The following is a 57,671-nucleotide window of genomic DNA, read 5'->3' as shown; positions in this document are numbered from 1 at the left end:
CGGGAGCTGCCGGGCCCAAGAGCCGGTTCTGCGCACCTTGCCATGCCGAATAGTCCGGCTTCGACTTCATTTTCATCGATCCGGGGGGTCGGAAATTACGCGCCCAAGCATCTATAGTCTTAGGAAGATAAAAAGGGGGGCTGCGGATCGTGAGGCAGGATCGCGCCGAACTGGTAGCCTGGGTTGCGGGGAATGTCGTTCCGCACGAAAGCGCCGTGCGCGACAAGCTGCGCTCGGTCGGCGTCCCCGAATACGAGATCGACGATATCATGCAGGACGCATATTTGAGAATCTCGCACCTCGATAGCGTGGCGCATATTCGCAATGGGCGTGGCTATCTGTTCACCGTGGCGCGCTCGGCGATGCTGCTGCGCGTGCGGCGCGAGCGGATCGTACGGATCGACAGCCTCTCCGATTATGATGAGCTGACGCTCGCCGACGACGATCCAGGACCCGAGCGCCATGCGGCGGCAAGGATCGATCTCGAGCGGGTCCATCGGATGATCGCGTCCCTTCCCTCGCCCTGCCGGGAAATTTTCGAGATGCGGCGGATCGAAGGCGTGCCGCAGCGAGAGATTGCCGCTCGGATGGGCGTTTCGGAGCATATCGTCGAAAAGCTCTCGGCCCGTGGATTGCGATTGATCTTGAAGGCCATCGCGGGCGGCAATCGTGAAGCCGCCAGCCCGGCAAAACAGCGTATCGAAAGGAAACTGCGTGACGTCGGCTTCGAATGACAGCGAAGCGGCGGATTGGGCCATTCGCCGTGAGAATGGTCCGCTGTCCGAGCCGGAACAACGCGCGTTCGAGACATGGCTCGCAGGCGACGAGCGGCGTGCCGGTGCGTTGCTGCGCGCGGATGCCGCGCTGGCCTTTCTCGATCGCGGCCGTGCGCTCGCCGGGCTAGGCTTCAACGATGCGCCGCATGTATCGGGACATGTGCCGGATTCGGAGCCCGAATTCGGAGATGGTATCGAGCGGGCGCATTGGCTGTCGCGCCGAAAGCTGGTTGGCGGCGGGATGGCTGCGCTGGTCGCGGTCGGGATAGCGGGCTTTCTGGCGCTGCCGCGCACCGAACGGATCGTAACCCAATTGGGCGAGATCAAGCGAACGCCGCTCGCCGATGGATCGGTTGCGACCGTCAACACGGCCAGCCGCATCACCGTCGCGATGTCGAAGAACATGCGCAATGTTTCGCTGGACGATGGCGAGGCCTGGTTTGAGGTTGCGCATGACCGCACGCGGCCGTTCGTGGTCAGGGCCGGCGACGTCAGCATAAGGGCGGTCGGAACGGCCTTCTCGGTGCGCCGAACCGATGGCGGGGTGGACATTCTGGTAACGGAGGGCGTCGTCGAGGCGTGGCGCGATGACCAATCCACGACGCCCTCGCGTATCGCGCAAGGCGAACGCGCCTTTGTCGCGGATGCGAAGGGACGCAACGTCAATATCGCTCAAAACGCCGTAGTAGTGCGAACCGATAGCGAGATCGACCGCACATTGGCATGGCGCAATGGCGACCTGGCCCTCAATGGTGAGACGCTCGATTACGCGGTCGAGGAGCTCAATCGGTACAATCGGCGTAAAATTATCGTCGGTGACAGGGAATTGGGGCGTTCGCCGATCGTCGGGTATTTCAAAGTCAATGAGCCCGATAATTTCGCGCATTCCGTAGCGTCATTGTTCAATGCCCGCGCTCAGTTCAGCCAGGAAGGGATCAGAATAGATACAAATGGGAAATGAATATCTTTGGACGGGAGGGTCGGAAACTCTTCGCCCAAGCATCTCTATATAGAGGGGGCGCAATGTACGCCTCCCGATCTTGGGGGAGGGGTAGCGGGTGAAAGGCATATCGTCGGCACTTTACTGCAGCGCAGCAATTGCCGCCATTGCGGCGAGCAGTCCGGTTGCAGCGCAAACACGATCATTCGATCTTTCGGCGGGGGTAGCCGAGCAAAGCATTCCGGCCTTTGCGAAACAGGCCGGCATCCAGATCATGGCGGATGGCAGGCTCGTGCGCGGCAAGCGCACCAATGCCGTACGCGGAACCAAATCGGTGGAAGAGGGCCTGCGCGAACTGCTCGCGGGGACGAATCTTTTCGCCGAACTGCAACCGGGCCGGGCAGGCTCCTTCATCATCCGGGCGGGAGGCGCGGCATCTGCCGCCCCAAAAGCCCAATTCGTGGCCTCCCCGCCACAGACAGCGCCAGCCGAGGAGCCCGCAAGCGGGCAGCAAGCGCCATTCAGCAATGACATCATCGTGACCGCGCAGAAGCGCCGGGAATCGATGCAGAGCGTGCCGATTGCGATGAGCGCGTTCACCTCGAAGACGCTTGATGAAATGAAGATCGAGGGGGGCTCGGAACTTGTCCGTGCGGTGCCCAACATCTCATTCTCAAAGTCGAATTTCGCGAGCTACAATTTCTCGATCCGCGGCGTCGGCACCAAGGCGCTATCGGTCACCTCCGATCCTGGCGTGGCGGTCAGCTTCAACAATACCCCGCTGATCCGCAATCGTCTGTTCGAACAGGAATATTTCGACGTGCAACGCGTCGAAGTGCTGCGCGGGCCGCAAGGCACCCTCTATGGCCGCAACGCAACTGCGGGCGTGGTCAACATGATCCCGAATTTCGCCAACCCCGACAGGCTTGCCGCCGAGTTCAAGCTCGAGACCGGCAATTACAAGTCGATGCGGGCAACCGGCATGGCCAATCTGCCGATCACCGATACGCTCGCCGTGCGCGCCGCCGGCGCCTGGACCAACCGCGACGGATATGACTACAACACCGTCACCGATCAGCGCGTCAACGGCCGCAACCTCTGGGGCGGCCGCGTCACCGCGACCTGGCAGCCGGGCCGCAGTTTCAGGATCAATGCGGCGTGGGAACATTTCTACGAAGATGACAATCGCTCGCGCACGGGCAAGCAGCTTTGTCATACCGATCCCGGGCCGGCCTCGGTGGATGGCAAGACCCTTACGCCCGTGATCAGGGGCGCCCTGAGCCAGGGTTGCTTGCCGGGCTCGCTCTATGACGACGGCGCCTATGGCGTTCCGAACGGCTTCTCCCTGCCCTATATCAACGCGGCCGCCTCCCTGATCTCATTGGGATACAAGGCCGGAGCCGTGGGCGGAGCCGCTCCGATCATGTTGATCGACGATACGCGAGATCCCTATGCGGGCGTGATGCAATCCCGCAATCTTCGAGAGATCGCGACCGCCATAGATCCCAAGTTTCGTGCGAAGAACGATATTCTTCAGCTCAATATCGAGGCAAGCCTGGGGCAGAATCTGAAATTCTATTCCAGCACCTCATATTCCGAGGATTCATACCATTCCTTTCAGGACTACAATAGATTCAATAGCGGAAGCGTATTCAACGATTCGAGCGTTCTATTTGCTCTTAGGACCAGGCCGTTGGCGACCAAGGGCATCGCCATCGGAGGTATTTTGGACGACCCCCAATTGGGCGCTTCGTCCAGCATCCTCGGCGCGGACATGGTCAATTCCCATAGCAAGCAATGGTATCAGGAATTCCGCCTGCAATCGTCATTCGACGGAAGGCTGGAGTTCAACCTTGGGGTCAACTATCTCAATTTCAAGATAAAAGAGGATTATTACGTATTCAATAACCTGTTCACCGCCATCGCCAGAACAGTTCTGGGAACGGGAAATACCAGCGGCGTCGTCAGGGACTGTGCCGGGTGGACCGGGGGAGCGGATTGCACCTATGTCGATCCAAATCCATTGAGCTCTCTCAACGGAAATGGGCATAATTATTTTCGTAGCCAGAATATCGCCAGAACGGAATCCTATGCGGGGTTCGGTGAAGTCTATTTCAAGGCCGCCGACCGGCTGAAGGTTACGGCAGGGCTTCGCTACACCGACGACAGGAAGACGGCGACGCCCATCCCGACGCAACTGCTCCTCGGCACGGGGATCCTGGGATTTGGCCTGATCAACGAGGGATATCAGGCGTCACCGGATATCGTGCAGAAATGGGGCCGCGTAACCGGAAGGTTCGTCGTGGATTGGAAGCCACGCCTCGCTTTCACGGACGAGACCCTGTTCTACGCATCCTTTGCGCATGGCTACAAAGGGGGCGGCACCAACCCTCCGGGAATTGGGGCCAATCCGGCCTATCTGCAATTCTTTCCTGCGCCTCAGACCTTCAAGCCCGAAAGCGTCAATGCGTTCGAGGTCGGAACGAAAAATGCCCTGGCCGGCGGACGGCTGACGCTGAATGCGACCGCCTTCTATTACAAATACAAGGATTATCAGGTTTCCCAGATCGTCGACCGCATTGCCCTGAATGAAAATTACAATGCCGATATCTGGGGTGCCGAGCTCGAAATGCTGTGGCGGCCGACGCGACGCATCAGCCTGAACGCCAATGTCGGATATCTCGGCACGCGCATCGCGAACGGCATGAAGTCAGTCGACGTCATGAATCGCACGCAGGGAAATCCGGATTGGGTCATTGTCAAACCCTGGATCCAACTGGCTTCCAACTGCATTGCGCCGCGCGCGCTTGTTGAGAAGATCATCAAACGATCCTCGTTCAACAACGCAAGCGGCCCTGGCGATCTGTCGACATTTTGCGGTGGGCAAGTTGGCAAGAATTTCACCGCCGGAAGCTATTTCTCCAATCTTACCGGGATTGTGTACAACCCGGCAACAGATGCGCCAAATAATGGCAGGGGTTTTTACGCTGACCTTGGTGGGAACGAACTACCGAACTCTCCTCACTGGACAGTCAATATTGGCGCGCAATACGTACTCCCGATCAGCGAATTGAATCTCGCGTTCAGGGGTGATTATTATCGCCAAAGCTCGAGCTGGTCACGTGTGTACAACACATCGATCGATCGTTTGCGGTCATGGGACAACGCGAACATCTCCGTGACGCTCGATCGCCCGGAAAGTGGATTCTCGACGCAATTCTATATCAAGAACGTATTCAACAAGACGCCGATTACAGATGCGTTCATCAATAGCGATGACAGCGGTCTGACGGCCAATGTATTTACGCTTGACCCCAGAATAATAGGTTTTAGCATGACGAAGAAATTCTAACGACTCATCAATAATGAGTCGTGAATTCCGCGTAATTTCGCCCAACTTGCCAGAACTTCTGGGATCGCTCCATGAAAGTGAGCGATGATGTTCGCAGGGAGCACTCAAATTCTGCGACCATCTGGGGAGCGACACCTCTCATGTCGCGTACAAGTAGGAGAAGGATTATGTTGAAGGCTTCTATCAGCGCAGTCGCCGCGCTTGTCGGCGTGACCGCAATGCCTGCCTATGCGCAGAGCTTTACCCCGGCGCCGACGACGGTTTCCGGGAGCGGTACGGGGTATGTGAATGGCACCCCCTGCACCGGCGCAACCGTCAACGGGTCGGTGGATTCGTCCGGTACCTATGTGGATGTGACGTTTGACAATTCGGCAACGGCTTGTTCTGCTTACGGGGTCACCGCTCGCGTCTGGGCGAACGGTTCATTGAGCAACGTAGTTGTTACCTATCTTCCCACGTCCACCGTCATTTGCAGCAGCGGGTCCACGATCTATACGAACGTGGTCGAGTATACCAATCTATCGGGCCCCAAGGTGAACGCATTTGTCGACCCTTCGGCACCCGTCACTGTTGGCGCTTGCGCGGTGGCGGCCGACATGACCGTCGGCACCCTGACATACGTGCCGTAAGGCACGATTGTTCAATGCAGTAGGCGGATGCTCCGACCGGCGGATCGCCGATTGAAGCACCCGCCCCCAGACCCGTCCAACAGGCACCGCGTCGTTCCGAGCGGCGCGGTGCCATTTCCATCTGGGATGGCATGGATGGGAATTGCCGCGGTACGGTGCGCCAACGGATTTTGCAATGTGCGCTGGTCCAGACGATCAATTGCTAGCGTCCTCCTCACGCTGAATTTGGCGCCGGCGCCCGCCGATGGCAGGATAGCGGCAGGCGAAGCCGCGACCCAGCGTGCAAGCGATCAGGCGCAGCGCGATGCGCAGGATCGGGAGCCCGGGCAGGATGACATCGTCGTCACCGCGCCCCGGCGCGGCGACGCGCAAGTCGCTGCCGAAACCGAATTCGGCGAGGATCAGATAGCCTCCCAGGGCCTGGACTCGATCGATGACCTGCTGTTGCACCTTCGGCCCTTTCTCGGCCCCGACGGCGAGGAGCCGGTTCTACTGATCAACGGCAGACCGGCTGGCTTTGATCGTTCAATTCTTGGCTATCCGCCCGAGGCACTCACTCGACTGGCCATTCTCAAACCGGAAGCGGCCGCGCGCTATGGCGCCGCTCCCGGACGGCGCGTCGTCAATCTCGTGCTCAAGCAACATTTCGCCAGCCTCGATCTGGATGCCAGCACGTCGGCTCCGCTTCGTGGCGGCCAGATGAGCAATGGTCTTATCGCGGCCCGCACCATCGTCCACGGGGATGCGCGCTGGAATATCCGCGCGAACATCGGGCGTGACAGCGGCATGCGCAAGAATGCCCGGTCCATCCCGCGGGATGCCGGGGTCTATGACCGGTCGGGCGTCATCTCCGCCCCCGATGGAGGTGAGATCGATCCCGCGCTCAGCGCCGCGGCCGGCTCGACGATCACAACCGCCGCTCTTCCGGGCCTCGCGCCTACCATGCCGCCCGCGCTGGCGGATCTTGTCGCTACTGCGGGACAGGGCGACCCGTTCGATCCGAATGCATATATTTCGCTGCGACCCGCGCGAAAATCGGTGAGCCTGACGATCGGCATGGCGCGACCCGTCGGTCCGTTCGGCCTGTCGCTCTCCCTCACGGCCAATAGCCTTGGCAGCGAAGCGCTACGCGGGGTTCCAATGGCATCGGTGGTGTTGCCGGCAAGCAATCCCTGGTCGCCCTTCTCGCGCGCCATCCTGCTGACGCGGCCGCTCGATGGCATCAGCGCGCTGCGCGCCAACAATCTTGCACAATCATTGGGCGGCTCCCTGATGTTGAACGGTTCGGTCGCCGGATGGCAAGCCAATCTGGGCATCAACTACCGCATCAGCCGGAACGACAATCTCCTGGAGACGGGCATCGACACGCGAAGCGTGCAGCGCCTGCTGGATATCGGGGACCCGGCCTTCAACCCCTACGCCCGCTGGCCCCGGCATTTGCTATTGGGGACGAGGACAAGAACCGCGTCCGATGACTGGAGCGTTCGAATCGATCTCCAGAAAGGCGTCGTTCAACTGCCGGCGGGGCCGCTGACGATCAGCCTCTCGGGCAATGCCAGCCGCACCGCCACGCACATGCGCCAACACGATGCCATGGGGAATGCGATATCGACCAATGACAGGTCACGGGACCAGGCAAATGTGCAGGCCGGGCTCGCCGTCCCGATCGCGCGACGCGGCAACGGGCCGCCATTTCCGATCGGAGACCTGTCCGTTGACCTGACGGCGGGATGGCAGTCGATGAGCGAAAGCAAACCGCAATGGCGCCTGAGCAGCGGTGTCACCTGGTCCCCCATCGCAGCGGTCCAGTTCCGAGCGATGCTCGACGATCAGCAGGCCTCGCCTTCGATGGCGGAGTTGGACGGGCCAATCATCACGACCCTCACGCGAATGGTCGATTACGCCAAGCAGGTTGTTGCCGAGCCGATCGTGATCACGGGAGGCAATCCGGCACTCAAAGGGGGCAGCCGCCGCGAAATGAGGGTCTCGGCGATGGTGCGTCCCCTGAAGAGCGGAATGCTGACCTTCAATGTCGGATATCGTCAAACGGTCTCGAAGAACATGCCAAGCCCGCTGCCGGAGCTGACGCCGGCGATCGAAGCGGCATTCAAGGACCGTATTACCCGTGACGTGGACGGCAATCTCGTATCGATCGACGCGCGATCGATCAATATCGCCAAGGATCGTATCGCCGACCTATCGGGTGGCCTGGCGCTGCGCTTTGCCAGCGGCAACGCAACGACGATCCCGGGCGCACGCGCGGATCCGGTCCAATACACGCTGGCATTGAACGAGACATACCATCTGAAAAGCGACATGCTCGTCAAAGCGGGATTGCCCGTCATCGATCGCCTGAGGGGAGGGAGTGGCCTGTCGCGTCACACGGTCAGCCTGCAATTCGATGTCGGAACGCGCGGCCTGGGGGCCTCGCTCGGTGCAAGCTGGAACAGCGCCGCGCGCATCGTCAGTCCCGGATCCAATCCAGACCAGGCGTTTCGGGTCACCCCGCCGCTAACGATCAGCCTTTCCACTTTCCTGAACCCGGACAACATCTTCAGGGGCTGGCGCGACAATCCGTTGACGAAGGGCTGGAAGATATCTGCCACCGTCCAGAACCTGCTCAACAGGTATCGGCGCGTCGCGCTCGTCAAAGGCCAGATCCCCACAGGCTATACCCATGATGAAATCGATCCGTTGGGCCGAACGATCCGACTTCAAATCCGAAAGCGATTCTAGCGGCAACGCGGTGCCGGGCCGGACTGGAAACGAGCGGGCATCGGGCCGGGGGCCGATGCCGTCCCGTTCCGCCGCCCTCATGCGCTGGCGAACAGCTTGGTCCCCACCACGCCGACGATGATCAGGCCGATAAAGCCCATCTGCACCGGGTTGAGCTTCTCGCCGAACAGCAGGATGCCGAAGATCGTGACGCCCACCGCGCCCAGGCCCGTCCACACGGCATAGGCAGTGCCCGCCGGCAGGCCGCGCATCGCGAGCGCGAGCAGGCCCATGTTCACGAAGCTGAGCGTTATCGGCACCGCCGACGCCATCCAGTTGCCCTGCATGGCCGCCCATTTGAGGCTGAGCGCCCAGATGATTTCGGTGATCACGGCAATGCCGAGCACGAGCCACGCCATGGCGCATCTCCAGTTTCACGGGCTCGGAGGGAAGGACGCGACAGCCGGAAACCCGAAAGAGGCGCGCGCCGAGCCGGGCTGATAGGGTGCAGCGCGGCATCTGTCCATGACGCGCACGGCCGCGTTTGCGCGCGGCGCCGGGAGCCCGGGCGCGCCGATGTCATGCGACGTAGCCGGAAATCCCATCCCACAACAGCTTCAGCGCCGTCACCACCAACAGGCCGTAGCAGGCACGATATACCTGGCGCTGATCGAGCGTGCCGTGCAGCCGCCAGCCGGCCCAAACGCCGGTGGGGATCGCGAGCAGGCAGATTCCCATCAATTGCCAGGTCTTGGCGCCGGGCTGCGACAGGAGCAGCCACGGCACCAGCTTGGTCGCATTGCCGACCGTGAAGAACAGGCTGGTGGTGCCGGCATAGAGTGCCTTGCTCAGGCCCAGCGGCAGCAGATACATGGCGAGCGGCGGACCGCCGGAATGGGCGACCATGGTGGTGATTCCAGAGGTGAACCCGGCCGCGATCGCCTTGGGCGTGGAGCGCGGGCGAACGGTCACATCGGCGCCGCGCACGAACCAGAGCCCGACAAAGGCAAGGGTGATCGCCGCCATCAGGATCGCGATGGCGCGATGATCCAGCATCTGGAACACCAGATAGCCAAAGCCGATGCCGATCACGAGGCCCGGCACGAGCAGCTTCAGATCCGGCCGCGACCAGGTCGAGGGCTTCCAGTAGCGCAGCGCGACCAGGTCCATCGCAATGAACAGGGGGGCGAGAAGGCCGCCTGCAGTGACCGGGTCCATCACGAGCGAGAGCAGGGGAATGCCGATAATGGCGAACCCGCCACCGAATGCACCGCGCATGAAGCTGATCAGGAATACGCCGGCAAAGGCGACGAGGATCGTCGCAAGGGTCAGTTCCATGTCGGTCTCCACAGCCCCTGCGTCGCGATTGCCGATGCTTGCGTGTCGCGGTCGCCCGGGTTGATGGGGGGAATGATCCGATATACTATTCGGTGCAATTCAAAGATTGATCTCGGAGCAATATATGTCGACCTCCGAATATGCGAAGCTGGCCGATGCCATCGCCGCCGATATCGTCAACGGCGTGCTCAAGCCGGGCGATCGCCTGCCGCCGCAGCGCGCTTTCGCCTATCAGCACGATATTGCCGTTTCGACCGCGAGCCGCGTCTATGCCGAATTGCTCCGTCGGCGCCTCGTGGTCGGCGAAGTGGGGCGCGGCACCTTTGTCTCGGGGCAATCCGGGCGTGGCGTCGAAGCACCGGGTGAGCCGCGCGGCATCCGGATCGATCTCGAATTCAACTATCCGATCCTGCCCGGTCAGACCGCACTGATCGCGAAGAGCCTGAAGGGTCTCGACGCACCCGCGCCGCTGGAGGCCGCGTTGCGACAGGCGACCAGTGTCGGGACGGAGGCGGCTCGAAATATCGGCGCTGCGTTTCTGGCGCAGGGAAGCTGGTCGCCCGACGCCGATCAACTCGTCTTTGCGGGCAATGGGAGACAGGCCATCGCCGCCGCGCTTGCCGCCCTGGTTCCGACCGGCGGGCGCTGCGGGGTCGAAACCCTGACCTATCCCTTCATCAAGGGAATCGCCTCCCGGCTGGGCATCACCCTGGTTCCGCTGACGATGGACGAAGATGGCGTGCGGCCGGATTCGGTGGAGAAGGCCCACCGCGAAGCGCGGCTCTCGGCCCTCTATGTTCAGCCGGCGGTTCAGAATCCGCTCGGCATCACGATGCCGCTTTCGCGTCGGACCGATCTCTTGCGGGTGGCCGAAGCGCTTGGGATCATGATCATCGAAGACCGGGTATATGGCTTTCTCGATGACGCGCCGCCTCTCGCCGCGCTTGCCCCGAATGCATGCGTTGTCGTCGACAGCCTGTCCAAGAGGGTGGCGCCCGGCCTTTCGCTCGGCTTCATCATCCCGCCGCCGCATCTGCGCGAGGACATGAAGGCGCTGGTCCGCTCGGGCGGCTGGACCGCCTCGGGATTTGCGTTCGCCGCAGCCCAGCGCATGATGGGGGACGGCACGGTTGCCGAGCTGGTCAGGCTGAAACGGCTCGACGCCCGTGCGCGCCAGAAGCGTGCGGCCGAGCATCTCTCCGGGTTCGAGATTCGGGCGAACGAGAATTGCTATCACCTCTGGCTGACGCTCCCGCAGCATTGGCGCTCGCAGAACTTCGTCGTCGCGGCGGCCAGGCGGGACGTTGCGCTAACCCCTTCGACGACCTTTGCGGTCACTCCGGGCCATGCGCCCAATGCCGTCAGGCTCGCATTGGCGACCCCGGCGATGGACCAGCTCGATACGGGGCTGCGCACCCTGGCTGCGATACTGCGCGCGCGTGAAGAGGATATGGAGTCGACCGAATGAGGGCCGGTGCGGCGAGGAGGCAGGCTTCTCGGGAAGAAGAGGGATATTCCCGAGCCCGGCCGGCCGGCTGACCGGTCGAGCTAGTTGCCGGCGCGGCAGTCGATATCGATCTGAAAGCTGAAGCGCGCAAGCGCGTCGCGAACGGCCATGCCGTTCGGGGTGTCGATCGAGATGCGGACGACCGTGCCGCGCCGGGGATCGTCGCGCGCGCATATGTCGGCAAAAGGGATGCCGGCCTGATCGAGCACCTCGCGCGCCGCCGCCGCGACTTCGATCAGCCGCAGGCTCGGCTTGTGGATCTTGCCCACGGCGGTGAGCGGCATCGATGGGAGGATGGCGATGCTCCTGGGGATGGCGGCACGCTCGCCGATCCGCGCCGCGGCATGCGCCAGAAGGGCCGGCGCGTCGGTGGCGGCGTCGCTGCGGAGCTGGACGAACGCCACCGGTACTTCGCCGGCATAGCCATCGGGCCGGCCGATGGCAGCCGCGAGGACGACATCCGGGTGCGAATAGAGCGCTTCCTCTATCGTCGATGGATCGATGTTGTGGCCGCCGCGGATGATCAAGTCCTTGGCGCGACCGGTCAGCCACAGATAGCCATCGGCATCCATGCGCCCAAGGTCGCCGGTGTTGAGCCATTTGCGGCCATCGCCCCGATCGACCCATGCGCCGGCATTGTGCCGATCGTCGAGATAGCCGGAGAACAGGTTGGGGCCGGCAATCGTGACCACGCCGATGTCATCGACCTCGCAATCGCGCAGAAAGGCGCCGGCGGCATCGAGAATGACGATGCGGATATCCTCGGTCGGCAGCGGGAGGCCGACGGATCCGGGCCGATGCTCGCCGTCGATCGGATTGAGCGAGGCGACGCAGGCGCTCTCGGTCAGGCCATATCCTTCGGAGATCGAGACGCGGCAGGTCTTCTCGAAGCGTTGCAGGAGATCGGCCGACAGGGGCGATGCGCCGCATATCGCGAAACGGAAGGACGACAGGTCGAACGCTTCGCTGGGATATTCCAGCAGCGCGGCGAGAAGCGTGGGCACCGCGCTGAAGCCGGTTACGCGATGATGCTCGACGATCTCCCAGAAACGCGGGAGGAGGCCGGGCGCGCGAAACCCCTGCGGCGTGCCGAGAAGAACCGATGCCCCCTTCAGGAACGGGATCAGCCCGGTGACCATCACCGCGTTCACATGGAACAGGGGCAAGCCGCAGAAGAGGAGGGATTCCTCGGTCAATGCGGGGCCGATCATCCGCGCAGCCATCCAGCTGTTGGCGATGACCTGGGCATGGGTGCGTACCGCGATCTTGGGGAGCCCCGTGGTGCCGCCGGTGCAGAAATAGGAGGCGGTATCGCCGGGCGCGATATCGCGCCCGGCGACCAGGTGGTCAGCCGGCATCGCGCGGAGCGCGCGGGCGAAATCGTGGACGGTCACGCCCGCCCGCGAAGGAACCGGCAGGACGGCCGGCGCAGGCGGGCCTTCCCGCTCGTCCATCAGGACCAGGTGCTCGATCGCGGGCGCCCTGGACAGGATCGCCCCCACTTTGTCGAACAGGTCGGAACCGGCGCCGAGCGTGACCAGCACCCTGGCCTTCGCGGCCGCGAGCAGCGACGCGAGCGGCTCCGCTTCGAGCATCGGATTGAGCGGCATCACGATGCCCGCCGCTTCCGCGCCCCATAGGGCGATATGGGTCTCCGGCAGATTCGGGAGCAGCACCGCCACGACGTCCTGCGCGCCCACGCCAAGCATCCCGAACAGATTGGCTGCCCTGGTCACGTCGGCGAAGAGTTCGCCATAGGACATCCGGCGCACCTCCCGATGCGTCGCCACATCGCGGAAGCTGGCCAGCGCGGTCCTTTCCCCGTGGCGCTCGGCGGACCTTCGAAGCAGATCATAGCTGCTGGTCGGCAGGTCGGAAGGCAGGCCCCCGCATCCGGCCTCGATCACGTCGGTCAGGGTAAGGATGGCCGGCGGGGTGCCCGCATCCTCCATGCTTGCGCGACCGGCGGTGCCGCTTCCGACTGTCGACGGCTTTCCCACATTTTCCTCCCGAAGCGACGTGAGCCATCGATCGCGATGAACCCGCCAGGCCCGATTTGCGGATGGGCTACCCTCGACACTCGACTATGTAAAGGCATACAAGGCCCGGATGGGGGCGGCCATGGTTGCGGCTCGACCTTGCCGACCGCGGGGGGGCATGATTGCTTCCGGAGGGCATTTGTTGCGATCAAGGCGCAGGACGCGATCGCGCGCGGCGTGGGAGGCCCGGAGGCCTTGAAGGGGTATCGAAGGACATGACGAAGAGGCGCAGTGACCGCGCGAATTCTCTGGACGTGGCGCGGCTGGCGGGAGTCTCGATCGCTGCGGTGAGTCGCGCGTTTACGCCGGGCAGCAGCATATCGGACGAGCTCGCCGAAAAGGTGCGCAGGGCCGCGCGCCAGCTCAACTACGTGCCCAACAGCCTCGCCAGCAGCCTGATCACGCGGCAGACGAACATCGTCGCGCTGATGCTCCCCAGGATGAGCAATCCGATCTATGCGGCGATGCTTGCCGAGGTCAGCCGGCGGCTCGAGGAATTGAACAAGCAGGTGCTGCTGTTCACGCCGAGCGACGAATCCGACTTCGATCGCTCGTTGGGCCGCATGCTGGAATATCAGGTCGATGCCATCGTCATCGCCGCCGCGACCATTTCCAATCGCATGGCGGCGCTTTGCCTGGATCGCAACGTGCCCGTCGTGATGCTTGGCCGCCACGTTCCGGGGCTTCCCGTCCATAGCGTGCGCCCGAATGCGCGCGATGGCGGGACCCGGGCGGCGGAACTGCTGTTGCGGGGAGGCGGCAGGCGTTTCGGCATCGTCGCCGGCCCATCGAGCCTCACCACGATGGTCGAGCGCCAGCGTGCCGTTGTCGACCGGCTGCAGGCGGCGCCGGACGCCAGCGTCGTGGCGATCGTCGACGGGGGGCTGACCTATGAGGGCGGGTACGAGGCGGCGCTCGCGATCATGGATCGCGCGGACCGTCCGGATTCGGTGGTCTGCATGACCGACATCATGGCCCTGGGCGCGATGGACGCGATCCGGCATCGCCTGTCGCTCAGGATCCCGGACGACGTCGCGATCATCGGCTTCGACGATATCGCCGAGGCCGCCCATGCCAGCTATTCGCTGACGACGGTCAAGACCCCCCTTGTCGAGATGGTCGGCCATATGATCGACCTGATCGCCATGCCGGAAACCGACGCCGCGCCAAGGATTGTCGAGATCGACGCCGAGCTGGTCGTGCGCCGATCGACGCGCGCCGCGCACCCGGCGGCGCAATGACCGGCCGCTCCGCGCTCGCACGCTAGTTCCGCCCGATGATCGCCGTGCCTTGTATGGTGCGGGGCGTGCTGCTATTGATCTTTGTAAGCCTTTACAAAAGAGGCAATGGGGAGAGGCACGGATGGGCAGGTTCACACTTCTGGTCGGTGCGGGCGGGGCGGTCGTCTGCGCAATGGCGGTGCCGGGCGCGGCCGCACAGGATCGCGCGCCGCCGGAGATTTCGGCGGCGAGCGGGCAGGACAGCGAGATCATCGTCACCGCGACGCGCCGCAACGAGCGGCTCCAGGATGTTCCCGGCGCGGTAAGCGCCTTGACGGGCGACACCCTCGAGCGGCTCCGCGCCAAATCGCTCGCGGACTTCGCCGCCTATACGCCAGGCGTCAGTTTCGAGACCACGACGCCGAGCACGAACAAGGTCGTCATCCGCGGCATCACCACCGGCGGCACGCAGCTCAACAGCGCCATCGGCCTGTATCTGGACGATGTGCCGATCGGCTCCAGCACCCCGTTCGGCTTCGGTGTCCAGGCCATCAATCTTGGGATGTTCGACCTTCGGCGGATCGAAGTGCTGAACGGTCCGCAGGGAACGCTGTTCGGCGCCAATGCCCTTGGCGGCACCTTGCGCTACATCACCGAGATCCCGGTGCTGGGCGAAACCAGGGGGCGGATCGAGGGAGAGGCCGGATACACGGCGCATGGCGACGCCAATCTCGCGGGGCGGGCCATGCTCAATCTGCCGTTCGGAGATCGTGTCGCGCTGCGTGCCACCGGCCTTGTGTCGAAGGATGCGGGATATGCCGACGATCCGGCGCATAATCGCCGGAATCTCGGCGACGCGCGCACGTTGCAGGGGCGCGCTTCGCTGCTGTTCCAGGCGACACCCGATCTGAGCATCCGCCTCAACGGCTATGCGCAGCGGATCCGGAGCAACGGCAACGCCGTCGTCTTCCGCGATCCCGTCACGCATCGGCCGACCGGGGGCGTCTATGACCAGTCGTTCGCTCTCGAGCAGCCGTCGGAGGCGACGCTGTACGTCGGCAGCGCCGTGATCGACTGGATGCTCGGCTTCGCCAAGCTGACTTCGATCACCGCCTATCAGAAGACGACGATCAACAGCATCCGCGACTTCACCGTGCCCTACAGCGCCATCCTGCGTGCGGCGATCGGGCCGGCCGGGGCCAATCCCTACGGCGTGCCCGCCGATGTCGGTACGAAGCGCTTCACGCAGGAAGTGCGGCTGGCATCCGGCAACAACAAGTCGTTCGAATGGGTGGTCGGCGGCTTCTATTCCAACGAGGACACTCTCCAGAACATAAGGGCGCTCAATGCCGCCGATCCGCAGGGCAAGCTCCTGGGTTTGACCCTGGCGGAGTTGAAGCTTCCCAGCACGGCGCGCGAATTTGCGCTGTTTGCCAATGGAACCGTCTATTTCACCTCGACCATCGATGCCACGATCGGCGTTCGCCAAAGCTGGAACGATCAGGTCTTCACCACCAATGGCGTCGGCCTGCTGGTCAATTCGCGCGCGCCGACGACGCCGGTCACCAGCACCGGAGAATCGAACGAGAGCGTCCGAACCTATCTGTTCAACCTGCGCTATCGGCCGACCACGCGAACGCTGGTCTATGGACGGATCGCCAGCGGATATCGCCCCGGAGGTCCCAATCTCGTGATCAACGGCGTCGGCACCGGAAGCGATCGCTTCGAGGCCGACACGCTGTGGAACTACGAGCTCGGCCTGAAGCACGGTTTCGGCGGCGGGCGCGGCTTCTTCAATATCAGCGGCTATCATATCGACTGGACGAACATCCAGCAGGTCAGGAACGTGGGCGGCATCAACCAGCTGGTCAACGCCGGCAATGCCCGCATCAACGGCGTCGAATCCTCGCTGTCCTACCGAGTCGTTCCCGGAGTCAGCCTGTTGCTCTCCGGGGCCTATACCGATGCGAAGCTGACGACCGCCGCGCCGGCGCTCGGCGTCAACCATGCCGGTGCGCGCATTCCGCTTTCGCCAAAGGTCTCCATCGCCCTTGTCGGCAATTACGACTTCGATCTCGGCGACCGGTGGAGCGGCACGTTCAATCTCGGAATCCGGCATATCGGCGAGCGCACGGCAGGGTATGCGGGGAGCGCGATCGCGCCGCTCTACAAGCTCGCCGCCTATTCCGTCGTCGATGCGACGCTGTCGCTGCGGACGGCGAGCGGCTGGGAAATCGGGCCCTATGTCAAGAATGTCTTCGACAGGCGCGGCGAGGTTTCGGCGAGCACCGTCTTCAACCAATATGTGCCGGGCACCCCGGTCGCGGTCACGATTTCCCAGCCCCGCACGTTCGGCCTGGTGGTGGGGCGCAATTTCTGATCGTCGGCTTGTCGACAGTTTCGGGTGGAGGAAATGATCGTGACTGAACCCGTCATACGCCCGGATGCGCGGGCCTTTCTGGATTTCTGGAACGCGTCGCTGCTCGCGCGCATGGAGGATTTCCCGGCCGAGCAGGTTCGCGCGATCATGAACCAGGTCAGGGCGACGGCGCCTTCCGTCGTGCACGATCTTGCGGTGTTGCGGGATCTCGAGGCCGGTTTCGACGGACGGTCGCTCCGGATGCGTTTCTATGATCGCCGGGCGGAGCGGGCGCCGGGGCCCCTGGTGATCTATTACCATGGCGGCGGCTTCGTGCTCGGCGATCTCGACACGCATCATGCGCTCTGCATCGCGCTCGCGGAGCAACTGGACCTGCCGCTGGTATCGGTCGAGTATCGCCTCGCTCCGGAGCACCCATGGCCCGCGGCCCCCGATGACGCCGAAGCGGCGGCACGGTGGCTCGCCGAGCATGCGGAAGATGCCCTCGATCGCGGGATTGCATCGCTCGTCCTCGCCGGCGACAGCGCGGGCGCCAATCTCGCGGCGGTTACCGCAAGGGCCCTGCGCGACGCGCCGGCTGCCGTGCCGGTCTCGGCGCAGTTCCTGGCCTATCCGTGCGTCGACAGCGCGGGCGGCACCCGGTCGCGCGCGGAATTCGCGGAGGGGTTTCTGCTGACAAGCGCCAGCATAGACTGGTTCTTCAAGCAATATGCGGCGCCGGCCGGCGATCCGCGCTTCGACCTGCTGCACGCCGATCCGACGGGCATGCCGCCGACCGTGCTGGTGACGGCCGGGCTCGATCCGCTGCGGGACGAAGGCCGGATCTATGCCGGGGCGCTGATCGCGGCCGGCGTACCGGTCACGTATCGGGAAGCGCGCGGCAACATCCATGGCTGTTTCAGCATGGCCGCGGCGATCCCCTCGACAGCGGCGGACATCCGCGAGGCCGTGGCGGCGCTCGGACTTGCGATGGCGGCCGGGAAGGCGCGCGACGAGGGCGGCACCGGGGATTGACCAGGCCCGCGCCCGGTATCGATCCCGTCCGGCTCCGGTTCCTTCGATGGGGCCGATCCGGCATTTGACGACCGGCATTACGGTATTTGCGCGGGCGAACGTCCCTGAGATAGGATTTTCCGATATCGGGGCACCCGAAATGTCGACCACCGGCCAATGAAGGGCAAGAGTCCGATCCGGAATCTGGATGTCGATCGCCATGTGGTCGACGATCTCGCGCGGCGGTATCGATCCACGTTGCTGCGCTATTTCCAGCGCCGGGGCGTGGCGCCGCTCGACGCGGAAGACGCCGTGCAGGAAGTCTTCGTCCGGTTGAGCCAGCGCAAGGCGCTCGCGGACGACGTCCATCAGCCCGAAAGCTATATCTTCGCGACGGCGGCCAATGTGGCGACCGACCTGCATCGCCGTGCCACGGTGCGCGCGAACGATCGGCACGAGTTGTTCGACGACGTGCTCCACGCGCCGCTCGACCTCGATCCGGAAACCATCTGCGCGGGACGCGAGGCGCTGCGCGCCGTCGTGGTGGCGCTGAAGGAACTGCCCGAGCGCACGCGCACCATTTTCATCCTGGCCCGGCTCGAGCAAATGAAACAGGCCGAGATCGCGCGCCGGCTCGGCGTTTCGCTCAACACGGTCGAAAAGCATTTGCACAGGGCGGTCGCGTATCTTGGCGAAAGGGCGGGGCGACGGTCATGACCAATCCCGCTGCCCCTTCCGGAATCCCCGCGATGTCGCCGCACGAAGTGGCGGCCAAATGGTTCCTGCAAGGCGAGGCGGTCGCGCTGGGGCACGCTGACCGCGCGCGCCTGGAGACCTGGCTCGCGGCCGACCCGCGCCACCAGGCCGCCTGGGATGACGTGGCCACGGCCTTGCGGACGGTGGCCGACAATGCCGCCGACAGCGAGTTTCTGGCGATGCGATCCCGGGCCCTGGCGGCCCGGCCGGAGCGCCGCTGGCCGCTATCCCGCATGATGGCGGCGGTGGCCGGATTGCTGGTCGTCGTCCTGACGTCGATACTCGTCTTCCGCGAAGTCTATCCGGGGCCGGTGCATCGCAACGGCATTGCCGCCGCCGGCCCGGCGCGCGCGCTCTATCGAACCACTATCGGCGGCCGCGCCGAAGTGACTCTGCCCGATGGTTCGGTGGCGGTGCTGGATACGGACAGCGCGATGCGCATCGCCTATACCGACAAGGAGCGGGGAATACGGCTGCTGAAGGGCCAGGCCCTGTTCGTCGTCGCCAAGCATCAGCCGGCACCGTTCCAGGTCTATGCCGGCAGCCAGCGGGTGACGGCGGTGGGCACGCGGTTCAACGTTCGGGTGGAAGGCCATGGTCGCTCCCCGAAGACAAGCGTCGCGCTCATCGAAGGCGTGGTGCGCGTCGCGGGGCTCGACTCCGCCGGGTCGGCCATGCCGGATCGCCGGACGGGCGAAATCACCATGCGCGCCGGCGAACTCTTCGATTCCGCCAGGCCCGGTGCGCTGCGGCTATCCGCGTCCGAAGCGGAGGGCGCGGCGAGTTGGGTGTCGGGAACCTTGTCGTTCAACGATATGCCGCTCGGACGGGCGGTTGCCGAAATGAACCGCTATACCGCGCGCCCCATCGGCCTGGGCGGCGGGGACATCGCGAACCTCAGGGTCAGCGGTGTCTTCAAGACCGGCGACTCCCAGCATTTCGCAGAGTCGATGGCGGAAGTCTTTCATTTGCGCGTGGCGCATGATGCGCGCGGCAATCCGCTCCTCCTGCCCGGGCCGGAATGAGCGCCGCGGCCGCACGATCGGCCCTTCGGAATAAAGTTACGACGCGGTTACGGGTTCTCGAATTGCCTGCGTCCCTGAAATTGGCAGCCGATAACGGCGCCCATATAGGGGAGGATATCGATGGCACGTCGCTTCGGGCTGCGCGTGAGAATCGCGGCACTTGCCGGCTGCGCTTCACTATGGATTTCGATGCCGGCGGCGGCGCAGGGCAATCCCAGGACAAGCTTCGACATTCCCGCGCAGGATCTGGGCGCGGCCCTGAACCGGGCGGCGATCCAGAGCCACCGCGAGATCGAATTCAATGCGGACCTCGTCCGGTCGCGCAGGGCGCCTGCGGTGCGGGGAAGCTATTCCATCACCGAGGTGCTCGAGCGGCTGTTGACCGGATCCGGCCTGCGCGCCCGCACGACATCTTCGGGAGCGATCATCATCGAGCCCGTGCAGCAATCCAGCATCGGCATCGGCATCGACGGTAGCGGCGGCGCGCAGGAGCAGCCGGCCGAAGCGGACATCATCGTGACCGCGCAGAAAGTGCGCGAGAAGATGCAGGACGTCCCGATCGCCATTTCGGTCTTCACGGCCAAATCCCTGGACGACCAGAAGATCGAAGGCGGATCGGAGCTGCTGCGCGGAACGCCGAATGTCAGCTTCTCCAAGACCAATTTCGCCAGCTACAACTTCCAGATCCGCGGGATCGGTACGCAGGCGCTGTCGGTGACGACCGATCCGGCGGTCGCAATCAGCTTCAACGCGATGCCGCTCATTCGCAATCGCCTGTTCGAGCAGGAGTATTTCGACGTCGAACGGGTCGAGGTGCTGCGCGGCCCCCAGGGTACGCTATATGGCCGCAACGCCACTGCCGGCGTGGTCAACATGATTCCGATCCTCGCGGATCCCGGCCGGATGGCGGGATCGCTCAAGCTCGAGACGGGCAATTATTCGGCGATGCGGGCAAGCGGAATGCTCAATCTGCCCCTGACCGATGCCTTGGCGGTGCGCGTGGCGGGGGCGTGGACCTCTCGCGATGGCTATGACTACAACATGGTGACGCAGCGCCGCGTCAACGGCCGAGATTTGTGGGGCGCCCGCGGATCGATCCTGTGGAGGCCGTCCCCTCGCTTCACCGCCAGCCTGGTCTGGGAGCATTTCCACGAGGACGATGACCGATCCCGGACCGGGAAACAGCTTTGCCACAGCGATCCCAGCCCCACCAATCTGGACGGGATCTCGATCTATCCGCAGAACCGCGGATATTTCAGCCAGGGTTGCAAGCCAGGCTCGCTCTATGACGACGCCGCGTTCGGGGTGCCCAATGGAGCCAGCCTGCCCAATGTGGCGGCGGCGAGCTCGAGCGTGTCCGGAGCGCTGGGATTTCAGGGCAATACGGGTACCGGGGTCTTCGCCATTCCATTCGCCACCGATCCCTTTGCCGGCGTGGTGCAGTCGCGTGACCTGCGCGTGATCGGCACAACCTATGATCCGGTGTTCCGCGCGAAGAACGACGTCGCGCAATTCAATCTCGAATTCAAGTTGAACGACGGATTGCGGTTCGTGTCACAGGCGGGATGGTCGCGCGACGAATATTATTCGACTCAGGATTACAGCCGGTTTCCCTCGCAGCCGATCTTCACCAATACGGACCCGTCGAACGGCATTACCTATGCCGATACCAACAACGTGCGGGTGCCCGCATATGATCTTCTGCCAGGCGGGGTCTGGTGCGACCCGCAGCTTGGATGCTCGAAAGGGTATCTGGCCGTCGATCTCAATCGATCCAAAAGCAGCCAATGGTCTCAGGAATTTCGCCTGCAATCCTCATTCGACGGCCCGATAAATTTCAACCTTGGAGCCAATTATCTGGATTTCAATATCGATGAAGATTATTATGTATTCAACAATACGTTCTCGCTAGTCGGGACGATATTGTTCAACAAATCCGGCACGGCCGGGTCCAGGCCGGTGGATTCATGTCCGCAGAACGTGACCACGCTTCCATATGTCGGTGCTGGTTACTCGTGCATGTATATCGATCCCAACCCCATCGGAAGCATCGACGGAAATGGGCATAATTATTTCCGAAGCCGCAATGTCGCGCATACGCAGTCCTGGGCCGGGTTCGGAGAACTCTATTGGAAGGCGGCCGATCGCCTGAAGATCACCGCCGGGCTGCGCTATACCCGCGACATCAAGACTACCACGCCCTATGCCACGCAATTGCTGCTGACGCCCGGGCCCCTGGGCGGAGGCTATGTCAACAGCGGCTATCCGGCCTCTCCCGATATCAGGCAGAAATGGGGAGCGGTCACCGGGCGCTTCGTGGTCGATTGGAAGCCGCGTCTATCGTTCACCGACGACACCCTGCTCTATGCTTCCTATGCGAGAGGGTACAAGGCCGGCGGCACCAATTCGCCCGGCATCGGTTCCGATCCCGCCAATATCGGCTTTTTCCAAACCGACCCTCGCTTCCGGCCGGAATATATCAACGCGTTCGAAATCGGCACGAAGAACAACCTTGCCGGCGGCAGGCTGAGCCTCAACGCCACCGCATTCTATTACGACTACAAGGACTATCAGGTCTCCCAGATCATCGATCGCGCGACCAAGAACGAGAATTTCAACGCAACCAGCTACGGCCTCGAACTGGAATCGATCTGGCGGCCCACATCGCGGCTGAGCTTCAACGCCAATCTCGGCCTGCTGAAGACCCGCATCGGCAGCGGCATGCGCTCGATCGACGTCATGAATCGCACGCAGGGGCATGACGACTGGATTCTGGTCAAGCCATGGATCCAGACCGCGTCCAACTGCATCGCGCCCAAGGCGCTCGTCGAGAAATACCTTGCCGTAACGGCCGCCAATCCGCGCCGCTTCGCTTCCATATCCGACACGCGGATCACCGGCTTCTGTCCGTACACCAACAACCTCGCCGCGGGCACCTTCACGCCCGGAAGCGCGGGATCCGTCCTGTACGGAGTCACCTACGACCCGCTTACCTATGCCGATGTCGGCCAGAATCAGGGGCGCGGTTTCTACGCCGATCTTTCGGGCAGGGAATTGCCCAATGCGCCGCACTGGACGTTCAACCTTGGCGGGCAGTACGCGCTTCCGATCGATGCCTGGAAGGCAACGCTTCGCGCCGATTACTATGCGCAGGGGGCAAGCTGGGCGCGGGTCTATAACGCTGTCAACGATCGCCTGCGCGGATGGGACAATGTCAACCTCGCGCTCACCGTCGAGCGCCCGGCTTCCGGCCTCGCATTCCAGTTCTACGTCAAGAACGTCTTCAACAAGACCCCGATCACCGGCGCGTTCATCAATTCCGACGACAGCGGCCTGACCACCAATGTCTTCACGCTCGACCCGCGTATCTTCGGGTTCAGCATGGCCAAGCGGTTCTAGCGCCCGGAATGCCGCCCCGCCGGCCGCCGGCCGGGCGCGAGGACGCGCTTCAACGCTCCCCCGACCTTTCGGAGCAGGGCCTGCACGTCCTTGCCGAAGCGCCCGCGATGCTCAACCCAAGCGCGATCATACATCTCATCGATCATGGCTGCCTCCTGGCCTCGTACGACCGGGAGGGAGATGCGGATCTTCGGCGCCGGCTTCCAACAAAAGGATCGACTTGCCTTATCAAGAGGCTTTATCAAGCGCCATGCGACGGCTACCACCGCTTCCTGCAGTCCGGGCCTTTGAAGCGGTCGCGCGCAACGGCACCTTCACGGCGGCGGCGGCCGAACTGGGGATGACCCAGGCCGCCATCAGCTATCAGATCAGGATACTCGAGGAGCGGGTCGGCGAACCGCTTTTCTTTCGCCGGGGAAGGCGCGCCGAGCTGACCGCCGGCGGTGCTCGCGTCGCAGCGCGGCTGGCGACCGCCTTCGACGAGATCGAGATGGCGTTCGACGAACTGACCGGCGAGAGCGAGACGGTGCTGCGCATTGCCACGACGGCGAGCGTCGCGAACAACTGGCTCGCGCGGAACATCGGCTCCTTCCAAGCTGCGCATCCGGATATCGAGATCGAGCTCGAAGTCGGCAGCGCGGTGATCGACCTCGCGGAAGCCCGCATCGATGTTGCGATACGCACCGGCCGCGGCGACTGGCCGGGCCTGAAGGCCGAGCATCTGGCCATGGTGTCCTTCACGCCGATGTGCAGCCCGGCGCTACTCGAGGGGCGCCCCTTGCCGCTGGACGTCCGCGAGGCGCGGGACATGCGGAGGATCAGCCCGCAGGATCGATGGTGGCCGATATGGTTCCGGAGTGCCGGGGTGGAGGACATGGACGATGCCAGGCGCGGCGGGATTCGCATGGACTCGCAGGCAAGCGAAGGCCAGGCGGCAATGGCGGGGCATGGACTTGCGCTGATGACCCCGATGCTCTGGAGTTCCGAGCTCGCGAGCGGTCGCCTCGTGCGTCCCTTCACCCATGTGGCCGATGAGGGCACTGCCTATTGGCTCGCCTATGCGGAAAACCGCAGGCATGCCCGCAAGGTCGCTCGCTTCCGCGACTGGGTCGTCCCGGCGTTTCGCGCCACGATGGACTCTCTCTAGATCGGCCAGGTCGAATCAGGCGCCGCTTCGTATCCGGTGGCTGCGGCCGGTCTCTCCTCCCGCGCGGGAGCCGCGCGGGTCGATCCAGAATAGTCGATGCGGCAGATCGAGCATGACGCGACGGCCATCAAAGGCCCCGAGGCCGAGGACGACCGGGGCGCGCGCATCCGCCGGGGCCGCGCGCACCACGTCGGAGATCGAAAGGGTCGTCGTACCCACGGCAAGGACAAGGGGGGCGCCGCCGTTCGCCGATGACGGAAGGCCGATCGTCGCGCCGCGCGGATCGGACAGTCGCAGCGTCGCGGCAACCGGCTTTCCGCCGACGCTGGCCGGGAAGGTCCAGCTTCCATCCGGGCCGGGCGTCAAGTCGACCGCGATCAGGCGCCGGGTCGCGCGCGCATATTCATAGGGCAGCACCATCCGGATCTGGCGGCTTCGGAAATCCAGATCAAAGACATGGCCTTCGAGAATGTCGCGGCCGATGCGGAAATCGCCTCCCGCTTCCGGCCGCGAAGGCGCGACGGCCAGGGCTTCGACGGGAAAGGTCCCGCCCGACATCGCGATCGTCATCGGGCGGCCGCGCCGCAACACGCCGCCGGCGCCATGGGGTGCGCCACGCCCGTCGACCTGGTCCGCGATGCGCGCGCTTACGGTTGAGGATTCGGAACCCGGGTCGATCCTGGCTTGCAGCCGATGTCCCTCGATCGAGGCCGAGACCAGCAATCCCGTCGCCGCGATCACGAACTTCGCGCCTATTGCGCCGATCACGCCGCCCATTGCATCCTCCTCCTATCGCGCGTCCTGCGTGCTGCCGCCGAGTGCGAGGTACAGCGCCGCCACGTCGCCGAACCGGGTAGCGCGGGCGTCGACAAGGGCGATCGCGGTCTGGCTCCGGGTCGCGGTCGCATTCAGGAGAGCGAGCGTGCCGACCTGCCCAAGGCGGAGCTGATAGGCGAGATATCCGAGATTCTCGGCCGCCGCCCCATCCGCCTTCTCGGCCGCGGCCAGGGCTGCCGCATCGGCATGCAGCGCGGTCAGGGCATCGGCCACGTCGCCGAATGCGCCAAGGACCGCGGCACGATATTGCGCCTTGGCCCCGTCGAGCGCGGCCTCGGCCGCCCTTTGCTGCTGGCGAAGCGCGCCGCCATGGAAAAGGGGCTGGGTGATGCCGCCGATCAGGGACCAGAACGGGTTGCCGCCCCTGAACATGTCGCCGAAGCGCGAGGCCTGGCCGCCCGCCGACGCGCTCAGGCTGATCGACGGCAGGCGCGCCGCGATGGCGACGCCGACATCGGCGCTTGCCGCATGCAGGGATGCCTCGGCGGCACGCACGTCGGGGCGCTGGCGGACCAATAGCGACGGCAGGGAAACGGGCAGCGTCGCGGGCAGCGCCAGCGTGTCGAGATCGGGCGTCGCCGGAAGCGGCTCGGCAGGCTCGCGCCCGAGCAGGATCGACAGTGCCGAGCGCTGATGGCCCAGTGCCTTGATCAGCGCCGGCAGCGCACCTTCCGCTTGGGCCAGCACCGCGACCTGGGCCGCGACATCCGCCTTTCCGATGGCGCCGGCATCCTGCTGGACGCGCAGCAGGGCCAGCACCTCGCGACTGGCCTTGATGCTCGCCTCGGTGGCCGCGATCTTCTCGCGCAGCGCCGCTTCCTCGATCGCGGCGAGGACGGTGTTGGCCGCCACGGCCGCCCGGGCGGCTTCGAGCCGGAAGGCGGAGGCCTCGGCCGTCGCGCGGGCGGATTCGACCCGCCGCCTCGCCCCGCCGAACAGGTCGAGCGGATAGGAAATGTTCAACGTCGTGGTGTGCAGGCCGTAGAGGAAGACGCCAGGCTCCGACAGCGGATCGGAGAGCGACTCCGATGCCCGGGTGCGCGATGCCTGATAGCCGATATCGGCCTCGGGCAGGCGGCTTCCCGCGGCCGCCGCCGCCTGCGCGCGCGCCTGGCGCAGATTGGCGTCGGCGATCGCCACATCGGTGTTCGCCGCGAGCGCCATGTCGACCAGGCGGTTCAGCGCCGGATTGCCGAATTGCGTCCACCAGCGCGCCGGCAGCTCCGCGCCCATCGCCAGCGCCTCGCCGGGCGTGCTTGCCGTCGCGGGAATCTCCGCGGGCGGCGCGACGGGGGTATAGGCCGAGCTGGACGGTGCCGCAGGCGGCGTGAAGGACGGGCCGACGGTACAGCCCGAAAGCAGGGCGACGGCCACCATTGCGGGATACGGCTTCACGCGGATGCCTCCCCTTCGCCAACGAGGATGGGCTTGTGCCGCGAGAACAGGTCGACCAGCACGGGCAGCACCAGCAGGATCAGCAGCGGCGCGAGAATCATCCCGCCGACCACCACGATCGCCAGCGGCTTCTGCACCTGGCTGCCGATGCCGCTGGAAAAGGCGGCCGGAACCAGGCCGATCGCGGCGACCAGGCAGGTCATGACCACCGGCCGCAGGCTCTGGCTGCATGCCCGCGCCAGCGCCTGCGCGCGCGCCATGCCTTCGTCGATCGCCTGGTTGAAGGCGGTCAGGACGATGATCCCGTCCATCACCGAGACGCCGAGCAGCGCGACGAAGCCGATCGCGGCGGAGATGCTGAACGCCGTGCCGGTCAGTACAAGGGCCAGCACCCCGCCGATCAGCGCCATCGGCATCACCGAGGCGGCGAGCAGCATGTCGATCGCCGAGCCGAAGTTCAGGAAGAGCAGCAGCAGGATGAGCCCGAGGCTGATCGGCACCACCAGCTTCAGCCGCGATACCGCATTCTCGAGATTGCCGAGCTCGCCGGCCCATTCGAGATGATAGCCGGGCGGGAGCTTGACCTGCTGGGCCACGGCCTGCTGCGCCTCGCTCACCGCGCCGCCCAGGTCGCGCCCGCGCACTGCGAACTTGATCGGGACATAGCGTTCCTGATGCTCGCGATAGACGAAGGAGGGGCCGGTGGTCAGCTTCACTTCGGCGACTTCCGAAAGCGGCACCTGCACCACCGCGCCATTGGCGCCCGGCGCGCCGACGGTGATCCGGCGGATGCTCTCCAGGCTGTCGCGCTGCCCGGGCTGCAGGCGCACGACGATCGGGAAGTGCCGGTCGGTGGCGCGCTCGTACAGGTCGCCGGCCTCCTCGCCGCCGATCGCGGCGCGGACCACCTGGTTGATGTCCTCCGGCGTCAGGCCGTAGCGCGCCGCCCTGTCGCGGTCGGGCACCACCTGGACGGTCGGCTGGCCGAGCAGCTCGAACATGCCGAGATCGGCGATGCCCGGCACCTTGGCCATCACTGCCTCGATCTGCTTGCCCGTCCTTTCCAGCGTCGCGAGATCGGGGCCGAACAGCTTGATCGAGTTCGCTCCCTTCACGCCCGAGGCGGCCTCCTCGACATTGTCCTGGATATATTGCGAGAAGGCGAACTCGACGCCGGGGAAGCGATCGCTCAGCCGTTTCTGCATATCGGCGGTCAGCTTGGCCTTGGTCATCCCGTGCGGCCATTGGTCGCTCGGCTTCAGCGGCGTGAAGAATTCGGCGTTGAAGAAGCCGGTCGCGTCGGTGCCGTCGTCGGGGCGGCCATGCTGCGACACCACGGTCTGCACTTCGGGATAGGAGCGGATGATCCGGCGCGCCTCGTTGACCACCTTCTGCCCCTCCTCGAGCGAGACCGAGGCCGGCATGGTGGCGCGTATCCACATATTGCCTTCCTCCAGCTTGGGGAGGAACTCGACGCCGAGCGTGAAGGTGGTGGCGCCGGCCGCGATCACCAGCGCACCGGCGCCGCCGAGCGTCAGCACCCGATTGGCGATCGCGAAGCGCACCGCCGGCTCGTAGATGCCGCGCAGCTTGCGCACGATCCAGGTCTCGACTTCGCTCAGCCGGTCGGGGAGCAGCAGCGCGGCAAGCACCGGCGAGACCGTGAAGGTGGCGATCAGCCCGCCGGCGATGGCATAGGCATAGGTCTTCGCCATGGGCCCGAAGATATGGCCCTCGACGCCGGAGAGCGTGAACAGCGGGATGAAGCTGGCGATGATGATCGCGGCGGCGAAGAAGATGCCGCGATTGACTTCGCCCGCGCCGTTCAGGATCGCGGACAGCCGGTTGCCGGGCGTATAATGCCCGTTGCCCCGCGCGACGGCATGGCTGCGCTCGACCAGGTGGCGATAGATGTTCTCGACCATGATCACGGTCGCGTCGACGATCAGCCCGAAATCGAGCGCGCCGACCGACAACAGGTTCGCCGACTCGCCCTGGATGGTGAGGATCAGCACCGCGAAGCAGAGCGCGAAGGGAATCGTCGTCGCCACGATCAGCGCCGAGCGCAGATTCCCCAGGAACAGCCATTGCAGAAGGAAGATGAGGAGGATGCCCTCGATCATGTTGCGGATGACGGTGCTGGTCGTCAGCGCGATCAGGCCGGACCGGTCGTAGATCCGCTCGAGCTTGACGCCGGGCGGCAGGATGCCGGACGCGTTGATGTCCTGGACCGCGTTCTCGACCGCCTTGATCGTCGGGCTCGACTGCGCGCCGCGATACATCAGCACGGTGCCCTGGACGATGTCGTCGTCCCGGTCCTGCCCGGCGATGCCGAGCCGCGGCTGGTTGCCGACCTTGACGGTCGCCACGTCGCCCAGCCTGACCGGCGCGCTGCCATGCGTGCCGACCAGCACCCGGTTGATGTCGTCGACCGAGTGGATCAGCGCGACGCCGCGCACGATCGCGTTCTGCGGCCCGAACGTCACCGTCTGCCCGCCGACATTCGCGTTGCTCTTGCCGAGCGCGTCGATCACGTTGGCGGCGGTGACGCCTTCGGCGACCAGCTTGTCGTTGTCGATGACGACTTCATAGGTGCGCGTCTTGCCGCCCCAGCCGGTCACGTCGATCACGCCCGGCACCGCCTTGATCCGGCGCTCGACCACCCAGTCCTGGATCGTCTTCAGGTCCATCACCGAATAGCCCGGCGGCCCGACGACGCGGTAGCGATAGATCTCGCCGATCGGGCTGACCGGCGAAATGCCGGGCTGTACGCCGGCCGGGAGCCCGTCGATCTGGTTCAGCCGGTTGATCACCTGCTGCTGCGCCTGCTCGAACGTATAGTCGTAGCTGAACTGGATCTTCACGTCGCTCAGGCCGAACAACGAGATGGTGCGGACCGACGTGATGTGCGGGATGCCCGCCATCGCCACTTCGATCGGGATCGTGATGTTGCGCTCGATCTCCTCGCCCGAGATGCCGGGATTCTGCGTGACGATCTCCACCGCGGGGGGCACCGGATCGGGATAGGCTTCGATATTGAGCCTGAGGAAGGCGAAGCCGCCCGTGGCGATCATCGCGACGAGCAGCAGGACCATGAGCACGCGCTGATGCAGCGCGAAGGCGACCAGGCGGTTCATCGCGATCAGCCCGGAATGCCGGCTTCGTTGACGAAGATGGCGCCCTTGGTGACGATCCGCTCGCCGGGGCGGAGCCCCACGGTGATCCGGATCGTGCCGTCGCCCGGGCCCTCCGCCACGGCCACGTTGCGGGCGACGAGGCGTCGGCCGGGCTGGGCGACCCAGACGCGGGCATTGTCGCCTTCGCGGATGACGGCTTCCGCGGGGACGACGAGCGCGGTCCCGGGCGCGGCCCTTGCCGGTGCGGCGATGGCGAAGCTTGCGAACATCTGGGGCTTGAGCACGCCGTCGGGATTGGCGATGACGGCGCGGACCGGCAGGCGATGGGTATTCGGATCGAGCGCGGACCCGACCATCCGCACCTGCGCGGTGAAGTGCCGGCCCGGAGCGGCCGGGGTCGTCACCGTCACCTGATCGCCGACGCGGACCCGGCTCGCATCGCTCTCGGCAACTTGCGCCACCAGCCATACGGAGGCGGGATCGGTGATCACCAGCGCCGGCCCCTCCGAAGCCGCGCCGAGATACTGGCCGGCGCTGATCGCGCGATTGGCGACGATCCCGCCGATCGGCGCGCGCACGATCGCATTTCCGGCCAGCCCGCCCCGGGCGATACGCGCGATGTCCCCCGCCGTGCCGCCCTGGATCGCGATCTGGTTGCGCGCCACGACATAGGCGGCATCGGCGGTGCGCATCGCCGCCTGCGCGGCGACCAGCTCGCTCTTCGCCTGCTGATAGTCGCGCAGCGCGCCGCCGCCATTCCGGTAGATCAGTTCCTCGCGCTGGGCATTGCCCTGGGCGATGCCGAGCTGGGCGCGCGCGGTGTCGCGCTGGGCAGCGGCCGCGACCAGGCTGTTGGCGCCCTGCGCCCGCTCGGTCGATCGGATTTCGAACAGCGGCTGGCCATGGGCGACGCGTTGCCCGGCTTCGACGAACACGCGAGTCACCTGGCCGGTCAGCGGCGGCAGCACCGGCGTGGAACGGTCTTCATCGACCGAGATGGTGCCGGTCGCGCGCACAGTCGCGCCATCCGCCGCCGTTCCCACCGCGCGGATCTCCATGGCGGCATATTGATCCGGGGTCGCCTGGAATATCCCCGGTTCGCCCGGTGTCTCCGCCGGATCGGGATCCTGCCGGTGCAGCAGCGACGCCAGCACGATCGCGGCCAGCAGGATCGCCGCGCCGGCCAGCACATAGGCGATCTGCCGCCTGCGGGGCAGCGCTTCCGGCGATGGCGCGGGCGGGACGGTTTCGGTCAAGGCAACCTCGAACGGCAGGAGAAGCGCCGCCGATAGATCGCGAAGCTGATGCGAAACTGAAGGCGGCGGTCAATCCGGCAGGAAAATCGTCGCCCGCAGCCCCGGGCCGTCGTCCCGGTTCTCGAGCAGCAGTTCGCCGCCCAGCACCGTCACCGCCCGCCGGGCGATTGCCAGGCCCAGCCCCCCGCCGGGGCGGGGATCGCCGTCCCGGCCCGCCGCTCCCGACAGGCGTTCGGGATCCATGCCCGGGCCGCGATCGCGCACGACCAGCGCCGTCCTCCCGCCAACGCAGCGGATCTCGACATCGATCGTCCCGCCGCCTGCCGCATGCTCCACGGCATTGTCGATGATCGTCGCCAGTGCCACCCGCAACGGCGTCGGGTCGGTCGAGGCGATTGCCACTGCGGGGGCCGTCAGCGAGAAATCGGCACCGGCCCGCGCCGCGAACAGTGCGCGATCCGCGATGACTTCGCCTGCCAGTTCGCGCAGATCGACCCGTTCGCGCGTGAGCGTCGCCGCGTCGAGCCGGGCGAGCTGCAGCATCTGGGTGATCGTGTCGCTGCCGCGATCCACGCTTTCCAGCAGATCGGAAAGCGCCGCATGCTCCTCGGATTCGGGCGGCGCCCGCCGCAGCAGCAGTTGCGCCCGTACCTTCAGCGCGGCAAGCGGCGTACGCAACTGATGCGCGGCCTGATCGGCAAAGGCCTGTTCATGCTCGATCGCGGCCCGCACCCGTTCGAGCAGGCCGTTCAGCGCGGCAATGATCGGCGCCAGGTCGCTCGGCATGGCAGGGAGGTGGAGCGCCTCCAATTCGGCTGCGGACCGGTTGGCGAGCGTCGCGCTGAGCTGCTGCACCGCCGACAGCCCGCGCCGCAAGGTGAGCCATAGCAGCACCGCGCTGCCGAGGATCAGGAGCATGATCGGTATCGCCAGCTGCTCGCCGACGCGCAGGATCAGCCCGCCGCGCACCTGCATCGGTTCGGCCACCACGATCAGCAGCCGTTGCTCCGGAACCGCAAGGCCATAGCTGCGCCATCTGGCGTCGCCGACGTCGAAGGTGCGAAATCCGGGCGTCGCGGCCACGCCCTTCTCGACATCGCTTCGCGTCGGCCGCACCGCCGGAATGCCGAAATGGAAGACGGCGAACTGGCGCCAGGCGGCCGAGGCCCGGAACGCGCTGAGATCCTCTTCGCTGAGCAGCCTCCGATAGGGCGTATCGTGGTTCGTCCGCGACTTGGGGTCCTCCGCGGTGAATTCCTCGCGCATGAGCAGATGCAGCACATGAGTCGCGGTGATCAGCTGCTGGTCCGCGCGCTGGTTGATATCGGCGCGCACGATCGCGAAGAGCACCCCGGCCATCAGCATTCCCGTCACTGCGACCAGGAGCAGGGTGCGGACATAGAGGGCGCCGGTAAGGGAGCTGCCGATCGCCCCCTTCATTTCGCGACCATGTAGCCGAGCCCGCGCGCGGTGACGATGAAGTCCTTGTCCAGCTTGCGCCGCAGCGCCGAGATGGCCACCTCCACCGTATTGCTCTCGATATACTGATCCTGGTCGTACAGCGCCGCTTCGAGTTCCGCCTTGCTGACGAAGCGGCCGGCCCGGCGCATGAGGAGCGCGGCTATCCGGAATTCCTTGGCGGTCAGCGCGACCGGCCGGTCGCGTAGCCGGACGGTGCGGCCTCCGAGATCGAGCGCCACGTCGCGCGCGACGAGAAGATCGGATCCCCGTCCGTCGCGCCGCCGCAGCTGCGCGCGCACGCGCGCGGCCAGCTCGTCGATATCCAGCGGCTTGACCAGATAATCGTCGGCACCGGCATCCAGCCCCGCAACGCGCTGGGTGATCCGGTCCTGCGCGGTGATGACGATGACCGGGACGAGCCGGTTCTTGTCCCGAAGTTCGCGGAGCACCGCCAGCCCCGCGATGTCGGGAAGGCCGAGGTCCAGCAGGATGACGCCATAGGCTTCGCTGCGGCACGCCAGCAATGCCTCTTCGCCGGTCCTGGCCCAATCGACTGCATGGCCGGCGTCTTCCAGCGCGGCCCGCATGCCTCGGCCCAGGGGGGCGTCATCTTCGACGAGGAGTAGGCGCGCCATGATCCTTGTTTCGTTGCTACGTCGTTCCGGACCCTAGCGCGGCATGTCGGACCAATCCAGGTCGGCAGGAAAGCCCGCTGCGCTACATCCACACCGAGCGCCGTTGGAAGGCGCGCTGCATCCCTCCGGCAAAGGACTGGACCCGCGCCCGAAGCAGCGCGCGACGCCCCTCCTGCGTCCGCGCGAAGAGCAGGCGCGAGCTTCCGACCCGCCGACGCCATTCGCCCAGAAAATGCTCGGCGAGTTCCTTGCGCACGCCAAGCGATGCGGGGACCGCATGATAGTCCATGCGTGATCTGCCCCATAGCGCGCTTCTGCGGACCAGGAGGTAGCGCGGGTTCTGAATGGGGCCGAGCAGTTCGGCGAGCGCATCGAGGAAAACGCGTTCCTCGGCCCTGGTCGCGCCATCGATGATCACTTCGCAATGCCCGGACAGCGATCGCCGCACGAGGATCTCGTAATCGGTCCCGTCGCGCCCCAGGGCGCCGGCATGGCACAGGCTGGCGCATAGCGCCCTGCCGACTTGCGCCAGGCTGCGCTCCAATGTGCCGTTGCGCCGCCAGAGCCGTGCCGCAAGCGCGAGCTTGGGCAGGGCATAGACAAATGTCGCGCCGAAGAAGAGCATTGCCAGCGTGGCCGCGCCACCCAGATGCGCAAACTGGCGCACGACCCCGGCGGCGGAGAGGGCGCCGCCGCTGATCCCCGACAGCATCAACGCCTGCAAGGTGTCGGCCCAGGCGAGTTGGCGCGGCGCGTAACGCGCCTCGGCGACGCACCGGACATGGCTGCGGGACGTCGCATCGCCAAGCGAGACGCGCCACTTGTCGGCGACCCGGGCGCGATCGCGGGCGGATGCGAACGACGCGGCATTCCGCTGGTCCGGCCCATCCAGGGCATCCAGCCCGAGCCGGCCGATCCCGTTCTCGATCATGCGGCCCTCCCCGTTCGAGATGCCCTCGAACGCATCGAACCTGCGCACCAGCGCGATCATGTCGCTCTCTTCCGAGAAATTCTCGCCCGATCCTCGCGGCGCGACGGTCGCGAGGTGCCAGATTGCCGCGACCTTGCCCGGCTGGTCGGGATCGATGCGGATCGCACGCCCCCGCATCTGGTTGGACAGCATATAGGAGCCGGCATTGCTCGCGAGGATCAGGCTGTTGATCGCGGGTGCGTCCCATCCTTCCCCCAGCAATGCCTGGGTGCCGATCAGCACCCGGATCACGCCGCGCTGGAACAGGCGCGTCACCAGCAGCACTGCCGGCTGCGTCTCACCGACGCCGAACTCCAGCGCGACATGGCCGGGGCATCCGGGCAGTGCGCGTCGGCGGATGCGCGCCAAGTCGATGCGTGCCGCCGTCGCTTCCGCCTCAAGCGCCATGTCCGCGGCGATCGGAAGGATGACCAGCGTTCCGGTCAGAACCGCCAGGCCGTTCTCCACCAGGCCTGCGCGACGCAATGTCTCGAAGATCGGAGCGACGCCCAGCTTCGCCGGAACGAAGGACGCATCGGCGCGTGGCGGCAATTCATCCGCGCGAACCCGGTCGGAAAGAATGACGAGGCGGAGCCCATCGCCCATGGCGGCCGCTTCGGCGCGCACGATTGCGGCGATGCTGCCGAGCTTGGCGACGCTGCCGGCCATGGCCGTGAAGACCGGCTTGCTCTCGTCGAGCGTTACCCGCCCGTTCTGCACCGCACCCAGCGTGTTGAGGACGCGGCGCAGCTCGGCGCAACGCGCATCGCCGAGCTGAACCTTGCTGCGCGGTTCGTTGAGCAGGCCGTCGAACAGCCGTTCGAGCCAGGCTGCGCTGAGCGGCGGCAATTCCGCGTCGCCTACGCCGAGCAGCCGGGTCGCCGCGCGCGGGATCGCATGTCCCGCAGCCTGCAGGAAGATCATCAGCGCGGTGAGATGGTCCGGCCGCTCGAACAGCTCTGCCTCGTGCGCCTCGGGTTCGACCAGCCAGGGATGCGCGGCAAGGCACGCGACCAGCTCGGCATCGCCCAGAAGGCCTGCGACAAGGGCTGTGATCGCCGCCCGTCGCTCGAGCAATATCGTCAGTTCGTCCTGGTTCGGCACCGAGAAATGAACATGATCCTGATGTGGGCAGAGATCGCCGTTGCGGACCAGCTCAGGCACCGAGATCTCGCTGTCGATCGGCCCGCAAAGCGCCGCATAGCGGTTCCATTCGGAAAGCGGTGCGTCATAGGGCGGTGTCGCGGTAAGTGCGATCAGCACCGTTCCCTTCAACCGGTCGCGCAGCGCGAACAGCGCGCTCCACCATTCGCGGCGCAGATGATGCGCTTCATCGACGATCAGCGTCAGCGGCCCCTGGCGCTCCAGCGCCACGATCAGCGCGTCGAACCGATCTTCGCCCATGGCATATATGGCATGGAGCGCCTGATAGGTCGCGAGCGTCATGGTCGCGGGCGTCTCGATGTCGGATGAGATATGTGCATCCCAGCCATGGCGATCGTCGAGAAACCACGGAAACAGCCGCTCGCGCCATTGATCGCGGATGGTGATGCTGGGAGACAGGATCAGGGCGGGCCGCCCGATCTGCCGCATCGCCTCCAATCCGAGCACCGTCTTGCCGGATCCCGGCGCGGCGACGATGTGCAACCGCCCGTCGGCAAGATGCCGGTCCATCTCGGCGAGCACGCGCGCCTGATAGTCGCGCCAGGTCCCTTTGAACAGCATCTTGCCGAGCATCGACCCAGTAGAAAGCGAGCATATGCGCCAGCGTCAACCGGATCGTTGCAACCCGATCGAACCTGCCGCTCGGCGCGATCGCGCAAAGGGGGCATCGCGCGCACCGCCGAGATCCGGACGGGCCGGCGCGCAAGGATCAGCGGCTGCGAACGGCGTCCCCCAGCGCCTTTAGCAGCTCGTCCATATGAAAGGGCTTGCGCAGGATCGCCGTCGATCCCTGGATCGCCTCGATCGCTCCGACATCCGGAAAACCGCTCGCGAACACGATCGGAAGCCCCGGCCTGCGGCGGCGAATCTCGCTGGCGACTTCCGCGCCATTCATTCCGGGCATTGCGAAATCGAGCAGCAGCACGTCCGGCGCCGCCTCCTCGAGCAGGGCCAGGGCGGCGGGTCCATCGGCGGCACTGGTCACGACATGCCCCGATGCTTCCAGCGCAGCGGCGAACACGACCCGCAGATCCGGATCGTCGTCCACCAGCAATATCCGAACGCTCCTGCCCAGAGCGGCTGCGACTTCCGGCTCGCCCTGTTCGATCGGCATCGGTGCGCGATCCGTACAGGGCAGGAGCACGCGGACCTCGGTTCCCTGCGCGAGCACGCTGTCGATGCGCACCGTGCCGCCCGCCTGACGCACGCTGCCATAAATCTGCGCCAGGCCGAGGCCGGTGCCCTTCCCTACCGGCTTGGTGGTGAAGAAGGGCTCCATCGCCCGCCGCAGCGTCATTTCGTCCATGCCGGTGCCCGTGTCCGCGAAGGCGATCTCGACATAGTCGCCATCCCGCATCTCGGGATCGCCGGCGATCGTGCGCAGCGCGGTCGAAATGGTCAGCCGCCCGCCGTCCGGCATCGCATCGCGCGCATTGATCGCCAGGTTGAGCGCCATCATCTCAACCTGGGTCGGATCGGCCATGACCGGTGCCGGCGAGGGATCGAAACGCAGTTCGAGAGCGATCATCGGGCCCAGCGTTCGGCGCAGCAGGTCGGCCAGCGCTTCGATCACGTCACGCATCAATATGGGTTGCAGCTGGATGTCCTGCGAACGGGAGAAGGCAAGCAGCTGCGCGGTGAGCCTCGAGCCCCGTTCGGCGGCCTGTAACCCGGCTTCGGAGAAATGCCGAACCTTGTCGGGCTCATGCATGCGGCGGCGGATCAGCTCGAAGGCGCCCACTACCGCACCCAGCACATTGTTGAAGTCGTGCGAAAGGCCGGCAACCAACTGCCCGACCGCTTCCATCTTCTGGCTCTGGAGCAAGGCTTCCTGGGCGCGGCGCAGCTCCATCGAACGGGCCTCGACACGCGCCTCGAGAGTCGCGTTGAGCTCGCGCAGCTGATCCTCGACCGCGGCACGCTCCGTCACCAGGCGGGTACGTTCGGCAATCTCCTCCATGAAGGCGATCTCGTCCTGCCGCCAACGCCGCGGATGGCGATCGTTGAGATAGACGATGGTGCGCAGGCGCCCGTCGCGAAGGAACGGCACGACCAGGATCGAGCGCGTGTCGACCTTGCGCGCGGTGTCGCGGGTATGCAGTTCGTCGCTCAGCGCCGCTTCCAGCAGGTCGTCGATCACGACGGTCTCGCCCCTGCCGAGTGCGGCCACGATCTTGATCCCGAAAGCGGCGGCCGGCAGCCGGCCGAGGAGCGGCGGCACGGCTCCATCCGTCCAGCAGACGTCATAGTCGAACAGCTTCTCGGCCGGATCCAGCCTCCCATAGCCGGTACGGGCGACGCCGAAATGCTTCCCCATCAGCGCCGCGACCTGGTGCAGCGCCTCATCGGTATCGCGCTCCCGCAGGATGTCCGCGATCTCGAGGCGAAGCGCGCTCCGCGCCTCACGCCTCGAAAAGCCCTGGAAGAGCCGTTCCAGCGTCGCGGCACCCAGCGCGAGCAGCAGGATCAGGACGGTGATGGCGGCGATGGCGCCCGCGAGATAGGCTTGCCCGACGCTCGGCAGCCCGTCGCTCAGGTCGGCGTGCGCGCTCACCGTGAACACTGCGCCGCGCATGCCGGAATAGTGCATGCCCGCTATGGCGAACCCCATCAGGATCGCGGCGGCGATGCGATGGCTCATCTTGCGGTCGCGGGATGCGAGCCACACCGCGGCGGTGGCGGCGCCAAGGGCAATCAGAACCGAGATGCCGAACCAGAGGGGTTCATAGCTGAGCGTCGCGGGCATCCGCATGGCGGCCATGCCGACATAGTGCATCGCGAGCACGCCCGAGCCGATCAGCAGGCCGGTGGCGACGATCCTTCCCTGGGATACCGACTGCCAGTTCAAGGTGGCGAAGCCGACGCCGGTGAACCCGAGCGCGAGCGCAAGGGAAAGCAAGGTGAGCCCGAAGTCATAGCTCATCCGCATGCCCGGCATGTGGAAGGCCAGCATGGCGACGAAATGCATCGACCAGATGCCACCGCCCAATGCCGCCGCCGCGGCCGAAATCCATACGCGTCGCGTCCAGCCCGTGGAGGATCGGATGCGGCTTGCCAGGCTGAGCGCAGTGAAAGACGCGAAGATCGCAATCAGAATCGACAGCATCACCAGAAAGGCATCATGGCTGCCGGTCATAATCATGATCTGCTAAATTCCACGCCGCAGGAATTCTTGCAATCGGCAGGACATTGATTTTCATGTCCGAAGTATTTGGTCTGGCCCATTATGCGACGTCGCATCGGGAAAATACAGATGAAGAAACCCGGGCCGATGCTGTCTGACGATCGCCGGTGCGATGCGCGTTGCCAACAACCGCGACGGCAACCCCTCGCGCTCGTGCCGGAGGGTCGGCCGCCCGGCCCTCGCCTCAATGCGCGGGTGCCGCGGCCGCGGGCGGGTTTGCAGCGGCCCCGCCGCCGGCCGGTGGCGGGGCGCTGGATCCGCCGGACGCGCCTGCTGCCGGCGCCGCGGGAGCCGGTGCGGCGCCGCGCGGCGTGACCGGCGCCAGGGCCGGCGCGGTCACCGTCTGCGCCGGCGCCAGGCCCGTTCCGCCGCTGGCCGCGGCCGGTGGATTCGCGGCCCCGCCGGCGGTGATGCGCGCGCGATCGGTCTCGGCCGCGATCTGTGCCTCGCGCTCGGGGTTGAGCGTGTTCAGCCGCAGCCGTTCGACTGTGTTCTGCGATGCGATCCGGTCGAGCGGCACCTGGTCGGTGCGGAAATGCAGTTCGACCGAGCTGTCGAGATCGGCCGAGACGTTGGTGCTCTCGTTGGTGGTCACGTCGTCGGTCCGCACATAGCCGATGGTCGAATTGACCGATGCCGACGCGCTCCAGAATCCGAACCCGCCCGATGCGCTGGCGGCGAGCGAGGTGCGGGTGTCGAAGCCGCTATGCTCCTGCTCGCGCGCGGCCGACTGGGCGTCGATATGGAAGCGCATCGACGCGGCGATCCTGCCGGAATCGATGACGATGCGCTGCATGCCCATCTGCACCATCGTCGCCAGCATCTGCTGGCGGTTGCGCGCCAGCGAGCTGCGCACGAAGGGGATCAGCTCCTGGGCGCCGGTGCCGGGGATCGCGGCGTCGGGCTCGAGGTTGAGCGCCGCGCGCACGGCATCGATCGTCGGCGGTGCGCCCGCCGGGATCAGCCGGATCGGATCGGGTACGTCCTCGGGGTCCGGCACGTCGCGCGGATCGGGCGGTTCGGGCTCCTCGATGCGGAAGCTCTGGGGAAATTGCTCGGCGAGCCAGCGCTTGGCGGGATCGTCGCTCGATCCGCCGGTCGAGGCGAAGCCGTCGAGCGACTGCGAGACGCCGCGGACGAGTTCGATATATTGCCGGAGCTGCTGCTGGTTGGTGTCGACCATCGCGCGGAAGATGCCGTTGATCAGTTCGGCGACGAAGCGCGGGAAGCTGATCGCGCGCAGGACGGCATGGGTGGTGCCCGCGACGCCCGCGACGGCGGTGCCCGAGACATGATCGCCGGCGTTCATCCCGGCAGCGAGTGCGGCGGGTTTCCGCGGCGCGGCGCCGGTCCCCGCTTCGGCCTCGAACAGTTGCGCGGCGTGCGCGATCCGCACCAGCGCATTGGCGATCTCGTGGCGGTCGCGCGCGTCGAGATCGTCGAAGCCGCTGGCCGCGGTGAGCGAATCGCGGATCGCGCCGCGCACCGCCGGCGAAGGGGTGGCGAGCGCCGCCGCCACGGCTCAGCTCCCCAGGTCGCGCCAGCTGGTGCTCGCGCCGCCGGGAGCGGATGGGGGATTGGGCGCCGGGGGGGCGCCGCCCTGCCCGCGCACGATCGACAGCGTCTCGTCGACCCAGTCGACTGCGGAATCGACGACGGGATCGCTGGCCTGGACCAGATTGCCGCCGGCGGTCTCGATCGTGTCGACATGCTCGGCGAGCCAGGCGAGCACGGCCATGCCGGCGCGGCCCCGGCGCAGCAGCGTGAGCGTCGGCCGCGGCGTGCGGCGGAACTTGCGGTCGATCGCGCCGACCGCGTCCCACAGGGTACGGGCATGCAGCAGCGCGCGCACCTGCGCATTGTTGAGGAGGGCAATGGCCTGGGAAAGCGTGTCGAGGATCTGGCGCGCGAGCATCAGCACCATGCCGCTCGCCGCGCCGGAGACATTCTCCGCGACCTGGATCGCGGCCTGGCGGGCGCGCCCCTGGCTGCCGCCGTCCGCGGCCTTCATGATCGCATCGCACAGGTTGAGCAGCAGCTCCTCGAAATCGCCATTGGCGCGGGCGCTGGCATCCTCCGGGCCGGTCGGCGCACCGAATAATCGCCCGAACAGCGACAGCCGCTCGGCTTCGCTGGGCCGCTGGTTCCGGCCCTGCCAGAAGCGTTCGATCGCGGGGGCCGCATCGCCGATGTCGCCGTCGAGCGCGCCGGTGCGCATCAGCCGAGTGAAGTCGTCCGCCGCCTGGATCAGGCCCGCCATCTCCAGCGTCGAGGCGAGATAGAGGCTGGCGATGGCGCGCACCTGCATCGCATCGGCACGCGCGGCGGGCGGCAGTTCGATATTGCCCAGCTCGGCGAGCATCGTCGCATGCGCATGGACGGCGAGGAGCAGCCGCTCGGCATCGTCGACGGCGCGGATCAGCCCATGCGGCAGGGGCGGCCGGGCTTCGAGCGCAAGGGCAAGGCTGGTCATGTGCTGCATCGCTCAAGGCCCCGCCGGCACGGGCGTGGGTGTGGGCGTGGCAGCGCCGGGTGCCGCCGGCCGGGTGCCGCCGCGCGGCGGGGGCGGTATCGAATTGCCCTGGATTGCGCCGATCATCTCGGGCGTGGCCATCTTCTCGAGCGGCAGATAGTCGGACTTGAAGTTCACCCGCACTTCGCCCTGCATCTTGGCCGCGAGCTCGAGCTTGGACTCGCTGGTCTCGTCGACGCTGGTGCTGACGGTGGCGACATGCGACTGCTCGTTGACGTTCACCGAGCCGCCGCCAAAACCCAGGAAGCTGCCGCCGAACGCACTGACGTTGCGGTTGCGGCTCGACTGGCGGTCATAGGCGGCGGCGCGATAGTCGCGCTTGGCTTCGTCGGTGGCGCGCATGTCGAACTTCACCTTGGCGGTGATGGATCCGTCGGTGACCACGATCCGGTTTATGCCGAGCATCACCATCGAAGCGAGCAGCTGCTGGCGCGACTTGGCCATCACGATGCGCGCGGCATTGACGAACGCGGCCTCCGTCTCTTCCTCGCTCAGGTCGGTGGGGGCGGGCCCCGCCATGCCCAGGGTCGCGTGGATCTCGCCGAGCGCGGCCTCCTCGTCCTCGCCGGTGACGCGCAGCTTCGTCTTGCCGCCGTCCGCGTCGACATCGAGCGCCAGCAGGTCGGGGAAACGGTCGACCATATAGTCGCGGCCCTGCCCCATGCCGATATTCTCGGCCATATATTCCTCGGCGGTCTTGGCCACCGCGGCGATCAGTTCGGCATAGGCGCGCATCTGCTCGATCGTGGTTTCGACGATCGACTTGAAGACATTGTTGATCAGCCCGCCGACGAACGCGGGGAAATCGACATTGTGGACGAGGTTGGTGAATTGCTGCGTGCCCTGGGCCGCGGCGCCGGCGACGAAATCCTTCCCCGCGAAGCCCGGCGACCTGGAGAGGTTCTGCCGGGTCTGCTCATTGGCATCCGCCATGCCGCGTGCCGGCGCGGTCGCCGCCTGCTCCACCACGCCGGCGGGATCGTCGATATAGGCGAGGACCTTCACCATGTCGTTGGCGAGCTTCGTCTGCTCGGCCGCGCCCAGCATCGCAAAGGCGGGGATGCCGGTGAGCATCGCCTGGACCCTGGGGCGCACCCGCGCGATCGCCGCGGGGGTCATGCCGCCCGGCCCGCCATGGAGCGGCGGCGATTGCGGCTGCGGATCGGAAGGGAGCGGCGGGGCCATGGTTCAGGCACGGGCCGGCGCGGGGGCGGGGGCAGGCGCGGGCGCCGGTGCCGGTGCCGGCGCGGGTGCCGCGGCGGCGGGCGCGGGCCCCGGCGTATATTGCGGCTTGTTGTGATCGACCGGCTTGGAGCGCATCTGGATCGCCGCGATCATCTCGGGCGTCGCCATCTTCTCGAGCGGCAGATAGTCGCTCTTGAAATTCACGTCGACGGTGCCGGCCAGGCTGGCCTTAGCGGTGATCTGGTCGGCGCTCTGGTCGCTCGCCACCGCCTGGGCGGTCATCACCGGCTTCTGCGAATATTTGTACTTGCCCTTGGTATAGTAATCGGAGTCGTAATTGCCCGTGTAGGTGCTCTTCCCGCTTTCATAGCTGTTGTTATAGTCTCCCTTGCTCTTGCCGCTGCGCTCGCTTTCGCCTTCGCCGTCGGTAGTGACCGCAAGGTTGCCCGAGGCGTCGCGCGCATAGTCGCGCGCCATGGCGGTGCGCGAAAGCGTGCGCTGGCTCGACGCGTTGAAGTCGTAGAGGATCTTCGCCTGGATCTTGCCGTTGGTGACGACGATCCGCGACAGGCCCATCATCACCATGGTAGCGAGCAGCTGCTGGCGCGAAGTGGCGATCTGGCCGCGCGCGGCCTTGATCAGCGTCTCCTGCACTTCGGGATCGGTGACGTCGATCGAGTCGATCTCCTTGTCGGCATAGCTGCCCAGCGCATCGCGCACGTTCGACAGCCCGGCATCGAGGTCCGCGCCGTCCTTGACGCGCAGCTGGGGCGCTCCACCGGAAAAGGAGTCGGCGCCGATGTCGAACAGATCGGGGAACTGCTCGCAGAGCTGGTCCTTGCCGTCGTTCGACGTCGTGTTGTCGTCCCGGAACTGGTTCAGGGATTTGGACACGTCGGAGACCATCTTCGAATAGGCCTCCATCTGCTGGATGTTCGAGGTGATGATCGAGTTGAACACGCCGTCGATCAGCCCCGAGACGAACTCGACGAAATTCACCTGGCGCATGAACTCGCCCGCCGCCTGGGCGCCGGCCATCAGCGAGCCGGCGGAGAATTGCTCCTTGCCGATATCGTCGACCGCCTGCTTGTCGGACTCCCACTGCTCCTGCCCCGTCGGCCCTTGCGCCATCGGCTGCGCGGTGACCGACTGGGCCCCCGCCTCGGCCTTGCCGACCAGCGCGTCGGCGATCAGCGCGGTATCGCGCGCCACCTGCATCTGGGTGTCGGGGGGCAGCTGGTGGAAGGACGGCGTCGCGGCGAGCATCTCGCGCACCTTGGCGCGCACTTCGGGCCGCGGCGTTCCCTCGGCCGGCGCCACGGGCCCGGGGGCGGCGATTTGGGCGGGAGCGTTCATTTCTTCGGTCCTTGACTGGCCGGCCGCGATTCAGGCGGCGACGGGAACGGGCGGCGCGGCGCTTACCAGCGAGGCGGCGGGGGTGATCTCGAACTCCACCGGGCGCAGATAGAGCTTCACCCTGGGCGGCCCGCCGGGGCCGACGCGGATGCCGAGGATGGTGAAGCGGCCGGGCCAGATATCGTCGGCGGGCGTGAATGCCTCGAGGAAGCGCTCCAGCGCCGCCAGCTCGCGCGGCCGCTCGCGCAGGTTCATGGTCAGCAGCTGGAGGAAATTGGGCGGCACGTCCGGGATCGCATCGAGCATGATCTGCAGGTCGAGCTCCACGCCCTGGGGGCTGCGCCCGAAGGCCACGAGGGCGGCGCCGTCGGGCACGTCGAACCGGCCGCCCAGCGCGACGCCGACGATCTGCAGGATGCTCGCCAGCCGCTCGCCCAGGCCCAGCTCGTCCAGCATCGGCCGCATGTCGGCGATGCGGAAGCGGTTGGTGAGCAGGAAGGTGATCCATTGGCTGCCATAGTCGCGCCCCGCCACCAGCGTGGTGAAAACCGGGCGCAGGCCCGGCATCGCCGCCATCGCCTGGCCGATCAGCCGGGCGAGCGCCGGATTCACTTCGGTCATCGGATTGCCGCCGCCGCCCTCATAGGTGACGGTGGCGCTCTCCAGCCCGTTCTGGTCGAAGCTCGATCCGAAGAATGCGCCGTAGCGCAGGCCCCCGGAGCGGGTGAGGCTGCGATGGCTCTCGCTCGCGCCGTCGAACCAGTACAGCGCCTCGCGGCCGAAATTGTCGCCCACCAGCCGCCGCATCTCGCGGCTGGCCATGTCGCGCCGCTCGCATCCCGATGCCTCGGGGCCGAGCGGCTCGAGATGGAAGGCGAGCGCGCGGCTCTGGTTCGATCCGAACACCGGTTCTATCGGCGCGGCGCCCGGCACCAGCGCGTTGGCGGCATAGCGCGGATCGCCGAGGGGCAGGGGAAAGCTGTCCTCCAGCATCCGCCCGACAAAGCCCATCGGATTGGCGGTGCGCAGCTTGCGCGAGGCGCTGACCAGCCGCCCCTTCACCTGCGTGCTGAGTGGTTCGTAGCCCATGGCCTTCTCCTCCAGCCCGCGCTCAATAGCCGGCGTAGCGGGACGGGGCGTGCCCGTTCGCCCGCGGCGCCTGGTCATAGCCCATGCCCATGCCGAGCCCGGCGCTGTCGAGCAGGTCGCGCGCGATCGACGGGATCTGGATCGGCCGGCTCGTCATGTTGGGTGCCTCGCGCGGCTGCGACATCTGCTCGATGCGGCCCTCGTCCATCGCCGAGTCCGCGAGCCACATCTCGCAGGCATTGACGAGGTCATAGTCGTTGGGATGCGACACCGCCGACTGGCCGCGCGGGCGGGTCGGCGGGTTGCCGACGATGCCGAGGTCGACCATCGGCGAGGTGGGATCGCGCAGCCGTTCGGTATTGCCGGCGATCCATGCGGTGATGATCGCGCCGCTGGTGGCGAGCATCCGGTATTTGGAGCTGTTGCGCGCGCCGCCCAGTTCGGTCTGGGCGACCTGGTCGATCACGCCCCACATGTCGTTCGCGCCGAAGGCCGAGAGCAATTCCCGGTCCTGCAGCAGCGCGATCATGTCGTTGATCTGCTTCTGGAGGTCGGCCGCGGCATAGAAGGCCATGCCATAGCCGTGCAGCGACATGTTGGTGGCCAGGTCGCGCGCCGCCTTCTTCACCTGTTGCTGGTTGACGGCCATCGGCGTGGCCGCGCGGATCAGCGCGTCGACGCGCGCTTCCCGCACCAGCGTGGAGACCGAGGAGACGAAGCGCAGCCACAGATCCTGGAACTCGGTGTTGACCTTGATGCCGGGCTGGCCGGTCGGCAGGCCGAGCATCATCGCGTAGAAGCCTTGGCGTTCGCTCTCGCTCATCCGGTTCGGCGCCTCGCGCCAATAGCTGTAGAGCTGGGTGCCAGCAGGCCCCTTGACCAGCGCGAGATCGCCGCGCTGCGACATCTCGACCAGCTTGTCGACCACCTGGAACGCCTTCAGCTCCTCGAAGGCGGAAGCGAAGATGAACGAGCCCATCAGCTTGCAATGGCTGGCGACGACTTCGAACGCCGTGGTCGCCTCCAGGTCGGGCAGGTCGATCACGATGTCGTGCATCGCCTGATCGTCGCCGAGCGCCTGGACCTTGTCGAACTGGTCCTCGACCAGCCGTTTCAGATTGACGTCGCCGGCAGTCACGCCGCGATCGACCAGCCCTTCGAACACGCGCGCATATTCGGCGGAAGAGACGCCGGGCTGCTGCTTGTCGCCCTGGATGTTGACTGCAGCGGCGACCTGCTTGAGCGTGCGCTCGGCGAGCTCCAGCCGTCCCGCGATGCGGCCCACCGCCTTGAACAGGCCCTCTCCGAAGGCCGCGCTGTTGGGATCCGCCGGATCGGGCCGCGGGGTCTTGAGCTTGCTCTGCTCGACGGCGATCAGCTGCGGCAACGGCGTGCCGTTATACTGGAGCAGGCCGAGGATCAGGCCGACGCGGGCGACTTCGGCATCGCGCTCGGCCTCGGTCGCGTTGTCGCCGGCCATTTCCGGGAATTTGAGGACCCCGCCTTCATGCTCGACGTCGCGCGGCCGAAGCCCGGTATCGGCCGAGGCGAGCGCGGCGCGCACCGTCGCGAAGAGGGGATCGAAATAGAGCCGGTTCTTCTGGGTGCCGTCGATCAGCGCCTTCAACTCCTTGACGCGTGCCAGTTCGGCGGCATCCGCCTGGCTGAGCTGCCCCAGTTTGGCGAGCCGGGCGGTGAGATTGGCATGGCTGTCGAGAATGGCGTCGCGGGCGGCTTGCTCGCGCTTGGCGATGTCGACGAAGCGGATGGTCGGGATAAGGATGTCGGCCATTTTCAAAGTTCCTTTTCGAGATCGATGTCCTTCGTTGGAGGCGCGGGGGGCGCTAGCGCGCGGGGCGGGCTCTAGCCGTCATCGGCGCCTCCCAATTCGGTGGTGTCGTCGGCGTCGATCGCGCGATCGAGCAAGGCGAGCGCATGCGCCGCATCGAGGATGCCGGCGCCGTTGCCGTCGGCGATGTCGGCGCGGTGGGGCTGGGCGCTGGCGATCAGCACTCTCCGGATCGTTTCCGGATCGAGCGCGGCGGCGCGCTCCTGCGCCCGGGCGACGAGCAGGGCCGCGGCGCCGGCGACGAAGGGCGCCGCGAAGCTGGTGCCGGTGGCGCGCTGATAGCCGTCGAGATCGGCGGTGCGGATATTCACGCCCGGCGCGCACAGCGCGACATGGTCGCCACTGGTCGAGAAGCCGGCGACCCGGCGCTCGGCATCGATTGCGCCGACGGCGATCACCTGGGGAAAGGCGGCGGGCCAGTAGACGCGCCGGTCGCCGCTGTTGCCCGAGGCGGCGACGAGCGTGCAGCCGCGCTCGGTGGCATAGGCAACGGCCTCGGCATGGGGCTTGGGCATGCCGGGCTCGATCGCCTCGTCATCGGTGCCGAAGCTGCAGTTGATCACGTTGGCGCCGAGCTGGGCGGCCATCACCAGCCCCATGTCGAGATCGCTGATCGCACCGATGCCGATGGGCTTGTGATCCGGCAGCTGTGCCGCACCGAGCGAGCGGATCGGCAGCAGGCGGCAGGCACCGGCGACGCCCGGCGGCAATCCCGCGCCGCTGCCGCCGATGATCGCGGCGCAGGCGGTGCCATGGCCGACATAGCGATCGGTGGGATCGGTATCGGCACCCTTGTTGTCGCCGAGCAGCCGGATGCCGGTGGCGAGCTGGCCTTCGCTCAGCTGCACCGTGTCATAGCCGCGGCGGAGCCGATCGCCCGTGTCCAGCGCCTGGCTGGAGAATTCGGGGTGATGCGGGTTGATGCCGCTGTCGACCACGCCGACGATCACGCCGCCGTCTCCCGCGCAATAGGCGAGCGCCTGGCGCGCATGGATCATGTCGCGCGGGTCCCAGCCCTGATTGTCGTCATCCTCGTCGCGGCGGGGAGGATGGGCGGGCCCATCCAGGCCGACCGTGCAGAGATAGTTGGGCATCGCCGATTCGACGATGTCGAGCTGCATCAGCGAGACGGCGAGCGAGCCGATATGGGTGTCCGGCTCCACGTCGAGGCGCAGCACGCGGGCGATGCCGCTGATCTCCTCGGCTTCGCTGTAGCCGCGGTTGCGCGCGCCGATCGCGTGGAGCGCCTGGGCGGCGGCGTGGAGGCGGGAGACGCGCAGCGTGCCGCCGAACGACTTGACCACCCGGTCGAGTATGTCGTGCCGCGTGGTCTCGGCGGGCTGGGCGGCGCGGCGGCGGACGTCGAGCGCGGCGGGGATGCCGGCGGGCACTTCGCCCAGCTTCAGCCGCACGAGCAGGCTGCCGGGCGCGGCATAGGCGCCGGCGCGGTGCGCCCAGGGCTGGACGAGGCGGCCGAGCCGGGCGGTCATGGCTGGCCTCCGTCGAAGCCGTTGGAGGGCGGAGTGGAAAGGGCGCGGCGCGGCGCCTGGTCGAACCACAATTCGGTCGGCGCGCGGGGGTCGTGGGTCAGGCTCATCTGCCCGGCGAGCTGGTCGCGATCGGGGGCCAGGACGAGCTCATGGTCGTGCGCCTGGACGATGTCGACCGGGCGACCGGCAATCGTCACCTGGGGCGGCATCCCGCCGCGCAGCAGGTTGCGGCCCTTCACTCGCAGCCGCTGGCGCAACGCGTCGGCCTGGTCGCCATCGTCGGCGCCGTCGCGGCTGACATCGTCGACCATCGGACGCGAGGCGCGGGCGAGCACCTGCTCGAGCTTGTCCGGCGCCAGCCGGGTGATCCGGCCGACCGAATTGGAGAGGCCGCGGCGCTCGAGCTCGTTGAGCTTCTCGACGGTCCGCACGCCGATGCCTTCCAGGCGGCGGCGCTCGGCGGGGTCGAGCTCGTCGCCCAACGCCGAGAGCGGCACGTCGTTCTTGTCGTCGACCGAGAGGGGGACGGCATTCTCCTCGATCATCGGCTTGGTGATCGCAGTGAAGACGAGATGGAGGACCGTGGGGTCCTTGTCGCTGGGGCCGGCCGGGCGGATGCGCAACTCGCCCTGGTTGAGCTCGAGATGCGCCTTCAGGTCCATCGAGATGTCCCGGATCGCGAAGGTCAGGGGCAGCCGGTCGTTCTGCGCCTTGAGCGTCATGCGGGCCTGGGCGGTATCGAGCTGCGACTGCACCGCCTGGATGAAATCCTCGAGCGCCACCGCTTCGCCGGTCTCGCCGATCATCGCGCCTCCTCCACCGGCAGCGTGCCGATGCGGAGCGAGAGGCGGCCGACCGGGCGATCGAACCAGGTGCGGGTGCGGGTGCGCGGCAGGTCGGCGCGGACCAGCGGGCCGGCGGGGCCGGTATCGACCCGGGCCTCGATCGGCAAGTCGAACGTGATGCCCGTCGCGCGCACCCCGACCGTCGGCAGCGCGGCGATACCGTCGAGCAGCTCGCCGATCAGGTCCTCCAGCGGGCGGGGCGCAGCCTGGGTCACGCGGCGCCTCCCGGTGGCGCGACGGGCGGCGCCGTCGGGGCGGGAGCCGCGGATGCGGGGGCGGGAGCGGGCGCAGGCCCCGGTGGCGGCAGTGCGGCGGCGGGCGCCTTGGCAGCTATCTGCGCGGGGCGAGCGGCGCGTTCGAGCAGGGTGCGCCGCGCATCGTCGACGAACCGGTCGAGCGGCAGCGTCTCGCTGGCGAAGTTGATCTTCACTTCGCCGAACAGCTCGGCGTTGAGCTGGCTGTCGGTCTGGGCGTTGACGCCGACGGTCGAGACCTTGGTGACCGGCGCCTGATACGACGTGCTGCCGCGCGTCGACCAGCTGCCCGACGGCGTCGCGTTGCCGGGATCGTCGCTCACTGCATAGTCGACCGCGGTCTTGTCCGCCGCCGCGGCGCGGAAGCGCAGGCGCGCAGTGATCGAGCCGTCCTTCACGACGATGCGGTTCATGCCGAGCATCACCAGCGTCGCCAGGGTCTGCATCCGGTCGCCCGCCAGCCGGTCGCGCGCCGCCGGGACGAGCTGCTCCTCGATCAGTTCCGGAGTGAGCTCCTGGCCGCCCAGGCCGAAATCGGAGAGCCAGGCCGGCGCATTGCTCTCGCCCGACTCGCCATTGGCCTTGCGCGGCACCAGCGTGCCCTCGGCATCGCCGCGGGCCAGCCCGATATCGCCGGGATATTGCGCGATCAGCCAGTCGCGCGCCTGATTGGCGGTGACGTTCTCGTCGCGGAACTGGGAAAGCGGCTTCGATATCGCCGCGACCAGATCGGCATAGCTGTCCATCTGGCGGATCGAGGAATCCACCATCGCGTCCCAGGTGCCGTGGATCAGCGAGGCGACGAAATCGGGAAAGTTGAGTTCGTCGGAGAGCGCGCCGGCACGCCGGCCGATGGTTTCGGTCGCGGGCGGTGCCTTGCCGGCTCCGGATGGCGCGCTCGCTCCCGGCGCGTCCTGCGGCGCGGGCTGCGGCTGTGCGCCGTCATTGCCCCAGAACGAGCCCGCCATGGCGTGCGCGGGCGTGGCGGCGTGGCTCGCCTGCCGGGACGTGGCCGCCGGAGGCGGCGGAAGGGGGCGGGCACCCGGCATCGGATCACGCGTATGCGAGCGGGCGGGCTATGCTGGTCGGCGTGCCGCCGCCGGGCCGCGAGTGCTGGACCCAGCGGCTCTCGATGTCGTGGGTGCCGTCGGCGTAGAGCGTGATGCGCGAATGGGCGACCTGATCGTCGGCGATGACCTCGTCGAACGTATAGGTGATGTTGACGTGCAGCGCCGGCACCTGCGCCGGTCCCGTCGCGCTGGCATGCGAGCTGCGGGCATAGAGCCGTGCGTCGTCCTCGATCGTCGCATTGACGGTCAGGCCCCAGCCGGCGGCATCGTCATGGCCGATATCGTCGATATAGATATGGCCGAGCGAGGTGCCGTTGTACTGCCAGCGAATCCGCAGCCAGCAATAGATGTCGTCCAGCCCGAAGGTGCCGCCGACCATCGGCCAGTCGCGCAGCTCGATGGCGCCGTCCTGGAAGGCGGCGGCGCGCGCCGGCGCGCGGTCGCCCGGATGCTTGATGCCGTTCCAGCTGGCGAGGTTGGTGTGGATGTCGCCGCTATTGGCCGCGATGATCTGCACCGCGGTGCCCGCGATCGTGGCGGCGGCGCCGATGTCCAGCGCGCGGGTGCGGGCGGGCGGCGGCGCGGGCAAGGTGCGGGGAGCCGCCATCGCATAGCCGGCAGGCGCGGTGGTGCCGCCGTTGATCTGGCGCCCGGCCGGGACCCCGCCACTCAGGATCTGCACATTGACCGGATTGCTGCCCGAGGCCGCCATCTCATACTCGGTCTGGAAATCCTCGTAGCGCAGGATGTAGCGGCTGCCGCGCGCATGGGTGGGGGCATAGTCGCCCGGGCTGCCGGGGGTGCCGACCGGGCGATCCCAGGGATCGGCGATGCGCACGAAATAGTCGCCGCCGCTCGAATACATGCCGACGACGAGCACGGCATGGCCCGACAGGATCGTCGAAGTCGCGATCTTGCTCACATAGAGCGGGCCGTTGTTCTCGATCAGCGCGGCGAAGCCGTCGGGCGCATAGCATTGCGGCGGATGCGCAGTGAGGCCCAGCCTGGCAGCGGCGGCGGCATGCTCGGTCCAGGGCAGGCCCTGTTCGATGTCGTTGCCGCAGCGTTGCGCGATCGATTCGGGCGAGACGCTGCGTTCGTCGCGCCAGCCGAGCAGCATGGCGATGGTGGTGGCCCAGCAGCCATTGCCGGTGGGCTGCGGGATGAGCTGCACCCCGTCCCAGTTGATCGACCAGTCGGCCGCGGCCATCGCTCCGGCCGTGCGCGCCGCCGCCATGGCGAAGCCCGAGGGCGCGCCGGTGCCGGTATCGGGCTGGCGGCCCGCGGGGATGCCGGCATAGATGATCTGGACATAGGCGGGGTTGCCGTCCGCCGCCATCTCATACTCGGTCTCGAAATCCTCGAACCGCAGGATGTAGCGGCTGCCGCGCTCGTGCGTGCTGGCATAGGCGCCGGGTGCGCCGGGCGTGCCGACCGGGCGATCCCAGGGATCGACCACGCGGACATAATATTGGCCGCCATCCTCGTACATGCCGACGACGAGCACGGCATGGCCCGACAGGTTGGCCGCGCTCGCCATCTTGCCGACATAGAGCGGGCCATGGCGCTCGATCAGGCTGAAAAAGCCCTCGGGAGTGTAGCATTGCGGCTGGAGCGTCCCCAGGCCCAGCGCCGCGGCGACGGTGGCACGCTGATCCCAGGGGAGTCCCTGCTCGATGTCGCGGCCGCAACGCTGCGCGATCGTCGCCGGCTCATAGCATTTCTGGTCCTTCCAGCCGATCAGCATCGCCAGCGTGGTCGCCCAGCAGGCATTGTCGTTGGGCTGGGCGATCCAGTCGACGTCGTTCCAGTTGATGCTGCGGCTCGTCGCCTGGGCGCGGGCATAGGCGAGCGCGCTTGCCGAGGCGCGCAGCGGATCGGGCCGGCTCGCGCTCTCGAGCCTCTCGAGCAGCGGCGTGACCGCCGCTTCGGCCAGGCCGAGGTCGAGCGCTTCCCCGATCCGCGTGGCGAACGCGCCGCCGATCCGGCTGGCCCGGTCGCGCGCGCCGAGGCCGGGCAGGGCCGGGGGCACATAGGCGGCCTCTTCCTGCCCGAATTGCAGCGCGAAGCCCGCGCCGATCGAGACCGCGCCGCCGATGCCCTGGTCGGCGCCGTCGAGCCACAGCTCGGCGCCGACCACGAGCTCCTCGCCGACATTGAGGGCAGCCACCTTGCGCAGGCCGGCAAAGCCGTCGATGCCGCCGGCATTGTAGCCGAGCTTGAACCGGGCCTGGAGCGCGAGCTTCAGATGCTCGATAAAGTCGCTGACGCCCTGCGCGTCGAAGCTGGAATCGGCAGTGCCGAACAGCGCGGCCTGGCCGTCGGGCGCGAAGACGGCGCCCACGCCGCCGCCGAATACCGGCGTATCGAGTGCCGGGCCGACCGAGATGGTCACGCTGCTGCGCGCCGCGAGCTGGGGCAGCGCGGCGAGGAACGCGTTGAGCGGGTTGATCAGCCCGGTGATCCCGAAGCCCGCCTGCCATGCGGCGACGAAGGTGCTGCTGGCGGCGCCGAACCGGTAGAGGCGGGGCGGATTGACTTCGCTGCCCGCCGTCGCGGCGGCGGTGCGCACCTTTTCCATGATCCAGCCGAGCGCATCGCCGGCGCCGAGCCCCGATGCCATGTTGAGCGCCACGTTGCCGCGCGATCCCGCCGCCATGGGTGCGGACCGCGCGAGGCCGGCGCTCTTCGCGGGGATATCGGGCATCGGGCCGAAGCCGTCGTCATAGGTGCCGTTGCCGCCCGGGGCCGCCGGCGCGCGCGTCGCGGCGATCGGCGCGGAAGCCGCGGGCGGCGGCGCGGCCGCGCGGCTGCCGGGCTGCGGGGCGTCGCCCGCCCATTCGAGCACCGGCGTGGTGCGCGGAGCCGTATAGCTGCGGCGCAGGCTGCGCCCGGTGAAATTGCTGAGCGCGACATAGGGGCTGCCCTCACGCGGCAGCGCGTCCACGTTCAGCCCGCCATTGCCGGCATGGCCGGTCGCGAGCCCGAAATAGATCTTCTGGCCGCCGATGAAGCGCGCAAGCACTTCGGACGGCACCACGAACACGCCGTCGCCGCGCGGTACGCTCAGCCGCCCCTGCTCGTCGCTGCAATAGAAATTGGCGGCGGTACGATGCGGCTTGTTCGCGGGATCGAACAGCGAGACATCGGTTGCCAGCACTATCTGCATCTCGACATCGGGCCGATCGACGCGAACGGCGAACCCCAGCATCGGGAACCGATCGCTGACCTCCATGCGATTGGGACGGATCTGAGCAGTCATGGATCACCTGTCGTTGCTGGAAGGGGAATTGCGGCCGGCATCGTCGCCGGGAGCCGCATCGGATCGCGTGCGCGCAGCGCGCAGCGCGCGGGCGCGCTCCTCGAAGTCGCCGATCGAGGAGAGGACGATGTCGAAGGGGCAGCTTTCCTGGCCGATCTGGGCGACCGGCCCGTTCTCGCGCTCATGTTCGTGGACCGAGCGGGCGAGGAGTTCGGAAAGCATCTTCGCATAGGGCGGGGTGAGCACCAGCCGCGTGTGGATGGCGATCGCGCCGACGCCTTCGTTGCCGCTCGGATAATATTGGCCGAGGTCGATCAGGAATTCGAAGGGGTTCTGGCCGAGCTCGAAATAATTGACGTAGCTGGCAGGCGCGCGGGATGTCTCGGCGCGCATCGCCGGGTCCGCATCCCTGTCCGCCACGCTGCCCTGATTCATCCGGCATGCCTCCTGACGGATCAGGAGCAAACCGCGTGCCAGACGGTGAAATGACTTTATAACAAAGGGTTGGCCCGTCAGCCAGCATAGCGCTGCGTAACAATGGAACGGTGCGGGCGTATCAGGGTTACGCGCGCCCGTTACAGCGCGGGACCGTCCTCGAGGCCTTCGGGGCCGCCGCGGGTCATCTCGTACTTGGTCATCTTGCGGTAGAGCGTCATCCGCGACCAGCTGAGCGCGCGCGCGGCCTCGGCGCGGTTCCAGTCGGTGCGGTCGAGCGCGGCGCGGATGCGGGCGCGCTCGTCCTTGCCCGAGCGATCGAAGCTGCGCTGCAGCCGCACAAAGGCATCGGGAATATGGTCGCGCCGGATCGCGCCGCGCGGGGGATCGATGAAGACCGCCTCGACGAAGTTGCGCACCTCGCGGACATTGCCTGGCCAGTCATAGTGCATCAGCAGGTCGAGCAATTCGGCATCGGGCGCGGCGACGTCGCAGCCGCAGCGGCGATTGAAGCGTTCGATGAAGTGCGTGATGTAGAGCGCGATATCCTCGGTTCGCTCGGCAAGGTCGGGCAGAGTCACCCGGGCGACATTGAGCCGGTAATAGAGATCGGCGCGAAAGCTTCCTTCCTCCACCTGCTGCTCGACGTCGCGGTTGGTTGCCGCGATCACGCGCAGATCGACCTTCACCGGTTTCTCGCGCCCGATCGGCTGCACTTCCTTCTCTTCCAGCAGCCGCAGAAGCTTGACCTGGCTGAACGGCGAGAGCTCGCCCACTTCGTCGAGGAACAGCGTGCCGCCGGCGCCGGCGATCACCGCCTTGCCGGTCTGGCTGCGCACCGCCCCGGTGAAGCTGCCGCGTTCGAACCCGAACAGCTCGGCCTCGAACAGGCTGTCGGGAACCGCACCGCAGTTGATCGCGACGAAGGGCGCGCAGCGGCGCTCGCTCAACGCATGGATGGTGCGCGCGCAATGTTCCTTGCCGGTGCCGGTGGAGCCGGTGATCAGCGCCGGAGCGTCGCAGCGCGCGATCTTGGGAACGATGGTGCGCAGTCGCACCATTGCCTCGCTGTCGCCCAGCAATCCGGTCACGAGATTGTCCACGCCCGCTCACCCGACAGCATTGCGCGCCCGCCCCGGAGCGATACCGGGGACGTTCGACCATGAGAACACGGAAAGACGCGGCGCGTCTCCCGGAACTGGCAATGTACATGTGAAGCAGCCGCGACCCCTTGGCGGCCATGATATCTAAGGCGACTCGACAGGCTGTGGATAACTTTAACAGACCGGACAGTCGACTCCTATTAATGGTGGATACTTCGTCCACTCTTCCGCCGATATCCGATTTCGGAATCGAGACCGTGCGATTCGGGAAATCCGGCCGGGCCGGATCTTTCGTCGGGCGCATCGACGCGAATGGCGGAAGATCGCCCCTGCGATCCCCCGCCATTCGTGTCGATGCGCGGCCGCGCGATCAGTTCGCCGTGAAGACCGTCGCGCCCGCAGGGTTGTACTTCACGGTGACGTAGGAATTGTCGCACACGTTGATGCCCATCCATACGCTGTTGCTGTTGTCGGCGAAGTTGAGCTTCAGGTCGTACTTGCAGACGGTGCCCTTGTTGAAATGCACTGTCATCCGGGCGCCGGGCTTCACCGTCGCATCGTCCTTCTTGAAATCGGGATCGACCTTGTTGGGTTGCCAGGTGGTGGTGCCCGTCGGCGCGATCTCGACCGTCTTGATCGCCTTGCCGGTGTTGTTGATCAGCACGAAATCCCAATCGTCCGCCATTGCGGGCGTTGCGATCACGATTGCGGCAATTGTCGCCAGACCCAGTTTCAGCATGAAATGCCCCTCCTGCTTTTGCCGGCAAAATGCGCCTGTCCGCGACACTCCGCAAGCCGATTCAGAGGGGGCGGACCAGGCGGATCGCTTCGGCGATCCAGGCAGGGTCGGCCACCACTTGCTGGCGGGCGCCGGCGCCGAGAGGGAGGAGGTGGAGCCGGTCGCCCTCCCGCCCGATCAGCCGCCCGAACAGGAAGCGCCCGGCGGGGCGAGGCACGAGCACGTCGCGGTTGAGCGCGCCGGCAAAACCCTCGGGCGCCAGCGTGCGGCACCAGATTTCGTCCCCGGCGCGATAGTCGCCGATCCCCGCCGCCACCGCTACCGCGACCATGCCCGGCTCGGCATGCGGGGGCACCATTGCCGCCGGCCTGCGCGGGGCCTGGGCGCCGGCATTGTCGAGCATGGCCGCCACCGGGATCTCCGGCCGTTCGGGCAGCCTGACCAGGTCGGCGCTGTCCACACCGAGCGCGGCGGCGATGCGATTGAGCCATCCAACCGAAACGGTGCGGGTGCCCATCTCCAGCCGGCCGATCGTCTGCGCCGTGGTGGCGGGCACGCAACGCGCCGCCACTTCCTCCAGCGTGAGCCCCTTGGCGCGGCGCACTTCGCGGATGGCTGTGATCATCGACACGTCTCCTAACCAAATCGGTTTTCTTCTTTCCTACAATCGAGCCTTCATGGCAAGAGTGCGAGATTGGAACAAAAGGAGATCATCAATGCGCGAGCTGGTGGAGCGGACGATCGAGGATGGGGCGGGACTCCGGCGGCGGGTCGCGGTGAACCAGGCCGAATCGCCGCTGGCGTGGCTGGCGGCGCGCGGCCATGTGTGCGCGCGGCAGCTCGAGGCGGGGGAAAGGCTTCGTGCCGATTACGAGATGGCGGCGCTGGGGCCGCGCGTGACCATGCGCTGGGACGCCGCGTCGGCGGCGCGGTTGCCGGGCGGCATGCCGGAACGGCTCGACCCCAGCTTGGCGCAGATCGCCGCGCGGCGCCGGTTCGACGGCGCGACGACGGCGGCTGGTGCCGGGCTGGCCGACATATTGTGGCGCGTGGTCTGTGCGGGCGAGGGATTGGGGCCGGCGGAGAAGGCGCTGGGCTGGCCGAGCCGGGCGGGCAAGCTGGTGCTCTGCTTCGCGCTCGATCGCGTCGCCGATTTCTACGGCATCAGGTGAGCGGTTCCGGTGCCGCGGCGCCCTTGCCGACGAAGCGGCCATAGGCCCAGCCGATCCCGATCAGCGCGATGCCGAGGCCGAGGAAGGAAAGGATGCGCAGCAACCCGTCGAGTGCCGCGGCATCGATCAGGAATACCTTGAAGGTGACGCCGGTAAGCAAGGCCAGGCCGAAGACGCGCAGGTCGCGTGCGCCGGCGGCGATGCCCCGCCATAGCCAGAACAGTGCGAGCGCCAGCATCGCGGCGCTGTATCCGCCATTCTCGCCGGTTCCGATCGGGCCGGTGAGCAGGTTGCCATGCGCGGCCTGGCGCACCGCCGCCAGCACGGCCAGAAGGGCGAGCAGCGCCGCGCCCGGCCGCCAGCGCGGGGGCAGGGTCCACAGCCAGAAGCTGGCGAGCGCGAGATGGAGCACGGCGGCGTTGAGGAGCGGCAGCGGGCCGACCGCCTGGGGCTCCGCCAGCGGCGTGAGCAGCAACAGGTCGAACCACAGGATCCGGAACAGGCCGAGCGCGAGCAGCACATGGCCGAGCGTGACTGCCCTGGCGCGGCGAAGGAGCAGCCAGCCGGCGGCGAGGCAGGCCTGGGTGAGCAGCGCGCGCTCGACGAAGCCGAACGTCTCGAAACGCGGGAGGGTGGCGATGGCGAGCGGCTGCTTGGCGAGCGCATAGAGCAGCAGCACGCCGAGCGTGACGGCGAAGAGCGACGCGACTCGGCGGACCCGGCCGAACTGCGCGGGATCGAGGAGCAGCGCGGCGGCGAGCGCCACCGGCAGCGCCAGCTCCCGGAGCAGCTCGGGCAGGGCGGGGAGCAGCGCATAGGTGAGCCGCTCTCCGGAAAGCGAGGCGAGGATCAGCTCGCTCAGCGCACCGAGCGGTAGCGCGGCGGCGATCAGCGCGGCAGCGAGAGGATAGGCGGGCAGCGCATAGAGCCGCGGCGCGCGTATCTTGTGCGCCCACCAGGCGAGGGCGGCGGCGATGCAGGAAAGGGGCAGCGCGAGCCAGTCGCCCGGTACGAACTGGCCCAGGCCAAGCCCC

At 66.7% G+C, this 57,671-nt stretch carries 41 protein-coding genes (1 of these 41 only partly in view); 14 read left to right on the top strand and 27 right to left on the bottom strand.

The features are described 5' to 3' along the window. The first annotated feature begins 149 nt into the window (after positions 1-149). The 5 genes from BGP17_RS11975 to BGP17_RS11955 all read left to right on the top strand — a co-directional run bounded on the left by BGP17_RS11975 (position 150) and on the right by BGP17_RS11955 (position 8,433). Positions 150-734 carry an RNA polymerase sigma factor gene (locus BGP17_RS11975; protein WP_167300283.1) on the top strand — a complete coding sequence of 195 codons (585 nt, stop codon included), beginning with the start codon at positions 150-152 and terminating at the stop codon, positions 732-734. Then, entirely contained in the window at positions 715-1,737 is a 1,023-nt protein-coding gene (locus BGP17_RS11970) for a FecR family protein (RefSeq protein ID WP_286712100.1), read from the top strand. Before BGP17_RS11975 ends, BGP17_RS11970 begins: the two co-directional genes overlap by 20 nt. Positions 1,738-1,834: 97 nt before the next feature. Continuing rightward, on the top strand, positions 1,835-5,068 hold the full coding sequence (locus tag BGP17_RS11965; protein WP_286712098.1) for a TonB-dependent receptor: 3,234 nt from the start codon (positions 1,835-1,837) through the stop codon (positions 5,066-5,068). A gap of 167 nt (positions 5,069-5,235) precedes the next feature. Beyond that, on the top strand, positions 5,236-5,697 hold the full coding sequence (locus tag BGP17_RS11960; protein WP_167300285.1) for a hypothetical protein: 462 nt from the start codon (positions 5,236-5,238) through the stop codon (positions 5,695-5,697). 135 nt (positions 5,698-5,832) lie between these two features. Further along, positions 5,833-8,433 carry a porin family protein gene (locus BGP17_RS11955; RefSeq protein ID WP_286712096.1) on the top strand — a complete coding sequence of 867 codons (2,601 nt, stop codon included), beginning with the start codon at positions 5,833-5,835 and terminating at the stop codon, positions 8,431-8,433. 77 nt (positions 8,434-8,510) lie between these two features. Here BGP17_RS11955 and BGP17_RS11950 read toward each other — a convergent pair whose 3' ends face one another. Both BGP17_RS11950 and BGP17_RS11945 read right to left on the bottom strand, forming a co-directional pair. Continuing rightward, entirely contained in the window at positions 8,511-8,831 is a 321-nt protein-coding gene (locus BGP17_RS11950; RefSeq protein ID WP_167300287.1) for a DMT family transporter, read from the bottom strand. Between the two features lie 160 nt (positions 8,832-8,991). Further along, a complete protein-coding gene (locus tag BGP17_RS11945) occupies positions 8,992-9,750 on the bottom strand; it encodes a sulfite exporter TauE/SafE family protein (RefSeq protein WP_286712093.1) in 759 nt (252 codons plus the stop codon). A 124-nt stretch (positions 9,751-9,874) separates the two neighbouring features. On the opposite strand from BGP17_RS11945, the gene BGP17_RS11940 reads away from it, so the two are divergent. Next, a complete protein-coding gene (locus BGP17_RS11940; RefSeq protein ID WP_286712091.1) occupies positions 9,875-11,218 on the top strand; it encodes an aminotransferase-like domain-containing protein in 1,344 nt (447 codons plus the stop codon). Between the two features lie 80 nt (positions 11,219-11,298). Here BGP17_RS11940 and BGP17_RS11935 read toward each other — a convergent pair whose 3' ends face one another. After that, complete coding sequence (locus BGP17_RS11935; protein WP_286712090.1) at positions 11,299-13,257, bottom strand: acyl-CoA synthetase; 1,959 nt, start codon at positions 13,255-13,257, stop codon at positions 11,299-11,301. A gap of 254 nt (positions 13,258-13,511) precedes the next feature. Here BGP17_RS11935 and BGP17_RS11930 point away from each other — a divergent pair, with 254 nt between their 5' ends. The 7 genes from BGP17_RS11930 (at position 13,512) to BGP17_RS11900 (ending at position 24,216) form a co-directional block, all read left to right on the top strand. Then, positions 13,512-14,537, top strand: coding sequence for a LacI family DNA-binding transcriptional regulator (locus BGP17_RS11930; protein ID WP_167300290.1), 1,026 nt, complete (start codon positions 13,512-13,514; stop codon positions 14,535-14,537). Positions 14,538-14,658: 121 nt separating this feature from the next. Then, positions 14,659-16,896 (top strand): TonB-dependent receptor, encoded by a 2,238-nt coding sequence (locus BGP17_RS11925; protein WP_286712088.1) that lies wholly within the window; start codon positions 14,659-14,661, stop codon positions 16,894-16,896. 39 nt (positions 16,897-16,935) lie between these two features. Continuing rightward, complete coding sequence (locus BGP17_RS11920) at positions 16,936-17,910, top strand: alpha/beta hydrolase (protein WP_286712086.1); 975 nt, start codon at positions 16,936-16,938, stop codon at positions 17,908-17,910. Positions 17,911-18,111: 201 nt separating this feature from the next. After that, positions 18,112-18,606, top strand: coding sequence for an RNA polymerase sigma factor (locus BGP17_RS11915; protein ID WP_167300293.1), 495 nt, complete (start codon positions 18,112-18,114; stop codon positions 18,604-18,606). Next, the gene (locus tag BGP17_RS11910; RefSeq protein ID WP_286712084.1) at positions 18,603-19,670 is read left to right on the top strand and encodes a FecR family protein; all 1,068 of its coding nucleotides are present in this window, start codon (positions 18,603-18,605) and stop codon (positions 19,668-19,670) included. The genes BGP17_RS11915 and BGP17_RS11910 overlap by 4 nt, the downstream gene beginning before the upstream one ends. Before the next feature lie 120 nt (positions 19,671-19,790). Then, entirely contained in the window at positions 19,791-23,069 is a 3,279-nt protein-coding gene (locus BGP17_RS11905; protein ID WP_286712082.1) for a TonB-dependent receptor, read from the top strand. A 220-nt stretch (positions 23,070-23,289) separates the two neighbouring features. Beyond that, on the top strand, positions 23,290-24,216 hold the full coding sequence (locus tag BGP17_RS11900) for a LysR substrate-binding domain-containing protein (RefSeq protein ID WP_286712080.1): 927 nt from the start codon (positions 23,290-23,292) through the stop codon (positions 24,214-24,216). A 15-nt stretch (positions 24,217-24,231) separates the two neighbouring features. On the opposite strand, the gene BGP17_RS11895 is transcribed toward BGP17_RS11900, so the two are convergent. The 23 genes from BGP17_RS11895 to BGP17_RS11785 all read right to left on the bottom strand — a co-directional run bounded on the left by BGP17_RS11895 (position 24,232) and on the right by BGP17_RS11785 (position 56,090). Beyond that, positions 24,232-24,993, bottom strand: a complete 762-nt coding sequence (locus BGP17_RS11895) for a pepsin/retropepsin-like aspartic protease family protein (RefSeq protein WP_286712079.1) — start codon at positions 24,991-24,993, stop codon at positions 24,232-24,234. A 12-nt stretch (positions 24,994-25,005) separates the two neighbouring features. After that, positions 25,006-26,448, bottom strand: coding sequence for an efflux transporter outer membrane subunit (locus BGP17_RS11890; RefSeq protein ID WP_286712078.1), 1,443 nt, complete (start codon positions 26,446-26,448; stop codon positions 25,006-25,008). Then, on the bottom strand, positions 26,445-29,585 hold the full coding sequence (locus BGP17_RS11885; protein ID WP_286712077.1) for an efflux RND transporter permease subunit: 3,141 nt from the start codon (positions 29,583-29,585) through the stop codon (positions 26,445-26,447). The genes BGP17_RS11890 and BGP17_RS11885 overlap by 4 nt, the downstream gene beginning before the upstream one ends. Positions 29,586-29,590: 5 nt before the next feature. Next, on the bottom strand, positions 29,591-30,841 hold the full coding sequence (locus BGP17_RS11880; RefSeq protein WP_286712076.1) for an efflux RND transporter periplasmic adaptor subunit: 1,251 nt from the start codon (positions 30,839-30,841) through the stop codon (positions 29,591-29,593). Between the two features lie 69 nt (positions 30,842-30,910). Continuing rightward, positions 30,911-32,281, bottom strand: a complete 1,371-nt coding sequence (locus BGP17_RS11875; protein WP_286712074.1) for a sensor histidine kinase — start codon at positions 32,279-32,281, stop codon at positions 30,911-30,913. Continuing rightward, positions 32,278-32,937, bottom strand: a complete 660-nt coding sequence (locus tag BGP17_RS11870; protein ID WP_167300301.1) for a response regulator transcription factor — start codon at positions 32,935-32,937, stop codon at positions 32,278-32,280. Before BGP17_RS11870 ends, BGP17_RS11875 begins: the two co-directional genes overlap by 4 nt. 82 nt (positions 32,938-33,019) lie before the next feature. Next, a complete protein-coding gene (locus BGP17_RS11865) occupies positions 33,020-35,644 on the bottom strand; it encodes a DEAD/DEAH box helicase family protein (RefSeq protein WP_286712072.1) in 2,625 nt (874 codons plus the stop codon). Between the two features lie 136 nt (positions 35,645-35,780). Then, positions 35,781-38,207 (bottom strand): MHYT domain-containing protein, encoded by a 2,427-nt coding sequence (locus BGP17_RS11860; protein ID WP_286712070.1) that lies wholly within the window; start codon positions 38,205-38,207, stop codon positions 35,781-35,783. A 232-nt stretch (positions 38,208-38,439) separates the two neighbouring features. Further along, a complete protein-coding gene (locus BGP17_RS11855; protein WP_286712068.1) occupies positions 38,440-39,774 on the bottom strand; it encodes a hypothetical protein in 1,335 nt (444 codons plus the stop codon). Between the two features lie 3 nt (positions 39,775-39,777). Beyond that, entirely contained in the window at positions 39,778-40,728 is a 951-nt protein-coding gene (locus BGP17_RS11850) for a hypothetical protein (RefSeq protein ID WP_286712066.1), read from the bottom strand. Positions 40,729-40,740: 12 nt separating this feature from the next. Then, the gene (locus tag BGP17_RS11845; protein WP_286712064.1) at positions 40,741-41,973 is read right to left on the bottom strand and encodes a hypothetical protein; all 1,233 of its coding nucleotides are present in this window, start codon (positions 41,971-41,973) and stop codon (positions 40,741-40,743) included. A gap of 3 nt (positions 41,974-41,976) precedes the next feature. Continuing rightward, positions 41,977-43,329 carry a hypothetical protein gene (locus BGP17_RS11840; RefSeq protein WP_286712062.1) on the bottom strand — a complete coding sequence of 451 codons (1,353 nt, stop codon included), beginning with the start codon at positions 43,327-43,329 and terminating at the stop codon, positions 41,977-41,979. 30 nt (positions 43,330-43,359) lie between these two features. Then, entirely contained in the window at positions 43,360-44,418 is a 1,059-nt protein-coding gene (locus tag BGP17_RS11835) for a hypothetical protein (protein ID WP_286712060.1), read from the bottom strand. 22 nt (positions 44,419-44,440) lie between these two features. Continuing rightward, positions 44,441-46,210: a hypothetical protein gene (locus BGP17_RS11830; RefSeq protein ID WP_286712059.1), complete on the bottom strand. Its 1,770-nt coding sequence runs from the start codon at positions 46,208-46,210 to the stop codon at positions 44,441-44,443. A 71-nt stretch (positions 46,211-46,281) separates the two neighbouring features. Then, a complete protein-coding gene (locus BGP17_RS11825) occupies positions 46,282-47,757 on the bottom strand; it encodes a S8 family peptidase (protein WP_286712056.1) in 1,476 nt (491 codons plus the stop codon). Continuing rightward, complete coding sequence (locus BGP17_RS11820) at positions 47,754-48,563, bottom strand: hypothetical protein (RefSeq protein ID WP_167300311.1); 810 nt, start codon at positions 48,561-48,563, stop codon at positions 47,754-47,756. The genes BGP17_RS11825 and BGP17_RS11820 overlap by 4 nt, the downstream gene beginning before the upstream one ends. Then, positions 48,560-48,817: a hypothetical protein gene (locus BGP17_RS11815; RefSeq protein ID WP_286712055.1), complete on the bottom strand. Its 258-nt coding sequence runs from the start codon at positions 48,815-48,817 to the stop codon at positions 48,560-48,562. Before BGP17_RS11815 ends, BGP17_RS11820 begins: the two co-directional genes overlap by 4 nt. Next, positions 48,814-49,824, bottom strand: coding sequence for a hypothetical protein (locus BGP17_RS11810; RefSeq protein WP_286712054.1), 1,011 nt, complete (start codon positions 49,822-49,824; stop codon positions 48,814-48,816). The genes BGP17_RS11815 and BGP17_RS11810 overlap by 4 nt, the downstream gene beginning before the upstream one ends. Before the next feature lie 85 nt (positions 49,825-49,909). Continuing rightward, positions 49,910-53,188 carry a papain-like cysteine protease family protein gene (locus BGP17_RS11805; protein ID WP_286712053.1) on the bottom strand — a complete coding sequence of 1,093 codons (3,279 nt, stop codon included), beginning with the start codon at positions 53,186-53,188 and terminating at the stop codon, positions 49,910-49,912. A 3-nt stretch (positions 53,189-53,191) separates the two neighbouring features. Beyond that, entirely contained in the window at positions 53,192-53,623 is a 432-nt protein-coding gene (locus BGP17_RS11800; RefSeq protein ID WP_167300315.1) for a DUF3467 domain-containing protein, read from the bottom strand. 140 nt (positions 53,624-53,763) lie between these two features. After that, the gene (locus BGP17_RS11795; RefSeq protein ID WP_208413594.1) at positions 53,764-54,726 is read right to left on the bottom strand and encodes a sigma-54 interaction domain-containing protein; all 963 of its coding nucleotides are present in this window, start codon (positions 54,724-54,726) and stop codon (positions 53,764-53,766) included. 370 nt (positions 54,727-55,096) lie between these two features. Continuing rightward, positions 55,097-55,465, bottom strand: a complete 369-nt coding sequence (locus BGP17_RS11790; RefSeq protein ID WP_167300316.1) for a hypothetical protein — start codon at positions 55,463-55,465, stop codon at positions 55,097-55,099. A 61-nt stretch (positions 55,466-55,526) separates the two neighbouring features. Continuing rightward, positions 55,527-56,090, bottom strand: coding sequence for a helix-turn-helix domain-containing protein (locus tag BGP17_RS11785; RefSeq protein ID WP_167300317.1), 564 nt, complete (start codon positions 56,088-56,090; stop codon positions 55,527-55,529). Positions 56,091-56,181: 91 nt separating this feature from the next. Between BGP17_RS11785 and BGP17_RS11780 the strand changes: the two genes are divergently transcribed. Beyond that, on the top strand, positions 56,182-56,637 hold the full coding sequence (locus BGP17_RS11780) for a DUF6456 domain-containing protein (protein ID WP_286712052.1): 456 nt from the start codon (positions 56,182-56,184) through the stop codon (positions 56,635-56,637). On the opposite strand, the gene BGP17_RS11775 is transcribed toward BGP17_RS11780, so the two are convergent. Beyond that, positions 56,630-57,671 carry the 3' end of a DUF2339 domain-containing protein gene (locus tag BGP17_RS11775; protein ID WP_286712051.1) on the bottom strand. Its footprint extends 1,439 nt past the window's final position, so only the last 1,042 of its 2,481 coding nucleotides appear in the window; its start codon lies off the right edge, out of view; it ends in the stop codon at positions 56,630-56,632. The two genes, BGP17_RS11780 and BGP17_RS11775, sit on opposite strands and share 8 nt — an antisense overlap.

Source organism: Sphingomonas sp. 67-41 (assembly GCF_001899725.1).
GTDB classification, from domain to species: domain Bacteria; phylum Pseudomonadota; class Alphaproteobacteria; order Sphingomonadales; family Sphingomonadaceae; genus Sphingomonas; species Sphingomonas leidyi.
This window is presented reverse-complemented; position numbering and strand designations above follow the sequence as displayed.

Bases quoted from the DNA above. Each gene is read 5' to 3' on its own strand.
- BGP17_RS11960 (WP_167300285.1), top strand. From the start codon at position 5,236: ATGTTGAAGGCTTCTATCAGCGCAGTCGCCGCGCTTGTCGGCGTGACC.
- BGP17_RS11955 (WP_286712096.1), top strand. From the start codon at position 5,833: ATGGGAATTGCCGCGGTACGGTGCGCCAACGGATTTTGCAATGTGCGC.
- BGP17_RS11950 (WP_167300287.1), bottom strand. From the start codon at position 8,831: ATGGCGTGGCTCGTGCTCGGCATTGCCGTGATCACCGAAATCATCTGG.
- BGP17_RS11945 (WP_286712093.1), bottom strand. From the start codon at position 9,750: ATGGAACTGACCCTTGCGACGATCCTCGTCGCCTTTGCCGGCGTATTC.
- BGP17_RS11940 (WP_286712091.1), top strand. From the start codon at position 9,875: ATGTCGACCTCCGAATATGCGAAGCTGGCCGATGCCATCGCCGCCGAT.
- BGP17_RS11930 (WP_167300290.1), top strand. From the start codon at position 13,512: ATGACGAAGAGGCGCAGTGACCGCGCGAATTCTCTGGACGTGGCGCGG.
- BGP17_RS11925 (WP_286712088.1), top strand. From the start codon at position 14,659: ATGGGCAGGTTCACACTTCTGGTCGGTGCGGGCGGGGCGGTCGTCTGC.
- BGP17_RS11910 (WP_286712084.1), top strand. From the start codon at position 18,603: ATGACCAATCCCGCTGCCCCTTCCGGAATCCCCGCGATGTCGCCGCAC.
- BGP17_RS11905 (WP_286712082.1), top strand. From the start codon at position 19,791: ATGGCACGTCGCTTCGGGCTGCGCGTGAGAATCGCGGCACTTGCCGGC.
- BGP17_RS11895 (WP_286712079.1), bottom strand. From the start codon at position 24,993: ATGGGCGGCGTGATCGGCGCAATAGGCGCGAAGTTCGTGATCGCGGCG.
- BGP17_RS11885 (WP_286712077.1), bottom strand. From the start codon at position 29,585: ATGAACCGCCTGGTCGCCTTCGCGCTGCATCAGCGCGTGCTCATGGTC.
- BGP17_RS11875 (WP_286712074.1), bottom strand. From the start codon at position 32,281: ATGAAGGGGGCGATCGGCAGCTCCCTTACCGGCGCCCTCTATGTCCGC.
- BGP17_RS11870 (WP_167300301.1), bottom strand. From the start codon at position 32,937: ATGGCGCGCCTACTCCTCGTCGAAGATGACGCCCCCCTGGGCCGAGGC.
- BGP17_RS11865 (WP_286712072.1), bottom strand. From the start codon at position 35,644: ATGCTCGGCAAGATGCTGTTCAAAGGGACCTGGCGCGACTATCAGGCG.
- BGP17_RS11860 (WP_286712070.1), bottom strand. From the start codon at position 38,207: ATGACCGGCAGCCATGATGCCTTTCTGGTGATGCTGTCGATTCTGATT.
- BGP17_RS11850 (WP_286712066.1), bottom strand. From the start codon at position 40,728: ATGACCAGCCTTGCCCTTGCGCTCGAAGCCCGGCCGCCCCTGCCGCAT.
- BGP17_RS11845 (WP_286712064.1), bottom strand. From the start codon at position 41,973: ATGGCCCCGCCGCTCCCTTCCGATCCGCAGCCGCAATCGCCGCCGCTC.
- BGP17_RS11840 (WP_286712062.1), bottom strand. From the start codon at position 43,329: ATGAACGCTCCCGCCCAAATCGCCGCCCCCGGGCCCGTGGCGCCGGCC.
- BGP17_RS11835 (WP_286712060.1), bottom strand. From the start codon at position 44,418: ATGGGCTACGAACCACTCAGCACGCAGGTGAAGGGGCGGCTGGTCAGC.
- BGP17_RS11830 (WP_286712059.1), bottom strand. From the start codon at position 46,210: ATGGCCGACATCCTTATCCCGACCATCCGCTTCGTCGACATCGCCAAG.
- BGP17_RS11825 (WP_286712056.1), bottom strand. From the start codon at position 47,757: ATGACCGCCCGGCTCGGCCGCCTCGTCCAGCCCTGGGCGCACCGCGCC.
- BGP17_RS11820 (WP_167300311.1), bottom strand. From the start codon at position 48,563: ATGATCGGCGAGACCGGCGAAGCGGTGGCGCTCGAGGATTTCATCCAG.
- BGP17_RS11810 (WP_286712054.1), bottom strand. From the start codon at position 49,824: ATGGCGGGCTCGTTCTGGGGCAATGACGGCGCACAGCCGCAGCCCGCG.
- BGP17_RS11805 (WP_286712053.1), bottom strand. From the start codon at position 53,188: ATGACTGCTCAGATCCGTCCCAATCGCATGGAGGTCAGCGATCGGTTC.
- BGP17_RS11800 (WP_167300315.1), bottom strand. From the start codon at position 53,623: ATGAATCAGGGCAGCGTGGCGGACAGGGATGCGGACCCGGCGATGCGC.
- BGP17_RS11790 (WP_167300316.1), bottom strand. From the start codon at position 55,465: ATGCTGAAACTGGGTCTGGCGACAATTGCCGCAATCGTGATCGCAACG.
- BGP17_RS11785 (WP_167300317.1), bottom strand. From the start codon at position 56,090: ATGATCACAGCCATCCGCGAAGTGCGCCGCGCCAAGGGGCTCACGCTG.
- BGP17_RS11780 (WP_286712052.1), top strand. From the start codon at position 56,182: ATGCGCGAGCTGGTGGAGCGGACGATCGAGGATGGGGCGGGACTCCGG.